General features: G+C 44.4%; 42 protein-coding genes and 2 pseudogenes (1 of these 44 running past the window's edge). 16 read left to right on the top strand and 28 right to left on the bottom strand.

Translation table 11 applies throughout. From position 1 onward, the window contains the following. The coding region (locus tag NL626_RS07915; protein WP_138939050.1) for an integrase core domain-containing protein at positions 1-88 on the top strand (88 nt) is incomplete at its 5' end. A 51-nt stretch (positions 89-139) separates the two neighbouring features. Here NL626_RS07915 and NL626_RS07910 read toward each other — a convergent pair. Continuing rightward, the gene (locus tag NL626_RS07910) at positions 140-1,876 is read right to left on the bottom strand and encodes a BCCT family transporter (protein ID WP_138939664.1); all 1,737 of its coding nucleotides are present in this window, start codon (positions 1,874-1,876) and stop codon (positions 140-142) included. Between the two features lie 319 nt (positions 1,877-2,195). On the opposite strand from NL626_RS07910, the gene NL626_RS07905 reads away from it, so the two are divergent. The 6 genes and pseudogenes from NL626_RS07905 to NL626_RS07880 all read left to right on the top strand — a co-directional run bounded on the left by NL626_RS07905 (position 2,196) and on the right by NL626_RS07880 (position 8,073). Continuing rightward, a complete protein-coding gene (locus tag NL626_RS07905; protein WP_253657196.1) occupies positions 2,196-3,383 on the top strand; it encodes an aromatic ring-hydroxylating dioxygenase subunit alpha in 1,188 nt (395 codons plus the stop codon). 1 nt (position 3,384) lies between these two features. Beyond that, positions 3,385-4,821: an aldehyde dehydrogenase family protein gene (locus NL626_RS07900; protein ID WP_033906749.1), complete on the top strand. Its 1,437-nt coding sequence runs from the start codon at positions 3,385-3,387 to the stop codon at positions 4,819-4,821. 142 nt (positions 4,822-4,963) lie between these two features. After that, positions 4,964-5,125: pseudogene (locus tag NL626_RS07895) on the top strand (rubredoxin); the annotation flags it as partial. Further along, the gene (locus NL626_RS07890; RefSeq protein ID WP_253657200.1) at positions 5,114-6,397 is read left to right on the top strand and encodes an NAD(P)/FAD-dependent oxidoreductase; all 1,284 of its coding nucleotides are present in this window, start codon (positions 5,114-5,116) and stop codon (positions 6,395-6,397) included. The pseudogene NL626_RS07895 and the gene NL626_RS07890, both read left to right, overlap by 12 nt. 12 nt (positions 6,398-6,409) lie before the next feature. Continuing rightward, positions 6,410-7,726: an FAD-binding oxidoreductase gene (locus tag NL626_RS07885; protein WP_213893285.1), complete on the top strand. Its 1,317-nt coding sequence runs from the start codon at positions 6,410-6,412 to the stop codon at positions 7,724-7,726. After that, on the top strand, positions 7,723-8,073 hold the full coding sequence (locus tag NL626_RS07880) for an ethanolamine utilization protein EutQ (RefSeq protein ID WP_253657195.1): 351 nt from the start codon (positions 7,723-7,725) through the stop codon (positions 8,071-8,073). Before NL626_RS07885 ends, NL626_RS07880 begins: the two co-directional genes overlap by 4 nt. Positions 8,074-8,299: 226 nt before the next feature. Here the strand turns inward: NL626_RS07880 and azu are convergent, their stop codons facing one another. The 4 genes from azu to norR form a co-directional block, all read right to left on the bottom strand. Continuing rightward, a complete protein-coding gene (azu, locus tag NL626_RS07875) occupies positions 8,300-8,752 on the bottom strand; it encodes an azurin (protein ID WP_005375211.1) in 453 nt (150 codons plus the stop codon). Positions 8,753-9,087: 335 nt separating this feature from the next. Then, positions 9,088-9,738, bottom strand: coding sequence for an HAD family phosphatase (locus tag NL626_RS07870; protein WP_213969300.1), 651 nt, complete (start codon positions 9,736-9,738; stop codon positions 9,088-9,090). A 269-nt stretch (positions 9,739-10,007) separates the two neighbouring features. After that, positions 10,008-10,526 (bottom strand): hypothetical protein, encoded by a 519-nt coding sequence (locus NL626_RS07865; RefSeq protein WP_053307894.1) that lies wholly within the window; start codon positions 10,524-10,526, stop codon positions 10,008-10,010. Between the two features lie 398 nt (positions 10,527-10,924). Continuing rightward, on the bottom strand, positions 10,925-12,457 hold the full coding sequence (norR, locus tag NL626_RS07860; RefSeq protein WP_253657194.1) for a nitric oxide reductase transcriptional regulator NorR: 1,533 nt from the start codon (positions 12,455-12,457) through the stop codon (positions 10,925-10,927). A gap of 190 nt (positions 12,458-12,647) precedes the next feature. Between norR and norV the strand changes: the two are divergent. From norV to NL626_RS07840, 4 genes and pseudogenes are all read left to right on the top strand, one after another. Further along, a pseudogene (norV, locus tag NL626_RS07855) lies at positions 12,648-14,187 on the top strand (anaerobic nitric oxide reductase flavorubredoxin). Next, positions 14,159-15,307 (top strand): NADH:flavorubredoxin reductase NorW, encoded by a 1,149-nt coding sequence (gene norW, locus NL626_RS07850; RefSeq protein ID WP_253657193.1) that lies wholly within the window; start codon positions 14,159-14,161, stop codon positions 15,305-15,307. Before norV ends, norW begins: the two are co-directional and overlap by 29 nt. Positions 15,308-15,349: 42 nt before the next feature. Then, positions 15,350-15,688, top strand: a complete 339-nt coding sequence (locus tag NL626_RS07845; RefSeq protein WP_005375231.1) for a DUF1971 domain-containing protein — start codon at positions 15,350-15,352, stop codon at positions 15,686-15,688. Positions 15,689-15,872: 184 nt separating this feature from the next. Further along, positions 15,873-16,751 (top strand): NAD(P)-dependent oxidoreductase, encoded by an 879-nt coding sequence (locus NL626_RS07840; protein WP_017821261.1) that lies wholly within the window; start codon positions 15,873-15,875, stop codon positions 16,749-16,751. Between the two features lie 195 nt (positions 16,752-16,946). Here the strand turns inward: NL626_RS07840 and NL626_RS07835 are convergent, their stop codons facing one another. From NL626_RS07835 to malK, 17 genes are all read right to left on the bottom strand, one after another. Continuing rightward, a complete protein-coding gene (locus NL626_RS07835; RefSeq protein ID WP_017821260.1) occupies positions 16,947-18,386 on the bottom strand; it encodes a catalase in 1,440 nt (479 codons plus the stop codon). A 290-nt stretch (positions 18,387-18,676) separates the two neighbouring features. Further along, complete coding sequence (locus NL626_RS07830; RefSeq protein ID WP_005375238.1) at positions 18,677-19,294, bottom strand: glutathione S-transferase family protein; 618 nt, start codon at positions 19,292-19,294, stop codon at positions 18,677-18,679. 14 nt (positions 19,295-19,308) lie between these two features. After that, complete coding sequence (locus NL626_RS07825; RefSeq protein ID WP_017821259.1) at positions 19,309-20,343, bottom strand: NADP-dependent oxidoreductase; 1,035 nt, start codon at positions 20,341-20,343, stop codon at positions 19,309-19,311. 151 nt (positions 20,344-20,494) lie between these two features. Beyond that, complete coding sequence (locus NL626_RS07820) at positions 20,495-21,094, bottom strand: TetR/AcrR family transcriptional regulator (protein WP_005385858.1); 600 nt, start codon at positions 21,092-21,094, stop codon at positions 20,495-20,497. Positions 21,095-21,144: 50 nt separating this feature from the next. Further along, positions 21,145-21,465: a N(4)-acetylcytidine aminohydrolase gene (yqfB, locus tag NL626_RS07815; protein ID WP_053307889.1), complete on the bottom strand. Its 321-nt coding sequence runs from the start codon at positions 21,463-21,465 to the stop codon at positions 21,145-21,147. 67 nt (positions 21,466-21,532) lie between these two features. After that, a complete protein-coding gene (locus NL626_RS07810; protein WP_017635292.1) occupies positions 21,533-21,928 on the bottom strand; it encodes a VanZ family protein in 396 nt (131 codons plus the stop codon). A gap of 2 nt (positions 21,929-21,930) precedes the next feature. Then, positions 21,931-23,238 (bottom strand): oligosaccharide flippase family protein, encoded by a 1,308-nt coding sequence (locus NL626_RS07805; protein ID WP_021707644.1) that lies wholly within the window; start codon positions 23,236-23,238, stop codon positions 21,931-21,933. 8 nt (positions 23,239-23,246) lie between these two features. Then, positions 23,247-24,278 (bottom strand): glycosyltransferase family 4 protein, encoded by a 1,032-nt coding sequence (locus NL626_RS07800; protein ID WP_017821257.1) that lies wholly within the window; start codon positions 24,276-24,278, stop codon positions 23,247-23,249. Next, the gene (locus NL626_RS07795; protein WP_005375258.1) at positions 24,275-25,108 is read right to left on the bottom strand and encodes a putative capsular polysaccharide synthesis family protein; all 834 of its coding nucleotides are present in this window, start codon (positions 25,106-25,108) and stop codon (positions 24,275-24,277) included. The genes NL626_RS07800 and NL626_RS07795 overlap by 4 nt, the downstream gene beginning before the upstream one ends. A 15-nt stretch (positions 25,109-25,123) precedes the next feature. After that, positions 25,124-26,371, bottom strand: a complete 1,248-nt coding sequence (locus NL626_RS07790; protein WP_238967433.1) for an O-antigen ligase family protein — start codon at positions 26,369-26,371, stop codon at positions 25,124-25,126. Beyond that, a complete protein-coding gene (locus tag NL626_RS07785) occupies positions 26,337-27,389 on the bottom strand; it encodes a glycosyltransferase (RefSeq protein ID WP_253657192.1) in 1,053 nt (350 codons plus the stop codon). Before NL626_RS07785 ends, NL626_RS07790 begins: the two co-directional genes overlap by 35 nt. A gap of 2 nt (positions 27,390-27,391) precedes the next feature. Then, on the bottom strand, positions 27,392-28,201 hold the full coding sequence (locus NL626_RS07780; RefSeq protein ID WP_005375261.1) for a putative capsular polysaccharide synthesis family protein: 810 nt from the start codon (positions 28,199-28,201) through the stop codon (positions 27,392-27,394). Continuing rightward, positions 28,179-30,359: a polysaccharide biosynthesis tyrosine autokinase gene (locus tag NL626_RS07775; RefSeq protein WP_253657191.1), complete on the bottom strand. Its 2,181-nt coding sequence runs from the start codon at positions 30,357-30,359 to the stop codon at positions 28,179-28,181. The genes NL626_RS07780 and NL626_RS07775 overlap by 23 nt, the downstream gene beginning before the upstream one ends. Before the next feature lie 15 nt (positions 30,360-30,374). Next, a complete protein-coding gene (locus NL626_RS07770; protein ID WP_005385846.1) occupies positions 30,375-30,887 on the bottom strand; it encodes a polysaccharide biosynthesis/export family protein in 513 nt (170 codons plus the stop codon). A gap of 33 nt (positions 30,888-30,920) precedes the next feature. Next, a complete protein-coding gene (locus NL626_RS07765) occupies positions 30,921-32,126 on the bottom strand; it encodes an outer membrane beta-barrel protein (RefSeq protein WP_253657190.1) in 1,206 nt (401 codons plus the stop codon). 10 nt (positions 32,127-32,136) lie between these two features. Then, complete coding sequence (locus tag NL626_RS07760; RefSeq protein WP_253657189.1) at positions 32,137-33,537, bottom strand: undecaprenyl-phosphate glucose phosphotransferase; 1,401 nt, start codon at positions 33,535-33,537, stop codon at positions 32,137-32,139. Between the two features lie 419 nt (positions 33,538-33,956). Then, entirely contained in the window at positions 33,957-35,075 is a 1,119-nt protein-coding gene (gene malK, locus NL626_RS07755) for a maltose/maltodextrin ABC transporter ATP-binding protein MalK (RefSeq protein WP_005375271.1), read from the bottom strand. Between the two features lie 672 nt (positions 35,076-35,747). On the opposite strand from malK, the gene malE reads away from it, so the two are divergent. The 3 genes from malE (at position 35,748) to malG (ending at position 39,483) form a co-directional block, all read left to right on the top strand. Beyond that, on the top strand, positions 35,748-36,926 hold the full coding sequence (gene malE, locus NL626_RS07750) for a maltose/maltodextrin ABC transporter substrate-binding protein MalE (protein WP_005375272.1): 1,179 nt from the start codon (positions 35,748-35,750) through the stop codon (positions 36,924-36,926). A gap of 79 nt (positions 36,927-37,005) precedes the next feature. Continuing rightward, positions 37,006-38,580, top strand: a complete 1,575-nt coding sequence (gene malF / locus NL626_RS07745; protein ID WP_005375273.1) for a maltose ABC transporter permease MalF — start codon at positions 37,006-37,008, stop codon at positions 38,578-38,580. A gap of 12 nt (positions 38,581-38,592) precedes the next feature. Then, positions 38,593-39,483: a maltose ABC transporter permease MalG gene (malG, locus tag NL626_RS07740; RefSeq protein WP_005375275.1), complete on the top strand. Its 891-nt coding sequence runs from the start codon at positions 38,593-38,595 to the stop codon at positions 39,481-39,483. Positions 39,484-39,850: 367 nt separating this feature from the next. On the opposite strand, the gene NL626_RS07735 is transcribed toward malG, so the two are convergent. From NL626_RS07735 to NL626_RS07725, 3 genes are all read right to left on the bottom strand, one after another. Beyond that, on the bottom strand, positions 39,851-40,096 hold the full coding sequence (locus NL626_RS07735; RefSeq protein WP_005375277.1) for a hypothetical protein: 246 nt from the start codon (positions 40,094-40,096) through the stop codon (positions 39,851-39,853). Between the two features lie 171 nt (positions 40,097-40,267). Next, on the bottom strand, positions 40,268-40,753 hold the full coding sequence (locus NL626_RS07730) for an acyl-CoA thioesterase (RefSeq protein WP_005375279.1): 486 nt from the start codon (positions 40,751-40,753) through the stop codon (positions 40,268-40,270). A gap of 145 nt (positions 40,754-40,898) precedes the next feature. Next, a complete protein-coding gene (locus tag NL626_RS07725) occupies positions 40,899-41,804 on the bottom strand; it encodes a DMT family transporter (protein WP_047101784.1) in 906 nt (301 codons plus the stop codon). Between the two features lie 98 nt (positions 41,805-41,902). Here NL626_RS07725 and NL626_RS07720 point away from each other — a divergent pair, with 98 nt between their 5' ends. Next, a complete protein-coding gene (locus NL626_RS07720) occupies positions 41,903-42,691 on the top strand; it encodes a helix-turn-helix domain-containing protein (protein ID WP_005385013.1) in 789 nt (262 codons plus the stop codon). On the opposite strand, the gene NL626_RS07715 is transcribed toward NL626_RS07720, so the two are convergent. Further along, a complete protein-coding gene (locus NL626_RS07715) occupies positions 42,686-43,603 on the bottom strand; it encodes a M14 family metallocarboxypeptidase (protein WP_213897554.1) in 918 nt (305 codons plus the stop codon). The two genes, NL626_RS07720 and NL626_RS07715, sit on opposite strands and share 6 nt — an antisense overlap. Positions 43,604-43,775: 172 nt before the next feature. On the opposite strand from NL626_RS07715, the gene NL626_RS07710 reads away from it, so the two are divergent. Beyond that, positions 43,776-44,681: a DUF808 domain-containing protein gene (locus tag NL626_RS07710; RefSeq protein WP_253657188.1), complete on the top strand. Its 906-nt coding sequence runs from the start codon at positions 43,776-43,778 to the stop codon at positions 44,679-44,681. Between the two features lie 95 nt (positions 44,682-44,776). Here NL626_RS07710 and pyrC read toward each other — a convergent pair whose 3' ends face one another. Both pyrC and NL626_RS07700 read right to left on the bottom strand, forming a co-directional pair. Beyond that, a complete protein-coding gene (gene pyrC / locus NL626_RS07705) occupies positions 44,777-45,805 on the bottom strand; it encodes a dihydroorotase (RefSeq protein ID WP_253657187.1) in 1,029 nt (342 codons plus the stop codon). A gap of 155 nt (positions 45,806-45,960) precedes the next feature. Further along, positions 45,961-46,103, bottom strand: the 3' portion of a protein-coding gene (locus NL626_RS07700; RefSeq protein WP_005375297.1) for a YqaE/Pmp3 family membrane protein. Its footprint extends 22 nt past the window's final position; the window shows 143 of its 165 coding nt (coding positions 23-165); its start codon lies beyond the right edge, outside the window — the gene reads right to left on this strand; its stop codon occupies positions 45,961-45,963.

Below are 46,103 nucleotides of genomic sequence, written 5' to 3'. Positions count from 1 at the left end.
AGCAGAGTCCGTAGATATCTATAATCAAATGAGGCCTCATACGGCTTTAAAATACAAAACGCCCGATGAAGTACATCGAGCGTTTTAGTTAAAAAGTGTCAACCCATATCAGGACGGGTCAGATTGATGAAACGACGCACTAACTTAGTACTGGTCCCTGATTGAGTGTGGAATCACTTTTTTGTGAGGATCTTGAAGCGATAGGCTCGGAAGCCACTGTTTTGCTTTCAACAAGCGGTTCAACAGGACCATCAAGTTTCTCTTGCTCTGGGTGAACATGCTCAGGCAGCATTGCCCATGGCTTAGGTTCGCGTCGAATACTATGAAACAGCGTTAAGCTCATCACCGCGATAAAAATGGCGATAGGGAAACCGGCAATAATGGAGGCCGTTTGCATTGCTTTTAACCCTCCTGCGTATAGAAGTACTCCCGCAATGGCTGCGATCATGATCCCCCACAATACGCGTATAGAGGTAGGAGGCTCACTGTGCCCAGCGGCATCGAGGGTACATAGAACCAAGGTACCCGAGTCTGCGGAGGTAATGAAATAAGTACCGAGCAATAGACACGCAAGTACGCTAAGTAGTTTACCAAACATACCTGTATCTAGATTGTCGAATAGCGTAAACAAAGCGCGTGTCGTATCGGCTTTAGTCGCTTCAAGAATCGGGCCGCCAGAAAAATCCGCAGGTGGTGTTTGTTTGGCTTCTTGTGCCGCAGTGACTTGCTCTTGATGAGCAACACGAGCGTCTTGCTCTACCTTCAACGCTGCACCACCAAATACTGAAATCCATAAGAACGTGATCAGCGTGGGTACGATGAGAGCACCGCCGATAAGTTCACGTATTGTGCGTCCTTTAGAGATACGAGCCACAAACATGCCAACGAAAGGTGCCCAAGTCATCCACCAAGGCCAGTAATAAGCCGTCCACCAGTTTTGCCAGCCAGAGTCATTCTGTGCATCGCTCCATAAGCTCATACCGACAATGTTTTGTGCATAAAGCCCCGTACTTTCGAGTAGCGTATTTAAGATATAGCGAGTTGGACCAATGTAAAGTACGACTAGCACGAGTGCGAGTGAAAGCAGCATGTTCCATTCTGATAAACGGCGAATACCTTTTCCTACACCAGATAGCACCGACGCAACCGCACAAGTACAAAGGGAAACGATAATAAAGAGTTGAATCCCCAAACTAATGTCTAGACCAAAGGCTTGATTCAAACCAGAGTTTATTTGGATAACTCCCATCCCCAAGGTTTGAGAGATACCGAAAGCTGTCACCGCGACTGTTAGGATATCAACCGTGTGCCCGATAGGCCCATAAATACGATCACCAATCAAAGGGTACAAGATAGAGCGTAGGGTAAAAGGCAGATCTTTACGGTAGGAAAAGTAAGCTAATGCGAGTGCAACAATGATAAAGACAGACCAAGGATGTAGACCCCAGTGAAAGAATGTCAGTTTCATTGATGTTGTTGCGGCTTCATTGGTCAGGCCTTGAGTAAATGGGTTGTCAGCGTAATGCCACATCGGTTCGGCGACCGACCAGAAAATTAAGCCTATCCCCATACCTCCGGAAAAAAGCATGGATACCCAAGACAAATAACTAAACTCTGGTTTTTCGTCATCTTTACTTAAACGAATATGCCCATATCGACTAACCATAAGGTAAAGAAGAAAACCGACAACGAGTGAAACAAGTCCGATGTAAAACCACTTCATATTCTGTAGCAAAATGCCAGAAATCGTTTCGAAGTATTGGCCCGCTTGATTGGCGAGAATGGCGCAGAAAAGTACAAAACCGATAACGACGATCTTTGATGCGATTGTCACAGTCGGATTGAGTCCTTTCAATATCCCAGATGTTGCTCTCATAGGCATCCCTCACAGTGCGTTTGTTTTAACGTTATTGTTTGTTGCGTTATTGTTAATTTTTGAAAGAGAGTAGAGAGAGGGCTTTTGTGTTTCAACTGATTAATACTCATCGGTTAATGAGTATTAATCATGACAAGAAGATCATTGTTAATTAAAAGGTTATTTTTTTGTTCGAGATCAATGCATGAATGACAAAAACTCATCCAAGCCCGGCGAAAAAGTCGTTTGTTTGTTGCCGGGTTGTTAATCACAATTATCTCCACTAACACAACACGATGTTGTACGCACTGGATGCAACTCGACTCTCGGAGATAAGAATATGAGCAATGTCAACCAAACCATTATTCCTGTTGAACTTGTTGATAATGTACTGAACCCAATCAGTGAAGCAACAGGAATGCCGAATCAGGCCTACACCAGCGAAGAGTATTTTACTTTTGAGCGTGATCAGGTGTTTGGTAACACTTGGGTATGTATTGGTTTTGCATCAGACCTGCTTAAAAATGGTTATGTAATGCCACTTGATTTCATGAATCTTCCACTACTCATGATGAGAAATCGTCAAGGTGAAGTCCAAGTCTTCCACAACGTGTGTAGCCACCGAGGTATGAAGCTGGTTCATGAGGCAGGCGAAGTTCAAGGAATGATTCGCTGTCCTTACCATTCATGGACGTACGATCTTGACGGCAATCTAAAAGGCACACCACACATTGGTGGTATCGCAAAACACAAAGATGATCGATTTAAGTGTGAAAAGCACGGCCTTAAGCCACTTCGTTCAGCCATTTGGATGGACATGGTATTCGTCAACTTATCGGGCAATGCAGAAAGCTTTGAAGACCATATCGCGCCGCTAGAGCAACGTTGGCAGCAATTCTTAGGTGAAGAAGGATTAGGGCTTCTTCGCCGCGTGAACATGGGTGGCAACTTAGAGATAGAAGTGAAAAGTAACTGGAAGCTTGCCGTAGAAAACTACTGTGAAGCTTACCACTTACCTTGGGTGCATCCGAGTTTGAACAGTTATTCTCGCCTAGAGGATCACTACAACATCATGTTTGCAGAGCGTTTTTCTGGCCAAGGTAGTCTCGCATACAACCTCTCTGATACTGCAGGAACACACTTACCTAAATTTCCAAGCTGGCCAGAAGATAAACTGCGTCATGCAGAATATGTTGCACTCTTTCCAAACGTGTTGCTTGGTATTCAAGCCGATCATGCCTTTGCGATGATGATTGAACCAATCACTGCGAATAAGAGTGTTGAGCACCTACGTGTTTTCTATGTGGGTGATGAAGCAACGAAAGATGAGTTCGCTGCGTGCCGTACTGCTACCGTTGAGTCATGGCGAGTCGTATTCGGCGAAGATATTGGAGCGGTCGAGGGCATGCAGGAAGGTCGTTACTCACCTGGCTTTGGTGGTGGTGTGTTCTCACCAGAAATGGATGTTCCGACGCATTTCTTCCAAACCTGGTTGGCAAAGCAAGTGAAAGCGGCACTGGAGCAGTAATATGATGCATTACCTTAATTATATTGATGGTGAGTGGTGCGATTCAGAGCAAGCGCTGACCGTCATGAACCCTGGCACAGCCGAAGCGTATGCGACGATTGCAGAAGCCACTATCACCGATGCAGATCGCGCAATGGCAGCGGCACGCCGAGTGGTCAATCAAGGCCTTCTTTCGGACGTTCGTCCAGCCGTCAGAACCGAGTGGATGTTAAAAGCCGCCGCAGCTATTCGTGAAATGGTTGATGAGGGTGGGTTAGTTGCCTGTCGTGAAAATGGGAAATCTTTGCAAGATGCCAAAGATGAGTTTTTAGAGTCGGCACGTTACTTTGAATACTACGCAGGCATGGCCGACAAGCTGGAAGGCACGTCAATTCCGTTGGGTAAAGACTATGTCGACTTCACTCAATATGTGCCGTTTGGCGTGTCGGTGCAGATTGTGCCGTGGAATTTCCCAGTTTCTATTTGTGCACGCTCATTAGCACCTGCATTAGCTGCTGGTAACGCAGTGGTGATCAAATCGCCAGAGATTTCCCCACTCGCTATGACGTTGTTGATTAAAGCGATTGAAAAAGCGGGTTTCCCAAAAGGCGCGATTAACTTGCTATGTGGCAAAGGCTCCGTAGTTGGCAGCCACTTGGTGCAGCATCAAGACGTTGATCAAATTGTCTTTACAGGTTCTGTGCCGACCGGCCAACGCATACTGAAAGATTCAGCGCAACGCGCCACACCATCTGTGATGGAGCTGGGTGGTAAATCGGCCGCTATCGCACTGAAAGATGTGAGTCTCGAAACGCTTTTACAAAGCGTTCAAGTCGGTATTTTCTTTAACGCTGGTCAAGTTTGTTCGGCAATGTCTCGTTTGCTAATTCAAAAAGAGCGTTATGAAGAAGTAAAAGCGGCGGTAGTGAAAATGGCGCAAGACCTAACCATTGGTCAAGGTGAAAGCCAGCCGGATATAACACCGTTGGTATCGGCTGATCAACAAGCGCGCGTGCTTGAAATGATAGAACAAGCAAAAGCCGACGGCGCGAACATCCTAACGGGTGGATACGCCCCTGATTTGTCGGGTTACTTTGTGGCACCGACGGTGATTGAAGCCTCACCAGATATGCGTATTGCTCAAGAAGAAGTGTTTGGTCCTGTACTGGTAATTACACCGTTTGAAACCGAGCAAGAGGCCGTTGAAATCGCGAATGGCACCGATTTTGGCCTGGTCGCTGGTGTCTTTGGTGAAAGCCTAAACCAAACATTGCGTGTGGCACAGCAACTGCGTGGTGGACAAGTGTTCATCAATGAATGGTTTGCTGGTGGCATCGAAACACCATTTGGTGGCGTGGGCTTGTCCGGGTTTGGGCGAGAAAAAGGACAAGAAGCGATTTATAGCTACGTCCAGACACGCAATATTGCCATTCGTTTGCAGCAAGACAGCAACGTATAGCTACCGTGTAACTGTATTTTCATCACCTCGTACCGGCTTGGATTTCAGACCACAAGCTAGGGCGAGGTTGATGGAATCACAACAAATCTGACAGCGGTTTGTAAACACGGAAATTCTGAACAAGGTAGTTGGAGTATAAGTGATGAGAAAGTGGCTCTGTATTATTTGCGGCTTAATCTATGATGAAGCACAAGGTTGGCCATCCGATGGCATTGCACCAGGAACAGCATGGGAAGATGTACCGGATGACTGGTTATGTCCTGACTGTTTAGTGGGTAAGGCCGATTTTGAAATGATCGAAATTACCGACGATGCGCCAGTAGAAGAGGTCGCGGCAGTGTCTTCGGTATCGGTAGGATCGTCTGTTCAGCCAAATACTGCTCAGCCTCTTCCATCTGAAGTTACTCAACCTGTATTCTCAAATGACCCTATCGTTATCATCGGTAGTGGCCACAGTGGTTACCAGTTGGCGGCGGCACTTAGAGCGCAATCTGAGACGGTTCCGATCACTGTCTTTACCGCTGATGATGGCGCTTTGTACAGCAAACCAGCATTGTCTAATGCACTGGTCATGAATAAAGACGGCGACGCGCTACAAAGTGAGAGCGCGTTGGAGTGGGAAAGCCGTCTCAATATCCGAGTTTACCCGCATACCCGTGTTGAACAGATCGATCGTGCCAATTCAACGTTACATACCTCCATCGGTAAATACGCCTACAGCCGCTTGGTACTGGCAACAGGTGCATCACCGATTGAAATCCCAATTGAGGGCGATCGCTCTTGGGTTATGAGTGTGAACGACTTAGTTGATTACCGCCGTTTCAGAGCGGAGCTGCAAGACAAAAAGCGCATCGCGATCCTAGGTGATGGCTTAATTGGCTGTGAGTTCGCAAATGATCTGATCGAAAGCGGCTATGAAGTAACAGTTATCGGGTTGGGTCAATGGCCAATGGAGCGTTTGATCCCGCAACAGTTGGGTGAATCATTACAAAGCGCACTTGCCGATCGAGGCGTGCAATGGGCTCTACAAGACAGTATCGCCAGAATCGAACCAAGGTCGGAATCTAGTGCGGTTTTACATCTAAACAGTGGCAAGCAGATTGAAGCAGATCTAGTGCTGAGCGCGGTTGGACTCAAGCCAAATGTTTCTCTGGCTGAGCAAGCAGGGCTCGAAGTGGGCCGCGGCATTAAAGTGAATCAATTCGGCCAGACGAGTGATGAGAATATTTACTCGCTAGGTGACTGTGTTGAAACTGAGCAAGGTTGGCAGCCTTATATTGCACCGATTAATCAAATGATCCCCTCTGTAGCGAAAAGCTTGCTAGGCGATGTCGCCCCTATCTCGTTAACACCAACTCCAGTGATTGTAAAAACGCCGATTCTTCCACTCACGATTTTCCCGGTAGCCGCTGAAGAACAGGGACAATGGTACATCGAGACCCAAGCAGATGAATTGACCGCTGCGTTTTATTCACCAGAAGGAGCAATGCTCGGTTTTGCGTTGCTAGGAAGAAAAGTACAGTCATTACGCGGCCCTTGGCTAGATCAATTGTCATTGAAACTGTCAGCAGCGTAGCGGAGAAAAAAGATGATTCATTTACCCAATGATGACGTGACGTGTGGTTGGTACCATGCGTTGCCAAGTATTCCAGAAAAATCGGCGTTAAAAGGTAAACAAAGTGCTGACTATGCCGTGTTAGGTGCCGGTTTCGCAGGCCTAGCTATGGCAAGACGTTTAGCTGAACTTATGCCTAATGCACGAATTATACTGATTGATGCGCAACGTATCGGCCAAGGGGCTTCAGGAAGAAATTCGGGCTTTGTTATCGATTTGCCTCATAAGTTTTCACTTGAGCATCCCGACCCTGAGCACAAGCAAAAGTTATTATCACTCAACCGTTCTGCGATTGCTCAGCTAAACACTTTAGTGTCGAAGCACAGTATTTCTTGTCAGTGGTCAGCAAAGGGCAAATATCAAGGAGCCGTAGGGGCGCGCGGTGAAGCGTATCTCGATCACTTTGAGCACCTAATGAAAGACCTTGGCGAACCATACTTCCATGTTAATGGCAGTGAGCTGGCGAGAGTCTTGGGAACAAACTACTACAGCCGCGCAATTTACACGCCAGGTGGTTATTTAATGCAACCTGCTGCTTTGGTGCGTGGGCTAGGGGAAAGCCTTCCAGAGAACGTCGAGGTGTTAGAGAACTCGCCAATCCGCAAGCTCAGTAAAGAAAACGGTTGCTGGGTATTACATGGAGATAGTGGCTCTGTTGAAGCCCCTGAACTGCTGCTTGGGACCAGCATTTTTACTCGGGAGTTTGGTTATCTTAAAAACAGACTACTTCCAGTGATGACGTTTGCAAGCTGGACGCGTCCATTGACTGACGCAGAAATGCAGCGATACGGAGGAGAGCTGAATTGGGGCCTAACTCCAGCTGATCATGCGGGAACGACGTTACGTATGACCGCCGATCGACGTATTTTGATCCGCAATACTTACAAACACGTGCCGAAATATGGCTCAAGCATGAACGATAAAGTCAGAGAACAAATTCGCGACGATCATCGTCAGGTCTTTCTGGCGCGTTATCCCGAGCTGGCCGACGTACCATTTACTCACACCTGGGGTGGGGTGTATGCCATCTCTCGTAACTTTACTAACTTTTTCGGTCAATTAGATGAAGGTGTTTATGCCAGCGCTTGTGACAATGGTGTTGGTGCTGCGTGGGGAACCATTTCTGGAACACTGTTAGCTGACTATGTCGTTGGTGCGACATCTAAATCATTGGATGACATACAGCAAGTGACAGGAATGCCTTGTTTGAATCCGCCAGAGCCTTTTTTAGGTTTGGGAGTAAAAACGCGTATCCAATTAGCAAAATGGCAAAGCCGGAGTGAATTATGAAGCAAGTCAAACTCGTTGATGGTAAAAATTTAGATTTCAATGTTCGTGGTGATACGCCGGGAATGGCGTATGTTGCCAGGGCGTTAAGCCCAGAAATTTCACCAAACATTGGTGTAGGCTTTGCTAAATGGGAAGGCGCTAAAGTGGCTTGGACAGTGCTTTATGATGAAGTTATTTTCGTGATTGAAGGCTGTTTCGAGCTGACCGCAAATGGTGAAACACATTTTGTGCACCCAGGTCAGATGCTGTGGATACCGGAAGGGACTGAATTGGTTTATGGTGGGCATGCTCTGTTCGGCTATGTGGTTCATCCAGGAAACTGGAAAGAGTTACATGGTATTGAATGACTTTTATCATTTAGTAGTGTCTCGGAAAGGCAAAACAAAAATCCGATTTTTACCCATGAGTTTTCGTAAAAGAACTTAATCTCAATGGAGCAAGGGTTTCTTACTTGCTATGTTTCTTGGTCACGTTTCCAGACGTGTTAGACCTTTCTCAATTGCTATTTTATCTATCAAAAAGGGAAGCCTTGGCTTCCCTATAATGAGTTTTCTTTTGGCTTGGCTAAATCTTTTATTTTAGCTCAAATTTACCCTGCATGATTGCCCAGTGACCCGGGAATGAACAGAAGAATGAATAGTCACCGCCGGCTTTCATTTTCTCAGTACTGAACGTAATGCTGGTGCTTTCACCGCCACCAATTACTTTTGTGTGAGCGTAGACGCGATCATCATTTGGTTTTACGTAGTTATTTTCTGCTCCAGCTGCCATGCCATCAGTACCGACTGCTTGTAGGTTGGCTGTGTCAGAGATGACCACGTTGTGACCCATCGATTGCGCTGGCATCTTACCTGTGTGATTCAGCGTCAGTTTTACCTCTTTACAAGTGGCTGGTACGCTCAATGTTTTAGTAGAAAACTGCATCATATCGTTAGCATCTAATGACACTTCACACTCGGCACTGGCTTGGGCACCAAAGCTCATTCCTACTAATGCGAAGGTTGTTGCTAATAAACGTAAAGACATATAACACTCTCCATTTTGTATTTTAGGCTGACTTGGATTGATCTTATCCAATAGTTCTCATTATCAGCCAATTTTCACTCCAAAAACGTGCTTCAATCGGTATATTGACGTTTTGTTGCAAGCTTGTACTGGTCAGTTCCGCTATTTGATCACTCAAATGCCTTATTTCATGCGATTGCGTGAGTTAAATCAAAAGTCGTGATTAGCCAGAGTTAAGGTGAAAATAATCTCGCTAAACGGGTGGAAGAATTGTTTGGTTTTACGGTATTGGAGAGGTTTCGAGAAAGAAGCTCAGCTAAATTGCTGAGCTTCTAGAGAACAGACGACAAGTAAACCTAGCGAGTTTGTTTTAACGCATGCAACACATCATGCAGTGAAGGTGCGACAGTATGGCCTAATTGCTTTATTTCGTCACAAGGCTCAACCAAATCAGGGATTTGATAAGTGATCATGTTCGCTGCTACCGCAGCACGCACGCCATTATTTGAATCTTCAAAGGCGAGACATTTGATTGGGTCTACGCTTAGACGACTTGCTGCAAGCAGGTAGATCTCTGGATCAGGTTTGCCGTGTGACACTTCACAGCCCGTCGTTAAGTTGTCGAAATACTTGCTTAGGCCCGCTAATTCCAACTTCTTCTGTGCCACTTCTTTTGCTGTAGAAGTGGCGACTGCAATTGGCAACCCTTGGCTTTTCAACCACTCAAGCAGCTCAATCACCCCTTCTTTTACTGGTATCGCTTGGTGCTTAACCACAGCGTCGTAACGGTCGCGCCACTCTTGGTGTAAGCGGTCAAGATCATCCCCATAAGCTTTACGAAAAATCACTTCAATGCCCGCTGCATTGCGACCAATGATTGAAAGGTAAACATCTTTATAGAAGGGGAGGTTCTGGGCTTCACATGCTTTTTGGAAAATATGCATACAGACGCGCTCAGTATCAAGGAGCAAACCATCCATATCAAAAATAGCAGCTTGGTAGTTCATTACATTAAGACTTTTTGGTTGGGATGGCGCATTTTGACACAAGCAGATCGGTTTTTCTTCTAAAAATTAGAACTTGATTTTGATCCTATGAGTTCACATTGCCTCTGAACACACTATACACAGAGTCTATAAATTAGGTGTGAAATATAATATTTTTAAAATTACAAAAATTTCAGTTAAATAGATAAAACTCTATCTTAATATAAGCTAGAGTTTTATTAATATTCTATTGTCATTTTAACTATTGGATAATTTATTAATAGTTAAAATTAATAATAAAATAATACCAAGTCACGATTGTTTACGACTGCATGAGTGTACCAGCTCTTGACTTCAGATATTTGTTGCTCTGATAAGCCTCCGAAGTCAACGTTATCTTGGTGAATATCTTGATTTTTTATCATAAAAACAACAGGGAAATCGTCAGGCAATGGGAATTTTATGGGATAATCGGTGTTAGTGAATGGGATATCGCAGAAATCGTTGACATCGCATGGATACCAAGAGTTATTGGACAAGTAATAACCAGTTATCTTACATATAGCTTCAAGCAAGTAAGCATAGGCGTAACCCAAGTGACTGTATTTTATCTCTTCAGACAGCATCTGCATAAGAAGCTCTTCAGCTCGGATGCTTTCGCCACTACTTTCCAGCATTTCATTAATCACTTTAAAGGAGTCTTGACACCTTTCCATGATGGCTTTTTCTAGCTCTGGATTACGCTCATTCTTTAGTACGTTAAAAACCTTTTCAGTATCTAATGAATATACTGTCGCCCCATATCCCATATTTTATTCTCCTCACTTTTATACAGTTAAATTCATTTAAGTGTTTTTATCGAAGGGATTATATTTTGATGTTTTTTGAAGGTAAAGTGTATACATAGAGGTTGTATTTATTATGATGAACTTTGAAAGTTTAGATTCTTAAAATAAATACTATATATTTAATTTTATTAGATCTGACTCATAAAAATACCTTAACTATTATTGTGTTTATTGTTAAGGGTTATTAAATCTGTGAGGTGGTTCAAGACAATAAAATTTAGAAGAAAATACCGTCAAACTTAGGTGGCTATTCTATCTGAGCACTCAGCCCACTACTTATAGTGGGCTGAGTGCGCGGTTGGGCATCAGGCACATTGTTTGGCGATGAATATGCCATATTAGGTGATATTCGTTAGTGTCTATTTTATCCCTAAGCGCTTCGCTAATCGGTGTAAGTTGCCGTTGTCCAGTTCCAACTGACGTGCCGTTGCTGCCCAGTTGCCTTGGTTTTCTTCCAGTGCTCGAACAATCATCGCTTTTTGGAAGGCATCTGTGGCAGGCTTTAATCCACCTTCTGGTAGCTCACGCCGAGAGTTTTGCTCCGTTTCTTCAACATTCTTGATGTTCTGATTCGGCGTTCGAATATCAAAATCTTGCTCAACCAACTCAATGTCTATGGCGTGAGTACGTGCTTTTGCCAAAACACCAGCACGTTTAATGACATGTTCAAGCTCTCGCACGTTGCCTGGCCATGAATAGTCTTTGAGTGCCTGCACCAAAGTGGGGGACAAACGAATGCTGTTCAATCCCAATTTGCTTCTTAAGCGTTCGGCGAAAAAGCCCGCTAACAACACAACATCGTCTTCACGTTCACGAAGAGGTGGAACATGAAGCGGGAAGACGCTTAGGCGGTGATATAAGTCGGCTCGGAAGCGACCAGCAGTCACTTCTTCATGCAATATACGGTTAGTTGCGGCGACAATGCGTGTGTTGACTCGAATATGGCGGTCATCACCCACACGTTGAATGTCTCCATATTGTAGAGCTCGAAGTAACTTGGCTTGCAGCTCTAACGACAGTTCGCCGACTTCATCCAAAAACAGTGTGCCGCCATCGGCTTGTTCGAACTTACCTTTACGATTGCTGATCGCGCCCGTAAATGCGCCTTTGATATGTCCGAACAACTCGCTTTCCGCGACTGATTCGGGCAGCGCTGCACAGTTGAGGTAAACCAAAGTATTGTTCGAGCGGCTAGAGCGATGGTGAATAGCGCTGGCAACCAACTCTTTACCTACGCCCGTTTCTCCCATCACTAGCACAGACAATTCAGTATCGGCGACTGCATCAATCTGCTCTTGAAGATTCTTCATCCCCTTAGAGTTGCCAATGATTTCATTACTTAAGGTGCGTTTCTCGGCGTAAGAGTCGCGTGGCAGGCTCGCTTGTGTCTCGAGCTGTTCTAGTAGGAGTGCAGTGTGCAAGCCACCTGCTGCCAATGCGCTGACAAAACGTAACTCTTGGTTGCGTAGCCCATCAAATTGGTTGGGGTCGAAGGCGTCAATCGTAATGGCACCAATCAGTTGATCGTCGATCAGCAGAGGTAAACCAATGCAGGAATGGACATGCAGTTTGTCATCGTGGTTTGGAATCAAGCCGTCGTATGGATCAGGTAAGTCGCAGTCGGAGGGAAAGCGCACGATGTCGCCTGCTCGGGCAATGGCTTCTAATCTTGGGTGCTGCTCAATGGAGAAACGGCGTCCAAGGACCTCTTTCGCCAATCCATTGATCGCTAAAGGTTTAAAGTGCTGGTCTTCATACAAAAGAAGGGCAGAAGAGTCACACTTCAATACCTCTCGAATCGTGGTTAATAACGTGTCGAAGCGAGCTTGTTGAGTGAGCGCCGAGTTAAGGTCTTGCGTGATGTGTAGCCATTGCGCGATTAAAGAAGTCATAGCCAATACCGATTGTGTCAATATGACTATTGTAGTGTCTAAATGACTATTTTCAACTGTGTCTAAATGACAGCTATTAAAGTTGGGTTTTAATTAAGATATTGAAATATATAGCAATTAAAAGTTGGCACGCCCAGTGCAATACAAGAAGAAATTATTTTTGTTTATCCCGTCATTCAAGGTAGTAATTATGACAATTCACGTAAAAAACAACATTCACTGGGTAGGTCAACGCGATTGGGAAGTTCAAGACTTCCACGGTACAGAATACAAAATGACAAAAGGTACCAGCTACAACAGTTATCTAATTCGTGAAGAGAAAACCGTATTGATTGATACGGTCGATCATCGATTCAGTCAACAATTCATCCAAAATTTAGAGATGGAAATCGACCTTAAGTCTATCGACTTTATCGTGGTAAACCATGCAGAAGAAGATCACTCGGGCGCATTGTCTGCATTGATGGAGAAAATTCCGAACACACCAATTTACTGTACAGAAGCGGCGATTGATTCGATTGTGGGTCATCACCACCATCCTGAGTGGAACTTCAAAACCGTAAAAACGGGCGACAGCATCGATATCGGTAATGGCAAGCAACTAGTGTTCGTGGAAGCGCCGATGCTGCATTGGCCAGACAGCATGATGACCTACCTAACGGGCGATGCAGTGTTATTCAGTAATGACGCATTTGGTCAGCACTACTGTGATGAACGTCTGTTCAATGATGAAGTGGATCAAAATGAGTTGATGGAACAGTGTTTGCGTTACTACTCAAACATCCTAACGCCATTCAGCAGCTTGGTAACCGCTAAAATCAAAGAAGTGCTGAGCTTTAATTTGCCTGTCGACATGATCGCAACGTCACACGGTATTGTATGGCGCGATAATCCAGTTCAAATCATCGAGCAATACTTGGCGTGGGCAGACAATTATCAAGAAGATCGCATTACGATTTTCTACGATTCTATGTCAAACAACACCCGAATGATGGCCGATGCAATCGCGCAAGGCATTCACGATGTCGATCCTGGTGTAGCGGTCAAAGTCTTTAATGTTTCTAAGCATGATAAGAATGAAATTCTCGCCAACGTATTCCGCTCAAAAGGCATCTTGGTTGGTTCGTCTACCATGAACAACGTCATGATGCCGAAGATCGCAGGTATGCTAGAAGAAATTACCGGTCTGCGCTTTAAAGCGAAGAAAGCCGCTGCATTCGGTAGCTACGGGTGGAATGGTGGCGCGGTGGATCGTATCCATGCTCGATTGACTGACGCAGGTTTTGAAACCGCAGTGGGTTTGAAAACCAAATGGCGACCAGATGGTAATGCGATGCGTGAATGTCGCGAACATGGTCAGAACATCGCGAAGTTGTGGGCGAAGCATGACCTGACAAGTCCTGTTATTTCGCCGGCGATTGCTACGTCTGCACCACAAGTTCAATCACAACCCGCAGCACAAGTAGCAACACAAGCGGTAGTCGATGCTGCTCCTAGCAACCCTAGTGCCGAGGCGCATCCTGCAGATTGCCAATGCATGGTTTGCACCGTTTGTAATTGGGTATACGACCCAGCTAAAGGCGAGCCTAATCAAGGCGTTGAACCGGGTACTGCATGGTCTGAAGTGCCAGATTACTTCTTGTGCCCAGAATGTCACTTGGGTAAAGACGTTTTCGTTGAATACAACGGTTAGGAGGGAATATGCAAGCACCTATTGTGATTATTGGTAGCGGCTTTGCGGCTTACCAATTGGTGAAAACAGTGCGTCGAATGGACGCACATATTCCGCTGCAAGTGTTTACTGCTGATGATGGCGCGGAATACAACAAGCCCGATTTGAGTCATGTATTCAGTAACAAGCAAACTGCCCGAGACTTGGTAGTTAAAAGTGGTGAGGCGTTTGCACAGGAACACAACATCGAACTGTTCGCCCATACCAAGGTTGAGCATGTCGACGTGCAAGCTCAGCAAGTGGTCGCCAACGGCCAAACCTATCCTTATTCCAAACTGGTGTTTGCGACAGGCGCGAAAGCCTTTGTGCCGCCAATATCTGGTGGTGCAGCACCTGAGGTGATAACGCTGAACTCGCTACAAGAATATCAATTAGCGGAAGAGCAAATTAGCCGCGCGGAACGAATTCTAGTAATGGGTGGTGGTTTGATCGGCGTCGAGATCGCCATGGATCTCGCAACCAGTGGTAAAGCGGTTACGGTGGTTGAGCCAAATTCCCGTTTGCTCGCTAACTTGATTCCTGAATTCGTCGCATTGCCGCTCGAAAACCAACTTAAGCAGCAAGGTATTCAACTTGCCTTGGAGACTGGTGTAGTTGCGATCAATCGTTCAGATGATTCGCTGGTGGCAAGCTTGAGCAAAGGTAAAGCAATCGAAGCCGATGTAGTGATTTCAGCGGCGGGTTTACGTGCTAACACTTGGTTAGCGAAGGCTTGTGGGTTGAGTGTCAATAAAGGCATCGAGGTAGATGCCCGATTACAGACATCAGCAGCCAATGTATTTGCATTAGGCGATTGTGCTGAGATCCAAGGTCGAATGATGCCGTACCTCCAACCGATCGTGCTAAGTGCCAATGCTTTGGGCAAACAACTACTGGGGCAAGAAGCAGAGTTGAAACTACCGCCCATGATGGTAAAGGTCAAAACGCCGAGCTACCCAATTCAATTGGCAGGCGATTTTAGTTCGGTGACGAACTGGAGCGTGCAGATTTCTCAAACTGGCATTGCCGCGAAAGCAGAAGATGAAAATAGCCGACTCATGGGCTTCGTCGTGACGGGAGAACAAGTTACGCAAGCATTTCCATTGCTTCGAGAGTTGTCTCAAGCCGGTCAGGCTTAACCGATTTAAACGAAAAGAATTGTAATTAGAGAGGGTATTATTATGTCGCATCTACGAATTCCTAAAGACTGGACTGTTCAACGTTCAACGCCTTTCTTCACTAAAGACAATGTGCCACCAGCGCTACTGACTCATCACAATACCGCTGAGGGTGTGTTTGGGCAGCTGTGCGTCATGGAAGGGCAAGTGACTTACTACGGCTTTGCTGATGAAAATGCCACAGAAGCAGAAGTAGTGGTGGTGATTAATGCAGGCCAGTTTGCTACAAGTCCACCGCAGTACTGGCACCGCATTGAGATGAGCGATGATGCTCAGTTCAACATCAATTTCTGGTCGAACAAGGACAAGAGTGGGCAAGCGATGTTCCACGCTAAGCAGTAGTGAACCTTTGTAAGTGCTTTGACTGTTACGCTAATCGTCAAGTAAAGGGGGGTAGAAGGCGCAATAAACGGACTGCAATGCAGGATCATCGAGACCGAGGAAAGAGAAATCACGAGTAATGATTTCAATTCTTTAGTAGCATGTTACGAAACATTTCAGTCAGGTGAACTAAGGGAAGCGTGCAATGGAAAAACAACGAGTAGCATTTATTGGTCTGGGTGTGATGGGATACCCAATGGCTGGTTACCTAAGTAAAGCGGGCTTTGAAACCAAAGTATACAACCGCACAAAAGCGAAAGCCGACAAATGGGCTGAAGAATACCAAGGCGTAGCTTGTGAAACACCACGTGAAGCGGCAGAAGGCTGTGACATCGTTTTTACCTGTGTGGGTAATGATGATGACGTTCGTAGCGTTGTTTACGGTGAAGAGGGCATTCTGGTCGGTTTGAAAGCGGACGCAGTGCTAGTCGATCACACGACCACTTCTGCAGACCTAGCGGTTGAGCTGGCTGAAGCGTGTGTTAAGTACGGTAATCACTTTATTGATGCGCCAGTTTCTGGTGGTCAAGCGGGCGCAGAAAATGGTGTTCTAACCATCATGTGTGGTGGTGAACAAAGCATTTTTGACCGTGTGTCTCCGGCGATGGATGTGTACGCGAAGCAGATGACGCTACTGGGTGAAAACGGTCAGGGTCAACGCTGTAAGATGGTAAACCAAATCTGTATTGGTGGCGTTTTACAAGGGCTGAGTGAAGCTTTGTTGCTGGCACAAAAATCAGGCTTGGACATCGCTCAAGTTGTAGAAACGCTTAAGCATGGCGCTGCAGGTTCTTGGCAGATGGAAAACCGCGCAAATACGATGGCTGAAGACAAGTTCGATTTTGGCTTCGCTATTGATTGGATGCGCAAAGACTTAGGTTTCTGTCTGCAAGAAGCTGAGCGAGTGGGTCTAGAACTTCCACTGACTAAGAAAGTGGATGAGCAATACGCAGACCTTCAACGTGATGGTTTAGGTCGCATGGATACATCAGTACTGATCAAAGCGGTAGCTAAAAATCAGTAGTTGATGAATCAGTAATAGATAAACAGTTCTTTGGTATCAAAGAGCTTAAAGAAATCTAAGTTAATCATAATGAACCTCCTTGAGCATTGGTTGTGGCTAGTGATTAAGGATTAGTGATTTGAAATCAGGAGGTGCTGTTGGGCACCTCCTTTTTTATGTCTTTTAATCACACAGCGTGACGATCACAGCGTTCGCTTACTTGTTTAAGCCTAGTGCAATCTCAAGACCTTTGCCGTACGCTTCGTCCGCTTGGTATGCGTGTTGAACGTGGCGCTGTTGGATGAACTCTGGTACACCGTCCATTGCGCGAGCTGTGTTGTCGAACAGAGTTTGACGTTGCTCTTCACTCATCAGACGGAATAGGTCACCCGCTTGGCTGAAGTAGTCTTCGTCTACACGGTGATCGTAGTGATCAGCGTTGCCGTTGATGCGTAGAGGTGGCTCAGAGTAATCTGGTTGCTCTGCCCATTCTTGTTTGTAGTTTGGCTCGTAACCTAGTGTTGAACCAAAGTTGCCATCAACGCGCATTGCGCCATCGCGGTGGTAGCTGTGAACAGGGCAACGAGGTGCGTTCACTGGGATTTGATGGTGGTTCACACCTAGACGGTAACGCTGAGCATCGCCGTAAGCGAACAGACGACCTTGTAGCATTTTATCTGGAGAGAAGCCGATACCAGGTACGACTGCTGCTGGGTTGAACGCTGATTGCTCAACTTCTGCGTAGAAGTTTTCTGGATTACGGTTCAGTTCGAACTCACCAACTGGGATCAGTGGGTAATCTTTTTGAGACCATACACGTGTTAGGTCGAATGGGTTGAAGTTGACTTCATCCGCTTCTAGCTCAGGCATGATCTGTACGTACATCTTCCATTTAGGGAAGTCTTGACGCTCAATCGCTTCGTAAAGGTCACGGTGATGGCTTTCGCGGTCTTTACCTACGATCGCTTCTGCTTCTTGGTCAGTTAGGTTTTTGATGCCTTGCTGAGTTTTGAAGTGGAATTTTACCCAGTAACGCTCGTTTTCTGCGTTGATGAAGCTGAATGTGTGGCTACCAAAACCATGCATATGACGGTAAGAAGCAGGGATACCACGGTCACTCATTACGATAGTCACTTGGTGGAATGCTTCAGGTAATGACGTCCAGAAATCCCAGTTGTTGGTAGAGCTACGCATGTTAGTGCGAGGGTCGCGTTTTACTGCGTGGTTTAGGTCTGGGAATTTTAGTGGGTCACGTAGGAAGAATACTGGTGTGTTGTTACCAACCAAGTCCCAGTTACCTTCTTCAGTGTAGAATTTTAGTGCGAAACCACGGATGTCGCGTTCTGCGTCTGCTGCACCGCGCTCACCAGCTACAGTAGTGAAGCGAGCGAATAGTTCTGTTTTTTTGCCGATGTCAGAGAAGATCTTAGCGCGAGTGTATTTTGTGATGTCGTGCGTTACTGTGAACGTACCGTAAGCACCAGAACCTTTTGCGTGCATACGACGCTCAGGGATCACTTCGCGGTCAAAGTGTGCCAATTTTTCAAGGAACCAAACGTCTTGTAATAGTTGAGGGCCACGAGGACCTGCAGTCATAACGTTTTGGTTATGTGCGACAGGGCAACCTGCTGCTGTAGTCAATTTCTTGTTTGTCATTTTTCTTCCCCCTCCAGGGTTCAATACCTTAGAAACTGTAGAGGAGGTTATTACGGAAAAGCTGGGGGAGAAAACTGATATTGCTTATCAATTCAATAGATGGTGACTATGGTCGAAACTATATTAGAATCAGAAATTTACTACATTAGCTTGATTGACATAACAATCGGCGTTCTCGAAAGCGATTGACTGGGGGGAGCGCTATCCAGTTAGCGTGTCTGCGATGCTAGTAATATCGCCCCTTAAATGAAGTTTTACGTGTCATCAAAGGGGCGAAAGGGGGGAAGTAATTAAGAGTACTTCACTTCAAGTTGTTCAGCTTTTGCAAATGCTGGGTGTGTCGCGAGCTGCTTCCCATAACGTTCAATATTAGGGAAGTGATTAACTAAACCAAACTTTTGAACCAATTCGACAATGAAAGACATCATGATGTCAGCGCCAGTCAGACGCTCTTCTACTAGGTAAGTTTTGCCTTCTAAGGATTGCTCGAAGTAGCCTAGTACATTCATTGCTTCCTTGTCGGCATAGCCTGATAAAAACTGAGTTTCATTTGGCTCTTTGCTTACGAAGATTTTTAGCAGCATAGGTAAAATTGCAGAGCTTTCTGCAAAGTGCATCCATTGCAAATATTCTGTGTGTGCTTTTGTACCACGCTCAGGAGCAAAGGCTCCGTCACTGTATTTCTCAATCAAATATTCGGTCATTGCACCTGACTCAATGATAATCTCGCCGTTATCTTCAAGAACAGGTGACTTTCCTAATGGGTGAACACTTTTTAGTTCTGGCGGTGCCATGAAGGTCACGGAATCACGGACATAGGGTACAATCTCGTAATTTACATCTAGCTCTTCAAGTAACCAAATGATGCGCTTTGAACGAGACTGATTGAGGTGGTGAAGTTTAATCATTTACATATCCCTTTTTATAATGGGTCGTTAATCTGTACTACAAGCTTGCCGAAATTCTTACCTTCCAACAGACCGATGAATGCTTCTGGCGCATTATCCAGTCCTTGTACTAGATGTTCGCGGTATTGGATCTTTCCTTCTGCCAACCATTGATTAATATCTTGCGCAAATTCACCGTAACGATGTCCGTAATCATCAAAAATGATGAAGCCTTGCACCTTGATTCGTTTGGTCAGGAGCTTACCCATTAGTAATGGAAGATGGTCGGTACCTTCAGGCAGCTCTGTCGCGTTGTACTGAGAAATCAAACCACAAAGTGGGATACGCGCATTTGTATTCAGAAGTGGCATTACAGCCTCGAATACTTTGCCACCTACGTTTTCGAAGTAAACATCGATACCTTTGTCACAGGCATTTTTCAGTTGTTCTGCAAAGTCTTCAGCTCTGTGATCAATACACTCATCGAAACCAAGCACCTCTTTAGCGTAACGGCATTTTTCTTCTCCGCCTGCTATACCAACAACTCGGCAACCTTTGATTTTACCAATTTGACCAACTGTTGCGCCTACAGGCCCCGTAGCAGCTGCTACCACGATGGTTTCCCCTGGTTTTGGCTGACCAATGTCGAGTAAACCCATGTACGCGGTAAATCCTGGCATACCTGCAACGCCTAACGCGTAAGAAGGGTTTTGCGGTTCTTTACCAAGTTTAATGACCATCTCACCAGTTGAGATAGCGTAGTCTTGCCAGCCAACAGTGTAGGCAAGAACCCATTCACCTGCTTCGTAATCTGGGTGGTTTGATGCTTCTACCTGACAAACTGTACCACCGACCATTACGTCATCAATTGCAACAGGGTCAGCGTATGATTCGGCATCACTCATGCGACCACGCATGTATGGATCTAGAGATAAATAAACCGTTCTCAATAGCATTTCACCCTCTTTCGGAGTCGGTTTCGTTACCTCTTCTAAACGAAAGTTTTCTTGTGTCGGTGCACCATGGGGACGTGACGCGAGTACTATTCTGCGATTTGTTGCGTTAGTCATATCTATCTCACTTGTTGATTAGACCGGTCGTCTAGTATTTATTTCAAAATATCCCGCTTATGTAAAGCGGGAAGGTTTACTGTGTTAACACTGACGCTTTTTCTGACAGTGAAACGTGTGTAGGGTGTTCATTCTGCTTCCACGCCGCCCGTTATGGGCAAGTGCGCGTATTCTGCAGTAAGTGTTGAGTATAGGTCAGACTTTGCGTCAATGCTGCCTGATCTTGATAAAGTTTGTTCAGCAAGCTAGCGCCATTCCAAAGGTAGTATATCTGCCTTGCTAATAACGCACTGTCACCATTGGGGATTGAGCCATCTTGAATGCCGATGTCAATGCAATCCGCTATCGCTTGAATGGTTTTGTCTGCTCCTTGGCGTAATGCCAAGCGCATTGACTCAGAGAGATCGGAGACTTCTGCACTTAACTTAACCAATAAACATTTGTTCGCATTACACACGTCGTCTTCTACTTTGACCATTTCTTCGAAATAGCTCATTAGGCGTTGGTAGCCACTCAGTTCAGTATTGGTAAAGCGTGCGTTTAAACGCTCAAAATACTTAGTAAAGTAGTCTTGAATCATCGCTTCACCAAATTGTTCTTTGGATTTGAAGTAATGATAAAACGAGCCTTTTGGCACTGCGGCCTTTTTTAATAGCTCTGAAAGACCAACACTCGTAAACCCTCGGTTTACGATCAACTCGTATCCGACGTCGAGAATATGTTGGCGTGTGTCATTCGTCTTTGCGTTCATGAAGTGTACTATAGAATGAATTAGACCAGTCGTCTAGTATTTGTTGTGGGTTATTTAATCAGCTCATACTCAATAACAAAGAGCGTGTCGGTATTTGGGTAGATTTCTCGAATTAACTGCTTGAGTTTTGGTAGTTCGATGGCTTCTTGTTCGGCATGAAACTCATTAATACCTTCAAAGTGAAGTGGTTCTACAGAACGTATCTTGATATCGCAGACTTTACGATCCGTTTCTAAGGTAAAAACTTCGACTTCTGTATTGGGAACGTAATGGCTTTCTGATTCATCTCGAATCGTTATCGTCTTTTTGCCTGACGTGATCAACGGGGTTAAGAATTCAAAAAAAGTAATCTTGGTTGGATGAGATGGCATGATGTACTCGTTAGTCTGGTTGTTTGGCGTAATTATATACCCAAATCCCCCAGAGATTCCTGTATTACTAGAACGACCGAGTGCGGATGAAGCGAATTAACTTGGCACTAAAGTAACCTGAGATAACGCCTATCCAGTTGGTGCTGAGATCATCAAAACTAAATGATCGATTTGGAATAAAAAGTTGGCTTATTTCTTCCATTGAAACGATAGCTAACAGCAGTAGCAAAAGACGAATCCCAAAAACGTCGGTTTTATTCGAGCTCACCAGAGAAGGGAACGTGAAGACCGATAAAAAGCCGATCAATAAACTGAAAGTAAAGTGAAGCGTACTTGATCCGCCTAAGTAGGTTTCCATTTGCAGGTAAGCAGTATGGTGTAGGTCAGAGCTTTTCCACAGAGAGAGTGAAGCGGTTAGCGTCAGGACTAAAACAAAACTCGTGCGTGCCAGTATTAAAGCCATAATTAACCTATTGGAAAGAAGCCTAAGTAACGTTTTACAAAGTACAGTGCAGCTAAATTCTGGATAGCCATGCCAATTGCCATTGCCCACGCTGCACCAATCACCCCAAACATTTGGCAAAGCGTAACAAGTAGGCAGATGGACACCGTACCGGAGGAAATTGTAATGTATTTCATGGTTCTCTCATGACCACTCATTAATAATAAAAAACCTACTGAACCAGTCGCAACATTGACTAACTGCCCCAGAGAAAGGACGACTAATAGTGGCGCCGCGGCGAGAAACTCCTCACCAAAAAACTGCATTACAAACTCGGGGAAGAGGGTGCAAATAATTACGGGTACAATCGCTAAACCAACATTGGCTCGGCACGCCAAGCGGCTCAGGTTCTGCAGTTTACGCATTTGACGCTCTTTGTAGAGAGAGGCAAACATCGGGGCGACCACAAAGTTAATGGTAATCAGCACGAAGCCAATCAGTAGTGATGTACGTTGGGCTGCGGCTAACAAACCGAGTTCCGCTGTTGAGATAAAAAAGCCCGTAATAACAAGGCTTCCCCATTGAAGAACATTCGTGAAGATACTGCCAACCCAGACTTGCTTGGCAGAAGAGACCATTTTTTTGTTTGGTACGAAAGCCGATGTTTGATATTGATCTGAGCCAAGCCAATTGGCACTAGATATGACCGCGACACCTATGCTCGCTAAAAGCAGTGCGGTCATTAGATTGTTGATATTTTGCTGACCGATATAGTCTAGGGCAAAGACAAAAATGACCATCAACATGCTTACCCCAAGCTGCAACGCAAACAGAGATGATACTACTTTTCTACATGCTTGAAGCACCCGACTGTTGGTTTGCGCAAGCACCAAGAAAGGTATGCAAAGCAAGCATAAAGTAATCGCATACATTGGTGATTGAGTCTGGTTTAGCTGTTCTGGAAACAGATTAAACCCTGCTAACAAAACGCCTATGGCGAGCAAGCAAAATGCCATACTTCGATAAAGTGCGGTTTTATAGTTTTGGCTTTGTTCAAGCTTCTCTTTGTTATTAAAAGCGATCGCATTGTAACGAACTAACGAGACATCAAAACCTAGCTGAGAAACGATAGCGAGTAGCGAGACTAGGTTGAATAAAAAGAAAAATTGACCGGCCGTCGAAGCGTCACTGGTCTTCGATACAATCAGAGTCAGTAAAAAAGCAAATAGCGCACTCAACACACGCGTGATTGCGGTTTTTAATCCAGTAGATAACAAGCTTTTTTTACCGCTGGGCATCAACAGTAATTTTTGTTGAACAGTGTGAAACATAGGGGCATTTAACCGTAAAGTTTATTGAGTGCGAGGCGCTGTTTTTCTTCACTGAAGGCATCGTTTAATTCTGCTGTATATTGGCGAAAATCAATCTCTTCATAATGATTGACACAATGCGCGATCTGCTTGGCCATTTCTTCAGGTGTGAGCGCTAAAAACGGGTAGTTGAGATCTTTGGTTGCGCCGATGGTCCGAATAACCATAGGAAGATGTAACTTGGATGCTTCTAGAATGGTTAACGGCATCCCTTCCCATGCTGCAGTATGTAGATAAAGGTCTGAACCCTTGAGCTTTTCAACTACCTCATCGCGAGGCAGCATGCCCGTTACATCCACATTTTCAGTGCGTAATTTCTGTTCGAGTACGTGGTCACCGCCACCTATCCATGTGATTTCTATCGGGCGGTTAAGCGCATACCGATTAAGGAACTGCAATGTGCTGATAAGAAACTGAGGATCTTTTTGGGGCGCGACACGACCAAGTACAACGAGCTTCAGCGCTTCTTGCTTGTTTCGTTCTATACGATCTTCACTTTGATAAGACACGTAGTTGTTGAGCAGTTCGGCACGTTTCGCACCAATGCTAATGGCTAGGTCACACTCTCGTTGGCTACAGCCTGCAACCACATCAATTTTGCTCAGTTTTACTTTCTCTAGTGCTTTATAGATCTGGCGTGCAAGCTCTGAGATATCTTCACGTTCGAAGGCATAACAGTGCGGTGTGTAAACCAAGCGTGCCTTGCCAAGCTTTAGAAATCGGCCGAGAAATCCTGCTTTACTCGAGTGCAAATGCACGACGTCGGGACCAAGTGATGCAATCATGTGGTTTGCATCGCGAATAAATTGAAGCAAGCCGCCTTCTACCCACTTTGTCTGTACGAAAATGTGGTGGTTGTTCTCATTGGTCAAGTCGTTTTCTCGGGCTCTGGCTAGCAAGAAATGCTGATAAGGCTCGTCTCTGGATGAGTGAACATAACTATAGAGAGCAGTTTGAACGCCACCTCCAAATGCTTCTGTAACATGGAGCACTTTCTTCATGATGATTTTGTCCCTGGTGTTTGCATCCATTTGTGTTTAAAAGCATCACGCTCTTGCTCTGAATAAACGTGGCGATACAAGGGAAGATCGTACATATAGAACAGTTTTGAGAAGTCGTAGTGATTCTTAAAGTGTTGGTGGATATTGGAGTACCACTTGTTTTTCGCTTCGTTGCTGTTTTTCAGCACGAAGTCTTGCAACTCAAGAAACTCACCGATTTCTTTATCAAGAGAACTGAGCTGTTCGCATTTGATTAGCATGACGTTGGCCTGATCGTTCTGGAATGTGAAGAAAGGTTGAGTGTTGTCCAGCTCTTGGCGCATCACATCGATATTGAAATTACGCTTTAACTCGTTGTCGAACCAGTCCGCAAAATAGTTGAGATTGATATAGTTATCAAAACAATGCTCGAGGTGCTGATACGTGACTTCCATATCTCGGTGAATTGCATCGTTCTTTTTGCCTTCGATAAATTGCAAATGGAGATCTTGAAAGAAGCGAGAAAAGACAGTTGCGATTGGATCGCGGACCAGCGTAACGATTTTAATCTGTTCTCGTTTTTGTAAGATACGTTTTCGCTGCTTGAGCACTAAGCGATAGAGTGCGCGGTTTCGGAAGTCGAAGAATTTACTCACGTCTTTTTTATTGTGATACATGTGAAATTCTTCGTGATCATCAAAGGTGTGGATGTGATAGCTCGGGATATTTTTCTCCCCTAGCGTGTGCTCAATTGATGAGGAGCCAACTTTGCCCATTTGGTAAACTAAAACAAAATTATCAGCTTGGAGTTCTCGGTTCTTTTCAAATTGTCGAGAGATTGAATACTTCATCTATCCTATCCTTGATTATTCATATTCGTGGTGATGGTTTACCGGAAAAGTATGAGCAATGGCCCGTGAGTCGTTGCTCATGCTGATCATGACGGGTAACAAGAGTATTAAAATTATGGTGGTGTTTACCGCAACGAAAAACACCATGATGAGGGCGTATATCGCAAGTAATAGGCTTTTTCTGTTTTCATTAAGGCTGCGGAAGCAAAAGCGAATAAAAAGAAAATAACCACCAAACAGCAGACCGATACCAAGCAATCCGTATTCAATTGCGGTATCTAACACAAAGTTGTGGGTGTAGATCGCCAGCTCATCATAGTTAAAGTAACTGATCATAAAGTTGGGTAACATTTTCGCGCCGACACCTAACACCGGGTGTTGAAGTAAAATATCTAGCCCATTGGCAAGTAAAAGTTTTCTATGAAGATTCGATACCCAGCGGGCTTCACTTTGGTTGGCAAATAAGACGTCTTCTTGGGTTATTTCCAATGTGTCTGCTAGCGTTTCAAACCCAACGTAGAGTGTGGTTGTGACGGCAGTAAACACAATGAAGCTCAAGGCTAATAAAATTGTCCACGTGTACGTTTCGCTGAGCGATTTTCTCATTAAGTTTTTTACGAGCAGTTGGTCAAAGAAGAAAAGCAGACAAAAACCAAGTAGCGCTTTTCTTTCTTGTGACAACACCAGTAATACTAAAGCTACGAGCATCAAAAGGTGGAAAGCGCGAATTTTATCTCGATAAAGGTACAGTAGCGAGCACAGTACACCGAACCCGTATTTACTTACCCCGAGTAACTTAAACCCGCTTTGATAGCCCTGAGCAAAGTGCCATAAGGCAACGAGCGTACAGATGAAAAACAACAGATACGTGAAATAAACCATTACCCGTTCGTCATCAAACACGCCATAGGCGTACATTAGGCTCAGTAGGCACAAAATCGCTAACCATTGCACAGTTTCTATAACTAGCGGCATTAAAGGGACGCGATTTAGCAGACCATTTATGAACACATACCCAGTGAACAATATGAGGAACCCCATACAGGGATGCATGAGTTTTTCAGCTTTTCCTTCCAATACCACTAATGCAGTAAAACCAATAGACAAAAGGCTTGCGATGTCAGATGGGGCTAGCGCTATTCCTCCAGCACGAAACTTCATTGGAATAAAGAACAATACTAATAGGCATGCTGCAAGCAATGAGGCGCGATGGCTCGATGGCGCGGAACTATTTGTTGGCGCAAAGCTGCTGGTAGATTCCATAGTAACCTTCACGAAATTTATCGATGGTGTAGAGAGAGGCCCTATTGACTGAGTATTGACTTGCAGCGTCATACCGCTTAACACTTTCACACAGCTGGAGCACTTTTTGGCTCAGTTCAGTGGCGTTACCAACCTGAAATAAATATTCGGCACGTCCGGTGACGTCATCCAAACCAGGTACGTCCGATGATAATACGGGTAAGCCTGCTGCCATGGCCTCAACCGCCGCCAAGCCAAAGCCTTCGACGTGCGACGATTGCACGTAAATATCCATGTCGTTCAAAAAGGCAGGAATGTCAGAAACTACGCCATGAAAGTGAACACGTTGCGCGACGTTGATTTTTGTTGCCAATGCTTGCAGTGACGATTTTTTTTCTCCATCTCCCGCAAGGTGGAGTTCGTATCGTCTTGGTAAATGGATAAGTGCTTGGATAAGCGTTTCATGATCTTTATGTTGGTGAAGTCGGCCCACCATTCCAATCTTGATAACTGGTTTGTCGATTAGGTGGCTGGCGCATCTTGGCGTCATAGAAAACCTTTTTAAATCAACGCCATTGTGCACCACGTGATATTTGTGTTGGTAGCGAGGCATGAACTTCACCAGTTCATCTTGTACTTTTTCACTAATACTGACTGTCAAGTCGTGGCCCCAATATAAGACGTATTCCATGAACTTAAACAGCGGATAGTCACGTCGACGGTTATAAGAACAGTGCTCAGTCTGGATTCGTTTTTTACCTACCGCCAATAGCGCTAGGTAAATGGAAGGGTAGAGGTGCCCGTGAACGACATCCGGCCAACGCAGCAAAGAGAATTTCTCACTCAATGGCAATGTGCGCCAGTTAAAACACTCTATGCCTTGGGCGGATAGCATTGGTAAGTAATCATTTTCATCACACAAGACCAAAATTTTGATTTCGTATTCAGGCTTATGTTCTAAAACAAGGTCGACTAAGAACTTCTGAGCACCGCCGTTCTGAGAAAGATCATTAATAATATGTAGAATCTTGGTTTTCATGATTAATTGGTCAGATATTGCTGTTTAAGGTCGGTGATTTCTGCATTTGAGAAAAAGTGCTTCGTCAATTTAGAATTCAGCATTTCTTCAACGTACTCGGGTGTAGGTTGAAATTGCGTTTTGAATTCTTTCATTAGTGGCGAGTACCATTTGTTGTCTGATTGATTTTCATAAACAACATCCACGGGGTAACCTAAAAAGTCTTCAACTGCGGAGTTAGCCTTCGTTAGCTTGTCACTTCGAATGACCAACAGTGAGAAGTTATTGTTATGGTATGTTTGATAGCCTACTTCGTGATTAAAAGACTCGTTAAACACATCAATCCCTGTTAGTTGTTTGATCTCGTTGTCAAACCACTGCAGCGCATATTGATGATTCATGTGCTTATCAAATGCTTCTTGGAGTAATTGAGGTCGTTCGGTACGTATTGCGCTGTCATCCTTTAGATATTTGTCCGCCATCCAAAAAGGAAGTGCTTGAAAGAACATTGAGACATTTCGTCCGATCGGTTCACGCACTAGCGAGATGATTCGAACTTTTTTCTTGCGCTTTAACATATGGCTCATCGTTATACGCTTTAGTCGTCGCTTTAACGCATTGATCTGAGGCTTATGCAATTGCGCTCTAACGGGGGATATTTGTTTTTGCGCATCGACGGTCATAAGGTCGTGCAAGTGAATCGAGTTAGGAATGGAATGCTCTAATGCACTCGAACCTACTTTGCCCATTTGATAGATCAATACCGGCTGTTCTTGGCTTTTCAACGTTTGGTACCAAGATAGGTTTACGTTAGTAGGCGTATTTCTGGACATAAAGCGTCTCTCCTTCCTTGGCCTTGGCTTGTGTGATTAAGACGCCAATAGATGGAACTGAGTGTTGTATTTGTTTAGATAACGCAAGGTTAACCAGTGATGATTTTGTTGATTCTGAGCGAATGACGGTAATCAGACCATTGGCATACTGACCAAGAATAAGTGCGTCACTCACTGACAGTAGGGGTGGTGTATCGATAATGATCCGGTCATACTTATTTTGAAAATGTTCGAGCAACTTTTTAAAGCGATCAGAAGCCAGTAATTCCTGTGGGTTTGGCGGAATTAGGCCGGCCGGTAATACATCTAAGTTGGCTTCTTTTATATGTGTAACACAATCTTTGATTGGCGTATCCATAGTCAGGATATGCGTTAAGCCAGGGCTTGATTCAGCGATACCGAATCGCTTTGCGATGGAAGGTCGACGTAAATCGCAGTCGATGATCAACACCTTTTCCATTTTTGAAAACGACACCGCCATATTGATACTGGTTGATGTTTTTCCTTCTTCTGGAATAGCAGAGGTAAAGGGCAATATCTTTTGCTTCGTGTTGGTTAATCTGAGCAGAAGCGAGGTTCTGACGGAGCGGCAAGCCTCACTAAATAGCTTTTCTTCATCATCTAAATACGCGGTATAACTGACGCCGTTTTTACGCAAATTGCGTTTTTTGACCATAGGAATCACACCTAAACACGTAACACCAAGTTTTTCCTGCACATCGGCTGTGCTTCGGATAACTTCTCGCATCGTTTCTAAGATGATGACTAGAGCGCAAGCAATGGCAAAGCCAAAAAAGGTGGCAATTAGTACCAGTTTGATTCGTTGTGGTGCCACCGGGAATAGAGGAATGATGGCTTTATCAGTAAAGCGAGCAGTGACATTCTTGTAGTCGCTGGTGGCGTTGGTCTCTTTCTCACGATTTAAGAACGCTTCATAGAGTGCCTTATTGGATTCAACCTCGCGTTTTAACTGTTCGTAACGCGCTTTTTGTGACCCTAACGATTGGAAGTCTGACTTTTTGTTATCGAGTTCTGCGCGAAGCATGTCCTCTTGCGCTTTTGCAGCAAGAAGGTCTTGTTGCTTACTGAAGGAAATGTCACGGATGAGTTGCTGGGTTCTAGATTGAATTTCAGCAAGCTGCGCTTTCGCCTGAATCATTCGATCATGCTTAGGTCCGTAGCGCTGTGCCAGTTCAGAGAGATTTTTGGCTGCCTGTGCTTCCGACAATTTTAGATCGCGGATTTGCGCTTGATTAGCGAATTCATCAATTGACAACAAGCTGTCTAAACTTTGCGAAGATTTACGTCGTAACAGTTGGATTAACGTCTGCGCTTCAATACGCTTATTAACAGCGATATTCAGCTTGCGAGTGAGTTCTTCTAGCTCATTTGCGTAAATTTCATCAATACCGTTTATATCGATCAACCCTTCTTTTAACAAGAATTCTTGCAGCGCTTGCTCCGAGTTACGTAATCGCTCCTCCAATTTTTGAGAGTTATTTGTCAACCAAGTAGCCGCATTTTGTGTAACGACCAATTTGGCTTCAAAATTTGCGTCAATATAGGCTTGGCCGACCGCGTTGGCGATTGTCGTCGCAAGCTTAGGATCGGTAGAACGAAAGCGAATTCTGACTAATTGGGTGTTACGTACTGGCTCAATATCGAGTTTACTTCTGAAAGCTTGAAGTGCCTGATAATAGGACTCTGAAAACTGGGCGGTTTCTTTTGGGCTTGGTGCCACATTCAGTAGGTCTTGAACAAAAGGAATCGACTTTATTTGGTCGATTTTTTTATTTAACCCCCCTGAGCTTGTGAATTCAGGTAATTGGGTGAGGTTCAGCTCTCTAATGACCTTATCTGCAATATGATTCGATTTTAAAATGGCGATTTGCGTTTGAAAGTACTCTTTTTTTGTCGTGTCGACGCCATATACTTCCTCGATTGAAAGGGCGCTTTTTTGCTCCTCTTGGATGAGTAGCGTAGCTGTAGCTTGGTATATCGATGCTTTGGAGTAGATATACCAAGTACAAGTTAATGAGAACAGAAGCGTGAATGCTGCGATGCTTAGCCAATTCTTTTTAATCGCTTTGAAGTGATGGCCAAAACGAATCAGTTCTACTTTGTTCATCTGGAGATTATTTGGATGAGTCCCGTTCATTTGATTCCCTGTCACTTAAAAGAAGCTCTGGTCAATAAATACAATGTCACCAGGTTCAACGTTGCGGTGCATACTGACCCCTTCCATCGTTTGACCCGTTTTATGCTTGGTGAGGTTAATGCCTTTGCGTGAGGCTCTGTCGGTCAAGCCGCCTGCTAGAGCGATGGCCTTCTCTATGGTTAACCCTGGACGGTACTCAAATCCACCTGGTTTCCTAACTTCGCCATTAACGTAAAACAGACGAAAGTTATTGATGGTGACCATCACTTTTGGATTGATGAGATAATCGCCTTTTAAGCCCGTTTCTATTTCGTACTTGAGTTGTTTTGGTGTTTTTTTGATTGCTTTAATTCGGCCAAGGTAGGGGTAATCAAAGTAGCCATCTGACGTTATTAGAATATTTTTAATCGTAAGATCTTCTTCACCATAGACCTGCACGGAAATGGTATCGCCAGTATCGAGTAAGTAATCTTCCTCGTTTGAGTCAGCGTTGACCAAAGTGCTAAATAGCAACAACGCTACACTCATGAATTTGATGAATGCCTTCATTAATAATCCTTTTTACAGAGAAAACTGTGCGCTTAAAGTCCAAATATTTTGTTCGAAGCTATAATCCGATCGGCTAGAGTTTTTATCTTGGTATTGCCAATCGGCTTGCAGCTGTATCCAACGTTTGATCTGATAATCGATACCAAAAGATAGAGTGTACCGATCGTCGTTTCTGGAGATTCCCGTGTAATCATCTTGTTGATAAACAGCACCTAAGCGAGTTGCAAGGTAACTATTCCAATCGTGCTTCAGGTTCAGTCGGTAACGAGTTTGTAGGTTGTAATCGCCATCTTGATCGGGGTTAACCGCCGCTTGAGTGGTTTTCACGCTGACTAGAGTTTGTTCTTGAGGCAACCATTCAAAGCCGATATCCCAACTAAAGCCTTTAAATGTCTCTCGTTGAGCGCTGTCAAAATCTTTGATTTGATAACCGAGTCGAGCGATGCCTTTGGTTTTTCCTGTAACTTCCCATTCGGCACCGGTGTAATAGAAACTGGTGTTGTTATCTTTCGATGGCTGCGCAGAATTTCGGTGCTGATACTCGGTTACGATTTGGTTTGTTCCGACTAACCAATAGGTTCTTGGCGTCGCTCTTAAATAGAACTCCAAATGTGCATTGGGAGCTCGAAAATCGTTGTATTTAGTTTTAGCGTTTGGGCGCCTAGGCAAGCCATCACGATAGTTTTGATAGGTTTTATCACTATAGCCTAAACCGAATTCGAGTCTGCCTTTGGCACCGTTAGATCCAAAGACATAATTGGTTTTTACATCGTTACGGTTGAACTCTATTGGTGAGTCGATTGCGCTACCATTACCTTCGGTAATGTCTTCTCCTCGAACTTCATGCTGGGCGCGAAAACGGTAATCAACCACTAAACGATGACGATGATTAAATTCGAAAAAGTTGGAAAACTGAAAAGTGTGGTCGTCGAAGTCGTTGCGATCGTCAGATGAAAAGCCAGCTTTTAACTTATATAAAATATCTGCGCGATAGCGATTCCGTTCTATACGTGCTAGTAAGCTTGGTTCTATACCCCAAATATTGACCGATTCTACATTGCCGGATTTTTCCGCTTTATTGATGTTGTCATCTCCCTCGTAGAAAGTTTTTACGAGGGGAATCAACTCTATACCAGACTCGGTTTGGTAAGCCATCGGTTCTGCGAGCAAGTCAGTAGAAAACAGACTTAATGCTATTGCCATTGTCAGTTTCTTCATAATCTTAACCTTAGTAAGCGTTAGCACCAGTGAAGCCTTTGAAAACGGTCATAAAGATGATTTTGATGTCCATCCAAACCGACCAATGGTGGATGTAATCCAAATCAAACTCTACTCTCTTTTCCATTTTTTCTAAGGTGTCGGTTTCGCCGCGATAACCATTAATCTGTGCCCAGCCAGTAATGCCTGGTTTTACTTTGTGACGTAGCATGTAGCGATCCACGATCTGACGGTATTCTTCATTGTGTGCCACGGCATGAGGGCGTGGGCCGACAATAGACATGGTCCCTTGCAGTACATTGATAAATTGAGGTAGTTCGTCCAAAGAGGTGCGACGTAGAAATCCGCCAAAAGGCGTAATACGAGGATCGTTCTTTGTCGCCTGTTTCACGTTGGAACCTTGATCCATGGTTGTCATTGAACGGAACTTCCAGACTTCAATCTTGCGTCCATCAAGACCGTACCGATGTTGTTTAAAGATGACAGGGCCTTTAGACGTTGCCTTAATGCCAATCGCAATGACGAATAGAATAGGGGCGATTAAGACCAAAATAATGCTCGAAAACAAGATGTCTTCAAACCGTTTTACCCAAGAAGAAATTCCAGCAAAAGGTGTATCAAAGACACTTAGTGTTTGAACTTGGCCGATCTGCGCCCAACGAGAATGTAAAAGGTTATAAGTGAAGAAGTCGGGAATCAGATACGTATTTGCGGTGGTATCTGAGAATTGGTTAAGAAGTGACGCAATGCGCTCTTTTGCGTGCATTGGCATCGCGATATAGACGTAATCTACTTCCCCTTTTTTAGCTCGCTCAAGGGCGTGGTCAACAGCTCCTTTAATAGGATAATCAGAATTTGGCAATCTGTCGGAAGATCGTTCGTCGTAAAAGCCATCAAAAAGCACACCGTGTTCTGTGTGGCTTTGAATTTCGTTAGCTAGGGTAATGCCGTGAGGAGTTTGGCCGATGATGATCGCAGTGCGAGTGTTGAATCCTTTTTTTCTCAAATAGGCTAATCCGGTACGGAACGTTACTCGCCATGCCAAAAGCAGAGCGGGCGTAATCGCAAACCACAGCACTAAAATTGTGTTATCAAATAAGGTATGGACTTCAGAAAAATACAGCACAATAAAGATAAGTGCAGAAGTCACCGCCCAAGCAACACAGACAATAAACATCTGCTCTTTAAACGAACTGGTTCTCCAAGAGCGATACAGATTGCCGCTTTCTGCCATAAATAGAAAGGAGATGCCTCCAACGAAAGCCAATATGACGTAATCTTTCCCCATCGCAGTATTCATGTCTTTGAACACTAAAAGCAGCATAAAAGAGACGATGACAGCAAGATCTGAGATGCGATATAAAAAAGCGAACTCCATCTCATGAGAGCGGATAAGTCCTTTTTGTTTCATGACTCAGTTTCCCTTCTGACACGCTACCGCCCTTGGGTGTCTTCCCCAATTGCCGTGTCGTGAACGTTATTAGTAGTTAGTGCACAGAGCATTCTGTGGAATGCTGCTGAGTTTTTTGTCACGTGTAATTTCGTTGATAAGTGTAAAAATTTGCGTTGTTGAGGTAAGTGGAAATAAGAATGATATTTAGCCCTTTGGCCAAGTTTGGAGGGTTAGGAAAAAGCTGGTACTTACTTATGAGGAATGAGGAAAAGTATTAAAAATGAAGTATCAGTACAAAGACAATGGTTTATGTGAGGGTAGAAGAAACGGGTGATTTGATTCGTTAACGATTAATGATTTAGTATCGAATTGCTGATATTTATTAAGATAAAAAAATCCCTCTCAAGTGAGAGGGATTTTTGAGTAGGACGAATGAACTATTCGACTTCTACGCCGTTTTCTTTGTATAGGCGGCGGCATGCGCGACCATCACTGTGGAACAGGTGACAACGATGAGCTGGAATACCGATCTCGATTTTATCGCCAGTGTCGACTGCAAGCGTGTCAGGCTGACGGAAAATAACGTCGGCGTCCGCCCCTTCTAGATTTAGGTATACTTGAGTTTCGTTACCTAGCTTCTCAACAATCATCACTTCACCGTGAATACTTGCATCAGCTTCAGAAGCGGATAATAGGTGCTCAGGGCGAATGCCTAAAGACATTCGGTCGCCGCGGTTAACGGTTGTACCATCCACCGGAATCCAGAAAGATACGCCGTTAGATAGTTGAACTTTGACGCGCTCTGCTTCTACTTCATCAATGAATACGCTCATGAAGTTCATTTTCGGAGAACCGATAAAGCCAGCTACAAAGCGGTTTTGTGGGTAATGGTAAAGCTCAAGCGGCTTACCAACTTGCGATACATAACCGCCGTCTAGTACAACGATTTTATCTGCCATTGTCATCGCTTCTACCTGATCGTGCGTTACGTAGATCATGGTACAACCAAGTTGGCGCTGAAGTTTCGTGATTTGTGCACGCATGTTTACACGCAGTGCCGCATCCAAGTTTGATAGTGGCTCGTCTAGAAGGAATACATTTGGCTGCGATACCAATGTTCGGCCAATCGCCACACGTTGACGCTGTCCACCAGAAAGTGCTTTTGGTTGGCGCTCAAGCAAGTGGCCTAGTTGTAGGATTTCTGCTGCTTGTTCAACACGCTTGTCGATTTCTGCTTTGTCTGCTTTTGCTAGTTTCAAGCCAAATGACATGTTGTCATATAAGTTAAGGTGCGGGTAAAGAGCGTAAGACTGGAATACCATACCAACACCACGTTTGGATGGTTCGACGTCATTCATGCGCTGGTCACCAATATACAAATCACCTGAAGTAATGTCTTCAAGACCGGCAATACAACGTAAAAGGGTAGATTTACCACAACCTGATGGACCTACAAAAACAACAAATTCACCTTCGTTGATTGTTAGGTCTACGTTCTTAGAAATCAGTACGTCGCCATACGCTTTACAAACATTTTTTAACGTGACACTCGCCATGTAGCTCGTCCTCGATCAATTTTTTATTATTCACCGCTCATCATTATATGAATTATCTAGCGAGCAGTAACAGTAGGAATCGGTAAGTTCTTGCGGTTGGTAAGAAAAGTAGGGTAGCACTTCAATAAAATGTCCTGAATAGAAGTGCTACCCATCATAGCCAAGTACGAGTTTCTCTCCCCCACATTATTCGTATTGTCTCCCCCGTGAAATAATTACCACAAACAACACTAATAATGACATTCCACTCGTCTGGCAATGCAAAACCAGCAAATCTTTTTCCTAATACGTAGGCACTGCTGGGAAAGGGTTCTTACCATCCACTCTTGGATGACTGCAGTTTCTAAGATTGTTCGTAGTGCGACATCCTCCTAATAGAAATAATTGTAGGGGGAGTAGAAAGGGAGGAGTAAAAAAGGAGGAGGAAGAAAGCAGTTGGTCGGAAATCACATTATTGCACCACCTAAAGTTGAAACCGATCACAGGAACTATCCATTTTGTGATTTGAGTCTCTTACCCTTGGCGATTTAGATCACGAAAATACGTCATAATTGTAAGGGCGTAGGGATTAGGAGGATGAGACATATTGGATTATTTCAGATGATATATGTCGAAATACGGCTGAACCTCAATGGACTAGCCCTACATCAAAAATATAAAAAGGATACGAACATGAAAAAGTTAAGCGCTGTAGCACTAGGTACTCTTGTTGCTTTGGGTTCTTTTGGTGCTAATGCTGCCATCGAAGAAGGACAACTTACTATCTGGATCAACGGTGATAAAGGCTACAACGGCCTTGCTGAAGTTGGTAAGAAATTTGAAGAAGACACAGGCATTAAAGTGACTGTGGCTCACCCAGATGGCCTTCAAGACAAATTCCCTCAAACTGCAGCGACTGGCGACGGTCCTGATATCGTATTCTGGGCTCACGACCGTTTCGGTGGTTACGCAGAAGCTGGCCTGCTAGCAGAAATTAAACCTTCTAAGAATATTCAAGAAGGTATCGTTGATTTCGCTTGGGATGCAGTACGTTACGACGGCAAATTGATCGGCTATCCAGTTGCGGTTGAGTCTCTATCTCTAATCTACAACAAAGACCTAGTTCCAAACCCACCAAAGTCTTGGGAAGAGGTTGCAGCATTAGATGCAAAACTTAAAAAAGACGGCAAGTCTGCAATCATGTGGAACCTAAAAGAACCGTACTTCACTTGGCCACTAATGGCTGCTGATGGCGGCTACGCGTTTAAATACACTTCTGAAGGTTACGATGTTAAAGACGCAGGTATCGCGAAAGAAGGCGTTAAAGACGCAATGAGCTTCGTAAAAGGCTTAGTTGACAAAGGCGTAATCTCTGCGGATATGGATTACTCAGTGTCTGAGTCTGCGTTCAACCAAGGCAAAACAGCGATGACGATCAACGGTCCATGGTCTTGGGGCAACATTGAGAAGTCTGGCGTTAACTACGGCGTGACTACGCTACCTAAGTTCCAAGGTCAATCTTCTAAGCCATTCGTTGGTGTTCTAACGGCTGGTATCAGCACTGCGTCTCCAAACAAAGATCTAGCAGTTGAGTTCATTGAGAACTACCTACTAACAAACGATGGCCTACGTATGGTTAACAACGATAAGCCTCTAGGTGCGGTAGCACTTAACTCGTTCCAACGTGAGCTAGATTCAGATACTCGTATCGCAGCAACAATGGACAATGCGATGAACGGCGAAATCATGCCAAATATCCCTCAAATGAACGCATTCTGGGGTGCGGCTAAGAACGCAATCATCAACGTAGTTGACGGTCGTCAAACTGTCGATGCAGCTCTTGCAGATGCAGAAAAACAAATGACTAAATAATTAAGTAAGACCTTTTTAAGGAGGAGGCAACTCCTCCTTACTTTTCTATATTTATTCTATATTCGCTAGCAGGTTCCCTATGCAGTCAGTTCAAGGTACAAATGCTATGACAGCACCAGAAGCCAGCCTTCCGAGCAGCAAAAAAGTGTTCATGAAATGGTCACTTTTAGGCACAGTCGGCATCATCAATGGCTACGCAACAATCCTTATGTATTCTCGCGGTGAGATTGCGTTTGCACTACTTACGCTCATTCTTACCGCTTTAGCGTTGTTCATCTTTGGTAGTAAAAAGACGTACGCACACCGTTACATCTACCCTGGTATAGCAGGGATGATCCTTTTCATTCTTTTTCCTTTGGCGTACACCATAGGTTTGGCGTTTACCAACTATAGCGCGAAAAACCAACTCTCTTTTGATCGCGCTCAGAACGTACTTTTGGACCGAACTTACCAAAGTGGTGATAGCTACCCGTTCACTTTGTATAAAACGGAGCAAGGCCATCAACTTGTGGTTGAAAAAGATGGTGAGCTACTTGCAAGCCCGACTTTTCAGCTTGATAACCTTTCAGCATCGGAGTTTGATCTTTCACCAATTGAAGAAGTAACGGGTGAAAAAGAATCAATCAAGGCGATTGTTAAGAACCGCAGTGCGTTGAGCAGTGTCGATTTACATTTGCCAAGTGGTGATGATATCCGCATGAGTGGGCTGCGCAAATTTGCTGCAGTTGTACCTTTGTACACATTACAAGAAGATGGTGAAACGCTTTACAACAACCGGACTGAAGAAACGCTACGTCCAAATATGGAAGTAGGTTACTACCAGCCTGTCGATGAAAACGGTCAATTTGTTGGTAGCACAGTGTCACCAGGTTTCGTGGTGAACATTGGTACCCACAACTTTGAGCGTGTTTGGAAAGATGATGGTATCAAAGAGCCGTTTATCAGTATCTTTATCTGGACCATTGTTTTCTCTGCGCTAACCGTATTATTTACGCTTGTTATTGGTCTTGTCCTTGCCAGTGTGGTTCAGTGGGAAGCACTTAAAGGTCGCTCAGTTTACCGTTTGTTGCTAATCCTGCCTTATGCAGTTCCGGCGTTTATTTCTATCTTGATCTTTAAAGGTTTGTTTAACCAAAGCTTTGGTGAGATCAACATGTTGTTGGAAGGCTTATTCGGCATTAGCCCGGCTTGGTTCTCTGATCCGTTCATGGCGAAAACCATGATCTTAATTGTTAACACTTGGCTTGGTTTCCCTTACATGATGATTTTGTGTATGGGCTTACTAAAAGCGATTCCAGACGATTTATATGAAGCATCAGCAATTGATGGTGCGAACTTTGTCACGAACTTCACACGTATCACACTACCAATGATGTTGAAACCGTTAACACCATTGTTGATCGCGAGTTTTGCATTTAACTTCAACAACTTCGTACTTATCCAGTTGTTGACTGGCGGTGGTCCAAACATGATTGGTACATCAGAGCCTGCGGGTTACACCGACCTGCTAGTAAGTTACACCTACCGAATCGCATTCGAAGGTGCTGGTGGTCAAGACTTCGGTCTAGCAAGTGCAGTAGCAACGCTTATCTTCCTATTGGTTGGCGCATTGGCACTTATCAACCTACGCGTAACTAAAGTAGCTCAGGACTAAGGAGAAATTACAATGGCAATGGTACAAGGTAAGTCATTAAAGTATCGTGTTTGGGCTACTCATATTGCAATGTGGGCATTCTTGGCACTGATTATTTTCCCTTTACTGATGATCATCGCGATTTCATTCCGTGAAGGTAACTTTGCAACGGGTAGCCTTATCCCAGACAACCCAACACTTGATCACTGGAAATTGGCATTAGGTTTCTCGGTGACTAATCCAGACGGTACAGTTACACCGCCACCATTCCCAGTAATGACATGGTTGTGGAACTCGGTAAAAGTGGGTGGTATTTCTGCAATCCTAATCGTGGCGCTATCAACCACATCGGCTTACGCGTTTGCTCGTATGAAGTTCAAAGGCAAGAACACCATTCTTAAAGCGATGATGATCTTCCAGATGTTCCCTGCGGTGTTGGCACTGGTTGCTCTGTACGCGTTGTTCGACAAACTGGGTCAGTACATTCCTTTCCTTGGTCTGAACACGCATGGCGGTCTGATCTTCGCTTACTTAGGTGGTATCGCACTGCACGTTTGGACCATTAAAGGCTACTTCGAAAGTATTGACTCGTCTCTAGAAGAAGCAGCGGCTCTTGATGGTGCTACACCATGGCAAGCATTCCGTTTGGTATTGCTGCCACTGTCTGTGCCAATCCTAGCGGTAGTCTTCATATTGTCGTTCATCATGGTAATTGGTGAAGTTCCTGTAGCGTCACTACTGCTTTCTGATGTAGACTCGTACACACTTGCAGTGGGTATGCAGCAATACCTATATCCACAAAACTACTTGTGGGGTGACTTTGCCGCAGCTGCTGTACTTTCAGCAGTGCCAATCACTGCCGTATTCTTACTTGCGCAGCGCTGGTTGGTTGGTGGTCTAACCGCTGGTGGTGTAAAAGGATAATCTCTTGTGGTCTGAGATTGATAAGAATAACTAGAAAAGGGCGACCACATGGTCGCCCTTATACTTAGCAAGGATATTACAATTTTGGTTTGGCCGCCGATCAGTAATATCTTGGCTTTTATTGGCGTTACGCATAGCTGGCTGTTAGCTTAGTTCCTTACGATTCAATCACTAACAGTTTTTGTAACCATAACCTGAGTTTAGACTCAGGTTTTTTTATGCCTTTTAAAGGCAATTTTGCAATAAGTTGATAGAGGTTAGCGGCTTTGCAATGGATTACACAGGGCTTGAATAATGCCCTGCGTAGCACTTCACATAAATAACTAGAGCTTAGTAAAAAGCTAAATTGAGGTAGGGAAGGAAGAGATTAAAACTCTCGGCTGGAAGGTGCGCATCCAACGTATTGAAGCAGCGTGTACAAACTTTCTTGCTGCAGTGCGACGCGACGAAATAGATTAGCAAAGGTAACGTCACCGCCAAAGCAAGTTTGAATGTAATGATTAATTTCTGTTTCGTTATACCCCTCGACGTACATGGTTCTCACCCACTGGTACTCGACCGCTTTTAAATTGGTCAACGTCTCTTCACTTAAGGTCGTTTCTTTTAGTCTCAAGATCCAAACTCTATCCAACTCTAAAATAATGGATGGATTTAAGCAAAGCTAGGTGAAGGATTTATGACAGAGAAGGGCGAGCGTGAAACAAATGGCGAAACCATGATGTTGCTCCACACTCTGGGTCTAGGTAACGTTGAGGTACTTAATAGCGTTCTTAACGGATGCCAGTTACTTGAGATATTTAACGTGTGCTTCCATTTCTTCCCCAATCTCTTTACGCATGTTCATAAGACGGATAGCGGATTGCTCTAAGGCTTTGTCTTCATCTGACTCTGGAATCCATTTCGGTACATCGGTTGGTTTTCCGTTTTCATCTACAGCAACCATGATAACGATACAGTGAGTGGTGAGTCTGTTTTTCATTTGCTTTGGATCACTAGCTTGCACGTCAATCGCAATGTGCATTGAGCTTCGTCCGGTATAAATGACTTTCGCGCTAACTTCGACTAAGTTGCCGACATGAATCGGAGCAACAAACCGAATGCCGCCAGCATATGCGGTAATGCAATATTTACCACTCCACGCTGCAGAACAGGCGTACGCTGCCAAGTCGATCCATTTCATTACGGCGCCGCCGTGCACTTTTCCGCCAAAATTTACGTCGCTGGGTTCTGCTAAAAAGCGAAGGGTAATGTCTCTTTGACCACTGCTCATCTGTCTTTCCTTGATGGGTTATTGTTTTCCCAATTTAGCAGCAAGATGAATTTTCGGGAATAGCGAATGAAACAAAATATTAACTTTTATTCGAACGCTGGAAGTGACAAGCCACAGCGTAGTTCTGTGGCTTGAGGTGTAGATGTTAATTGGCGGTAGAGGCAATCTCAGAATTGGACAATAGTTTTCTCTGTCTTACTTTTATTTGCGACAGGATAACGCCAGAGATGACTAACAACCCACCAATAATATGGTAAGCGTAAATTTTCTCACCAATTAGTGTTGAAGCAAGTATGACGGAAACCACAGGCATTAGGTTCATGAACATAGCACTTGAATCAGCACCAATTGAATCAATCGCTTTTACCCACATCAGCGGCGCGAAAATGGAAGCAGCAATACCAGCATAAGCGATTAATGGTAGCGCGTCTTGGCTTGGTAACAGTTGTTCACTAGAGAGCCAAAGTGGTGTGAGCATCAAAACAGAAAAGAAGCCCTGCATGTAAACCAGAGTCAAACTACTGAATGGCATTTTCCAGCGTTTTAACAGAACACAATAAGCCGCGTATACCATGGCAGCAACGAGCATTAAGCTGTCACCTTGCGTTAAGTCTTGATGTAAAAAGTAAGTGATATCACCGTGACCAAGCATAAATGCCAAGCCGCCGAGCGAAATGACACCACCGACGATACTTAACATTGATATAGATTTACCGAGCAATGGGACACTTAAAAACACACTGATCAAAGGAACTAAAGAGGTGATCAGGGCCATATTAGAGGCCGTTGTTGTTAAACCGGCATAGTATCCAAGTGACTGGTTGAGAACCATACCAAGTAACGCAAGAAACGCCAACTTAGCTAAGTAAGGTCGAATAATGTGTCGTTGTTTGATGATTGCAGGCAGGCAAAATGGCGTTAGGAGTACCATTGCGACAAACCAACGGTAGAAACTCATCGCACTTGGTTCAATGGCGCTCGCAGCCATCTTGTTCACAATTGAGTTACCACCCCAAATCATAACGGTGAAAAACGGAAGTAAATAAATCATGAGAACCCTATAGCACAATTATTGATGGCGCTAGTCTGGCAGGTCTTTATAATAAAAAGTATCTCTTAAAAGACATCGTAAGCGATAGGAAGACAATTTTGAAAAAGAGCGCCAGAAATCTTCACCCCTCCTTATCAATCGATCGTGCGCCATCAGATGTGTTTATGAATTTCGAAGCGTTTCTCTCTAATACAGAAACACGAATTCATAGCCACCCTTGGGGGCAAGTGCAACTGATCAGCGGTGGGATTCTGGAGATGGATGCAGAAGACACAAGATTTCTAGCACCTCCACATCTTGCTATTTGGGTTCCCGCCGGAATTCGTCACACTAGCTACAACCGTAAGCCAATCGAATATTGTTCTTTGAACATTGCCCCTGAATTGACAGCGCATTTTCCTACCAAAACGAGCTTGATCAAAGTGACTCCAATCGTGTCATCTATTATTGAGGACTTTCGTCAGCGAGACATTAACGTGGCGCAAACTGATGAAGACAAGCGCTTGGTACAAGTGTTATTGGACCAGCTTGCAAAGCAAGAAGTGGAACATCACTTTTTACCGACTACCGACAATAAGTATCTTGAACCGATTTTAAAAGCAGTAGAAGAATCGCCGACGGATGAGATCAGTTTGGCGGAGTGGGCGGCAAAAGTGCATACTACAGAACGCACGTTAGCGAGACATTGCCAGAGTGAGTTGGGCATGAGCTTTACTGAGTGGCGCTTACGTGTGCGATATTTACATTCTATGGAGTTGCTGCGTAAAGGGCAGACTGTGAAAGAAGTCGCTTTGACGTTAGGTTATAACCAAGCTAGCCCTTTTATCGCGATGTTCAAGAAATACTCCGGCATGACACCGGAGCAATACAAGAATCGATTGTTATAGCTGAGCTATTATGTAATTCAAACCACCAACTACGGCTGCAACCTGTGCATCGTTACATTCTTCGTCGGTCACTGTTGGGCTGTCTGGGTACACTTCCGTTGTCGTGCCGTAAACGCAATTTGTTACGCCGCCACACAGGCCCAGTTTTACCATTGGGTAGTTGATAACGCCAAACTGTACGACGGGTGAACCAATGATTTCGCCGTTTTCATCTGCTGGTGCAATGTGAGTCACTTTTGCAACTGACTCAATGACCGCTTTTTGGAAGTCAGGCTGAGGGTTTTCACTATCTCCCACCGTGTAAAAGCCATCTGGGATCATACCTTCAATGTACTCAATACCATCACGAGCAGCTAAGGCTGGACGGAACTCAGTTTCGTCAGAATCTGTCGTTTCATGTAGATCAATGTGCATTAACACATCGCCTAAAGTTGCAACTAGCTTTATGAGGTTAGCGGACTCTTCGGCAGGGCTATCCTTATAGAAAGAGCGGTTTGGATCAATCGCGTTTGGATTCCAGCGGTTGATCACCTCGTAACCCCAAGGGCTTACGCAGGGTGCAACGACAATATTGAAATGCTCTGCATAGCGCTCTGCTTCTGTTTCTACAAACTTTAATGCGCCATGTACACCGCTGGTTTCGTAACCGTGCACGCCGCCTGTGACCAACACAACAGGTTTAGTTGAATCCCAATTGTGTGTTTTGATACAAAACAGAGGGAAGCGTGCCTCGTTGTATGAGAGCGCACCATATTGTTCAACATCAAAACGCTCGCGTAGGGCATCGATTTTACTGACGACTTCATCTTGGTAGCTACGTTTTACTTCTTGCGTTGCTAACCAAGCTTTACGTTCTTCTTCGTTCCAAGGTTGGCCAGGAGTACCGATCGGGTAAATGTATCCACTTTTCATCTATACTTTTTCTTTTGACTGCTGAAAGGTATCACAAGACTAGACCTGTCTTATCTTTACGGCAATATAAAACACCATTTGGGGTGGTATTCTTTGCAAAATCATCACTTTGATGAGTGATTCATTGGTGTTACATTTTGTTACTTACTCAATTTCATATAAGAGACAAAAAATGGCTGGAGCAAGTTTACTCACACTGTTGGACGATATTGCCACGGTGCTTGATGATGTCGCCTTAATGTCAAAAATGGCGGCAAAGAAAACCGCAGGTGTGTTGGGAGATGATCTAGCGTTAAACGCTCAACAAGTGTCTGGTGTTGCATCTGAGCGAGAGATTCCAGTGGTTTGGGCGGTTGCAAAAGGCTCATTCAAAAATAAATTGATTTTAGTTCCTTCAGCTTTACTTATTAGCGCGATTATTCCATGGCTTATCATGCCATTATTGCTAATTGGCGGCTTATTTCTCTGCTTTGAAGGGGCAGAGAAAGTACTTGAGAAAGTGTTTCCTCACTCGCATCCGCACGAAGAAGAAGATGAGCTAGTTAATACTGGCGAGTCGATAGAAGAGTATGAAAAGCGTAAAGTTTCTGGTGCGATTCGGACAGACTTTATCCTTTCAGCAGAAATCATCGTGATTGCGTTAGGTACCGTGACAGGAGCCAGTCTTGTTACGCAAATTTTAGTTGTCAGTTTAATTGCAGTGATTATGACGGTTGGAGTTTATGGACTAGTCGCTGGGATTGTGAAGCTAGATGATTTAGGCCTTTACCTTGAAAGTCGCTCAAACGGTAAAGGTTGGGTGGCGAAAGTCGGAGGGGCCTTGGTCGCTTTTGCACCAAAGTTGATGAAGTTGTTAACCATTGTAGGAACTGCTGCGATGTTTTTGGTGGGTGGGGGAATTGTGGTGCACAACGTGCCAGCCATTCATCACTTTGTAGAGCCGATTATTATGAACTTTAGTGGTTATTCGGTTGCTACAGCCATTTTGCCTATTTTATTGAACGGTATTATCGGCTTTGTGGCGGGGTTGGTTGTGGTTGCGGTATGGACGATGGTTGAAAAGCTTCGTGGTCAATAATCACATCTAAAACATGAGACGATAATAACAAGGGTCATGACTTCTTTTTACAAAAAGCATGACCCTGTTTTATAGGGGAAATGTCAGTAAAGTACTTACTTCACTTTCCACTCGATCTGTTCATTTGCTCGAATAGGCACAACGATATCATTGCCAAATGACATCGTTTCTGGCACATCCCAAGCGGATTTTTCTAACGTTACCGTATCTGTGTTACGTGCAATGCCGTAAAAATCAGGACCGTTGAAGCTTGCGAAAGCTTCCAAGTTTTCCAACTTGCCTTCTTTTTCGAAGACTTCTGCATAAAGCTCTAGCGCTGCGTGTGCAGTGTAAGAACCAGCACAACCGCAAGCCGATTCTTTTGCCCCTTTCGCATGTGGCGCTGAGTCTGTACCTAGGAAAAACTTCTTGCTACCACTAGTTGCTGCTTCGATCAGCGCTTGCTGGTGGGTTCCGCGCTTAAGAATTGGCAAACAGTAGAAATGAGGTTTAATACCACCCACAAGCATGTGGTTACGGTTGAAAAGAAGGTGGTGGGCAGTGATGGTAGCCGCTACGTTGTCTGAGGCGTTGCTAACGAAGTTTGCTGCGTCGGCGGTGGTGATATGTTCTAGAACGATTTTAAGATTAGGGAAGTCATTGACGATAGGAGCGAGGACAGTATCAAGGAATTCTTTCTCTCGGTCGAATATATCAACATCGTGATGTGTTACCTCCCCATGAACTAGAAGTAACATTCCGACTTCTTCCATTGCTTCTAAAACGTGATAAATGTTTTTCGCATTGGTCACACCGGAATCTGAGTTTGTTGTGGCGCCAGCAGGATAGAGCTTGGCAGCAACAATGTGTCCGGTTGCTTTAGCCTTACGTATTTCGTCTGGTGTCGTGTTATCTGTAAGGTAAAGCGCCATTAAAGGCTCAAACTGTTCGCCATGTTGCTCTTTGAGAATTCGGTCACGGTAGGCTAGGGCGAGCTCAGTTGTAGTAACAGGTGGGACGGTATTTGGCATAATCAGCGCACGGCCATTGTAGCGGCTGATGTCGCGAACGGTGTCTTTAAGAACTTCCCCATCGCGTAAGTGAACGTGCCAGTCGTCAGGACGAGTGATAGTCAGTGTTGTCATTAATTGCTCCCACCATTGAAAAGTTGTCTGATTGGAGCCTAAGCGCCGTATTTGCTTTTGAGCAAACGCTTGCGCTTAGGCGACAGGATGATAGAGGAATTGCCCTCATATTTCATCCCATTTTTCAATTTTATAAAGAGTGAGAGTGTAAGTGGTTACTTCATTGTTAACCAAAGCGCGTGGATCGTACCTGGTAGAAAGAAGAAACACGTCAATATTAGATTAATCAAAAAGTCTTTATTTAGACCTTTCTCCATAAACACCGCGACAGGCGGAAGAAAGATACATAACAAAATCA

Origin of the sequence: Vibrio sp. Y58_MX_L22 (assembly GCF_024181865.1) — a bacterium.
Classification (GTDB): Bacteria; Pseudomonadota; Gammaproteobacteria; order Enterobacterales; family Vibrionaceae; genus Vibrio; species Vibrio alginolyticus.
Note: the sequence above shows the minus strand (reverse complement) of the source record. Positions and strands in the feature narration are given on the sequence as shown.

Coding starts and splice junctions, on each gene's coding strand:
- NL626_RS07910 (WP_138939664.1), bottom strand. CDS start 1,876: ATGAGAGCAACATCTGGGATATTGAAAGGACTCAATCCGACTGTGACA.
- NL626_RS07905 (WP_253657196.1), top strand. CDS start 2,196: ATGAGCAATGTCAACCAAACCATTATTCCTGTTGAACTTGTTGATAAT.
- NL626_RS07900 (WP_033906749.1), top strand. CDS start 3,385: ATGATGCATTACCTTAATTATATTGATGGTGAGTGGTGCGATTCAGAG.
- NL626_RS07890 (WP_253657200.1), top strand. CDS start 5,114: ATGATCGAAATTACCGACGATGCGCCAGTAGAAGAGGTCGCGGCAGTG.
- NL626_RS07885 (WP_213893285.1), top strand. CDS start 6,410: ATGATTCATTTACCCAATGATGACGTGACGTGTGGTTGGTACCATGCG.
- NL626_RS07880 (WP_253657195.1), top strand. CDS start 7,723: ATGAAGCAAGTCAAACTCGTTGATGGTAAAAATTTAGATTTCAATGTT.
- azu (WP_005375211.1), bottom strand. CDS start 8,752: ATGTCTTTACGTTTATTAGCAACAACCTTCGCATTAGTAGGAATGAGC.
- NL626_RS07870 (WP_213969300.1), bottom strand. CDS start 9,738: ATGAACTACCAAGCTGCTATTTTTGATATGGATGGTTTGCTCCTTGAT.
- NL626_RS07865 (WP_053307894.1), bottom strand. CDS start 10,526: ATGGGATATGGGGCGACAGTATATTCATTAGATACTGAAAAGGTTTTT.
- norR (WP_253657194.1), bottom strand. CDS start 12,457: ATGACTTCTTTAATCGCGCAATGGCTACACATCACGCAAGACCTTAAC.
- norW (WP_253657193.1), top strand. CDS start 14,159: ATGCAAGCACCTATTGTGATTATTGGTAGCGGCTTTGCGGCTTACCAA.
- NL626_RS07845 (WP_005375231.1), top strand. CDS start 15,350: ATGTCGCATCTACGAATTCCTAAAGACTGGACTGTTCAACGTTCAACG.
- NL626_RS07840 (WP_017821261.1), top strand. CDS start 15,873: ATGGAAAAACAACGAGTAGCATTTATTGGTCTGGGTGTGATGGGATAC.
- NL626_RS07835 (WP_017821260.1), bottom strand. CDS start 18,386: ATGACAAACAAGAAATTGACTACAGCAGCAGGTTGCCCTGTCGCACAT.
- NL626_RS07830 (WP_005375238.1), bottom strand. CDS start 19,294: ATGATTAAACTTCACCACCTCAATCAGTCTCGTTCAAAGCGCATCATT.
- NL626_RS07825 (WP_017821259.1), bottom strand. CDS start 20,343: ATGACTAACGCAACAAATCGCAGAATAGTACTCGCGTCACGTCCCCAT.
- NL626_RS07820 (WP_005385858.1), bottom strand. CDS start 21,094: ATGAACGCAAAGACGAATGACACACGCCAACATATTCTCGACGTCGGA.
- yqfB (WP_053307889.1), bottom strand. CDS start 21,465: ATGCCATCTCATCCAACCAAGATTACTTTTTTTGAATTCTTAACCCCG.
- NL626_RS07810 (WP_017635292.1), bottom strand. CDS start 21,928: ATGGCTTTAATACTGGCACGCACGAGTTTTGTTTTAGTCCTGACGCTA.
- NL626_RS07805 (WP_021707644.1), bottom strand. CDS start 23,238: ATGTTTCACACTGTTCAACAAAAATTACTGTTGATGCCCAGCGGTAAA.
- NL626_RS07800 (WP_017821257.1), bottom strand. CDS start 24,278: ATGAAGAAAGTGCTCCATGTTACAGAAGCATTTGGAGGTGGCGTTCAA.
- NL626_RS07795 (WP_005375258.1), bottom strand. CDS start 25,108: ATGAAGTATTCAATCTCTCGACAATTTGAAAAGAACCGAGAACTCCAA.
- NL626_RS07790 (WP_238967433.1), bottom strand. CDS start 26,371: ATGGAATCTACCAGCAGCTTTGCGCCAACAAATAGTTCCGCGCCATCG.
- NL626_RS07785 (WP_253657192.1), bottom strand. CDS start 27,389: ATGAAAACCAAGATTCTACATATTATTAATGATCTTTCTCAGAACGGC.
- NL626_RS07780 (WP_005375261.1), bottom strand. CDS start 28,201: ATGTCCAGAAATACGCCTACTAACGTAAACCTATCTTGGTACCAAACG.
- NL626_RS07775 (WP_253657191.1), bottom strand. CDS start 30,359: ATGAACGGGACTCATCCAAATAATCTCCAGATGAACAAAGTAGAACTG.
- NL626_RS07770 (WP_005385846.1), bottom strand. CDS start 30,887: ATGAGTGTAGCGTTGTTGCTATTTAGCACTTTGGTCAACGCTGACTCA.
- NL626_RS07765 (WP_253657190.1), bottom strand. CDS start 32,126: ATGAAGAAACTGACAATGGCAATAGCATTAAGTCTGTTTTCTACTGAC.
- NL626_RS07760 (WP_253657189.1), bottom strand. CDS start 33,537: ATGAAACAAAAAGGACTTATCCGCTCTCATGAGATGGAGTTCGCTTTT.
- malK (WP_005375271.1), bottom strand. CDS start 35,075: ATGGCGAGTGTCACGTTAAAAAATGTTTGTAAAGCGTATGGCGACGTA.
- malE (WP_005375272.1), top strand. CDS start 35,748: ATGAAAAAGTTAAGCGCTGTAGCACTAGGTACTCTTGTTGCTTTGGGT.
- malF (WP_005375273.1), top strand. CDS start 37,006: ATGCAGTCAGTTCAAGGTACAAATGCTATGACAGCACCAGAAGCCAGC.
- malG (WP_005375275.1), top strand. CDS start 38,593: ATGGCAATGGTACAAGGTAAGTCATTAAAGTATCGTGTTTGGGCTACT.
- NL626_RS07730 (WP_005375279.1), bottom strand. CDS start 40,753: ATGAGCAGTGGTCAAAGAGACATTACCCTTCGCTTTTTAGCAGAACCC.
- NL626_RS07725 (WP_047101784.1), bottom strand. CDS start 41,804: ATGATTTATTTACTTCCGTTTTTCACCGTTATGATTTGGGGTGGTAAC.
- NL626_RS07715 (WP_213897554.1), bottom strand. CDS start 43,603: ATGAAAAGTGGATACATTTACCCGATCGGTACTCCTGGCCAACCTTGG.
- NL626_RS07710 (WP_253657188.1), top strand. CDS start 43,776: ATGGCTGGAGCAAGTTTACTCACACTGTTGGACGATATTGCCACGGTG.
- pyrC (WP_253657187.1), bottom strand. CDS start 45,805: ATGACAACACTGACTATCACTCGTCCTGACGACTGGCACGTTCACTTA.